Source organism: Helicobacter pylori (genome assembly GCF_003637665.1).
GTDB classification, from domain to species: Bacteria; Campylobacterota; Campylobacteria; order Campylobacterales; family Helicobacteraceae; genus Helicobacter; species Helicobacter pylori_CK.
The window spans coordinates 1-57671 of record NZ_MVWR01000002.1; the positions used below are offsets into that span (position 1 = coordinate 1).

Here is a 57671-nt window from a genome sequence, read left to right on the forward strand (position 1 = left end):
AACGCTTAAACCCTTTGGTTTCTCTTTTATCCAAAGGCCACCAATTCGCTATGGCTATATTTAAGGGGGGCTTGTGGTCTATTGCATCTAAATAAGCACTGTCTGTATAAGCGTCTAGTAGGGGTTGAAACATTCTTATCCTTATGGTTTAAAGAAGTATTTTACAAAAAAATTTTTTTAAATCAAAGGCTTGATGAGCGCTAAATCAGGCTCATTGATGCAATGCGTGGCGTGTTGTTTTAGGATTTCTTTAGCGTTGAAAGCGATTTTTGTATGGGCATGCTTGAACATGCTCAAGTCGTTCGCCCCATCGCCCACGACTAAGGTGTGATCTTTACTGATGTTTAATAAGCGTTGCAAAGCGAGCAGCATTTCGCCTTTAGAATGCGAAAACATCATGTGCCCCGTTACTGAGCCATTCAGGACGCCCTTTTCCACGATGAGCGTGTTACTGAAAGCCGCATCTAAATGCAATAAATCCCTGTAATGATTGGTCGCTAAATCAAAACCCCCGCTAAAGCAAACCACTTTGTAGTTTTTCTCTTTTAAAGCGTTAATGAGTTCGAACGCTCCATCAAATAAAGGCAGACTTTCACAAACTTCTTTGGCCAGTTTTAAGGGCATGTTTTTGAGTTTGGAGACCCTTAAAATAAGACTCTTGTGAAAATCTATCTCGCCATTCATGGCTTTTGAAGTGATTGTTTCCACTTCATCAAAAACCCCCCACGCCCTCGCTAAAGACTCAATCGTCTCAGCATCCACTAGCGTGGAGTCAAAATCAAAAACGGCTAGTTTTTGCACTCAATGACCCTAAAATTAAGATTTCCTGCTTTTAGCGATCCCTTTGACATACTGATCAGCCAAATACAAGCCATGGTTTTCATTGCCAATCAACTCAATTTTATCCAAAATATCCTTGAAAAGCACTTCTTCTTCATGCTGTTCAGCCACATACCATTGCAAGAAATTGAAAGTCGCATGATCTTTGCTTTTTATGGCGTGATCGACGATATTATTAATAGACTCGCTGATGTGTTGCTCATGTTCATAGGCTTTTTGGAAAATCTGAGTCAAACCTTCAAACTTATGCTCAGGCGCGCTGATGCTAGTCAATTGCACAGGCACATTGTTTTCATTCAAAAAGATGATAAGCTTTTTGGCATGCTCGTATTCTTCAGCCGCATGGTCAAACAAGAAAAGCCCCGAGCCATCTAAGCTATGGGTATAGCACCAAGAACTCATGCTCATATACAAGTTGGAAGAGTTCATTTCCTTATTCACTTGTTCGTTTAGCAACTTAATGATGTCTTTTGATAACATAGTATCTCCTTTGTGTTGGTTTAAGTTGTCCCATAATTATAGCATAAATGATAATGAAAAAGTAAACAAGAGTATGAAAATTTTTAAAAACTTATAAAAATGAGAAAGAACGCCAGCTAATGGCTTGATAAGGCTTAGATTTTATCATAAAAATCACTTTAATGAGAATTAGGTCAAAAAAAGGGGGCTGGTATCAATAGGGGGGATTAAAAGGGATATTTTTATATAATATATAAAAAGCATTCTTCAATCTAAAAATGCTACAATGTTTATCTTTAAAACGAAAGGGCAATTTAACCATGGACTTTTTGGAAAAAGTATTAAACCATCAAATCACTGAAAGCAAAGAGTTAGTGAAACTTTATGATTACGATTTATACACGCTAGGGGAAGCAGCGGATTCTTTGCGCCAAAGCATGCACCAAAAAATCGTGTATTTTAATGTCAATAGGCATTTAAACCCTAGCAATATTTGCGCGGACGCTTGCAAATTTTGCGCCTTTTCAGCCCACAGAAAAAACCCTAACCCCTATGAAATGAGTTTAGAAGAAATCCTAGAAAAGGTTAAAAACTCCTACAACAAGGGGATTAAAGAAGTCCATATCGTGAGCGCTCATAACCCTAATTATTCTTATGAATGGTATTTGAAGGTGTTTGAAACCATCAAACAAGAAATGCCTAACTTGCATTTAAAAGCCATGACCGCTGCAGAAGTGCATTTTTTAAGCACTAAATTCAACAAACCTTTTGAATTGGTGTTAGAAGACATGCTCAAAGCTGGGGTGGATTCCATGCCAGGTGGGGGAGCGGAGATTTTTGATGAAGAGATCAGGCGTAAAATTTGTAAGGGCAAGGTGGGATCTTCTCGGTGGCTAGAAATCCATGCTTATTGGCATAAATTGGGCAAAATGAGTAACGCTACCATGCTGTTTGGGCATATTGAAGATAAAATCCATCGCATCGATCACATGTTAAGAATCAAAAAAACTCAAAGCCCTAAAAATCAAGTGGAAAATAAAGAAGGGGGCTTTAATGCGTTTATCCCTTTGTTGTATCAAAAAGAAAACAATTATTTAAAAATAGAAAAATCCCCTAGTGCGATAGAAATCTTAAAAACCATCGCCATATCTCGCATTCTTTTAAATAATATCCCCCACATTAAAGCTTATTGGGCGACTTTGGGCTTGAATTTGGCTTTAGTGGCTCAAGAATTTGGTGCTAACGATTTAGACGGCACGATAGAAATAGAGAGCATTCAAAGTGCAGCAGGCGCGAAGAGCCGGCATGGTTTAGACAAAGAAGATTTGATTTTTAAAATCAAGGATTCTGGGTTTGTTGCGGTAGAAAGGGATAGTTTGTATAATTTTATACAGAAATTTTAATAATTTTTAGCGTTTTTAAGAATGATTAGTTATAATAACGCTACTAACAACACTCAAGCTAAAATCTATTAAGGAAATCAGTATTAAAAAATTTATTCTATCTTCTCTTGTTTTCGCATGTATGAATACCAGCGTTGAAGCTTTAGAAAACAACGGCTCTAAACCAAGCGATTTGGCTTCTCCAAAAGAAACCGAAGCTCAAAAAAATGAAGCCCAAAACGAAACCTCTCAAGCCAATCAAGTGCCTAAAGAAATGAAAGTCAAGTCCATTTCTTATGTGGGGCTTTCCTACATGTCTGACATGCTCGCTAATGAGATTGTAAAGATTCGTGTGGGCGATATTGTGGATTCTAAAAGAATAGACACCGCTGTTTTGGCCTTGTTCAATCAAGGGTATTTTAAAGATGTTTATGCCACTTTTGAAGGCGGTATATTGGAATTTCATTTTGATGAAAAAGCCAGAATTGCCGGGGTAGAAATCAAAGGTTATGGGACTGAAAAGGAAAAAGACGGCTTAAAATCCCAAATGGGGATCAAAAAGGGCGATACCTTTGATGAGCAAAAATTAGAGCATGCTAAAACGGCTTTAAAAACCGCTTTAGAGGGGCAGGGCTATTATGGGAGCGTGGTGGAAGTGCGCACAGAAAAGGTCAGCGAGGGAGCGTTACGAATTGTGTTTGATGTGAATAGGGGGGATAGTATTTACATCAAACAATCTATTTATGAAGGCAGCGACAAATTAAAACGCCGTGTGATTGAGTCTTTGAGCGCGAACAAGCAACGAGATTTCATGGGCTGGATGTGGGGCTTGAATGACGGAAAATTACGCCTAGATCAGCTAGAATACGATTCTATGCGTATCCAAGATGTGTATATGCGTAGGGGTTATTTGGACGCTCATATTTCTTCGCCTTTCTTGAAAACGGATTTTTCTACCCATGACGCTAAGCTTCATTATAAAGTCAAAGAAGGGATTCAGTATAGGATTTCAGATATTTTAATAGAGATTGACAACCCGGTAGTCCCCTTAAAAACCTTAGAAAAAGCGCTTAAAGTGAAAAGGAAAGATGTCTTTAACATTGAGCATTTAAGAGCGGATGCACAAATTTTAAAAACCGAAATCGCTGATAAGGGCTATGCGTTTGCGGTGGTGAAACCAGACTTGGATAAGGACGAAAAAAACGGGCTTGTGAAAGTCATTTATCGCATTGAAGTGGGCGATATGGTGCATATTAATGATGTCATCATTTCAGGGAATCAGCGCACAAGCGACAGGATCATTAGAAGGGAGATATTATTAGGGCCAAAAGATAAATACAGCTTGACTAAATTGAGAAATTCCGAAAATTCTTTGAGGCGTTTAGGGTTTTTCTCTAAAGTCAAAATTGAAGAAAAAAGGGTTAATAGCTCGCTTATGGATTTATTAGTGAGCGTAGAAGAGGGGCGCACCGGGCAGTTGCAATTTGGGTTAGGCTATGGCTCTTATGGAGGGCTTATGCTTAATGGGAGCGTGAGCGAAAGAAACCTTTTTGGGACCGGCCAAAGCATGAGCTTGTATGCTAACATCGCTACAGGGGGGGGTAGATCTTATCCGGGCATGCCAAAAGGAGCGGGGCGTATGTTTGCCGGGAATTTGAGCTTGACTAATCCAAGGATTTTTGACAGCTGGTATAGCTCTACGATCAATCTTTATGCGGATTACAGGATAAGCTACCAATACATCCAACAAGGCGGAGGCTTTGGGGTGAATATTGGGCGCATGTTGGGTAACAGAACCCATGTGAGCTTAGGGTATAACTTGAATGTTACCAAGCTCCTTGGTTTTAGCAGCCCTTTATACAACCGCTACTATTCCTCTGTTAATGAAGTGGTCTCTCCAAGGCAATGTTCTACCCCTGCATCAGTGATTATCAACCGCTTATCAGGCGGTAAAACCCCCTTACAACCTGAAAGCTGTTCTAGTCCTGGAGCGATCACCACTTCACCAGAAATAAAAGGTATTTGGGATAGGGATTACCACACGCCTATCACTAGCTCTTTCACTCTTGATGTGAGCTATGACAACACCGATGATTATTATTTCCCTAGAAATGGGGTTATCTTTAATTCCTATGCGACAATGTCTGGCTTGCCAAGCTCTGGCACGCTCAATTCTTGGAACGGGTTAGGCGGGAATGTCCGTAACACCAAAGTCTATGGTAAATTCGCCGCTTACCACCATTTGCAAAAATATTTATTGATAGATTTGATCGCTCGCTTTAAAACGCAAGGGGGCTATATCTTTAGGTATAACACCGATGATTACTTGCCCTTAAACTCCACCTTCTACATGGGGGGCGTAACCACGGTGAGGGGCTTTAGGAACGGATCGGTTACGCCTAAAGATGAGTTTGGCTTGTGGCTTGGAGGCGATGGGATTTTCACCGCTTCTACTGAATTGAGCTATGGGGTGTTAAAAGCGGCTAAAATGCGCTTAGCGTGGTTTTTTGACTTTGGTTTCTTAACCTTTAAAACCCCAACTAGGGGGAGTTTCTTCTATAACGCTCCCTTCACGACAGCGAATTTTAAAGATTATGGCGTGATAGGGGCTGGGTTTGAAAGAGCGACTTGGAGGGCTTCTACAGGCTTGCAGATTGAATGGATTTCGCCCATGGGGCCTTTGGTGTTGATTTTCCCTATAGCGTTTTTCAACCAATGGGGCGATGGCAATGGCAAGAAATGTAAAGGGCTGTGCTTTAACCCTAACATGGACGATTACACGCAACACTTTGAATTTTCTATGGGGACAAGGTTTTAAAATGCGCATCAACAGAGAAGAAATTTTGGATTTAATGAAAAACGCGCCCTTGAAAGAATTAGGGCAAAAGGCTTTAGAAATCAAGCAGCGCTTGCACCCTGAAAACTTGACGACTTTTATTGTGGATAGGAATATCAATTACACCAATATTTGTTTTGTGGATTGCAAGTTTTGCGCGTTCAAACGCACCTTAAAAGAAAAAGACGCCTATGTGTTGAGCTATGAAGAAATCGATCAAAAGATTGAAGAATTGCTCGCTATTGGCGGCACGCAGATCCTTTTTCAAGGGGGGGTGCACCCGCAGCTAAAGATTGATTATTATGAGAATCTAGTCAGCCATATCGCTCAAAAATTCCCCACCATCACCATTCATGGTTTTAGCGCGGTTGAAATTGATTACATTTCTAAAATCTCTAAATTGTCTTTAAAAGAGGTTTTAGAAAGGTTGAAAAACGCCGGTTTAAGCTCCATTCCAGGAGCGGGAGCAGAGATACTAAGCGATAGGGTGCGCGGTGTGATCGCTCCTAAAAAATTGAGTAGCGATCGGTGGATTGAAGTGCATAGAATGGCGCATCTTTGCGGGATTAAAAGCACGGCTACCATGATGTTTGGGAGCGTGGATAATGAAGAAGATGTGGTGGAGCATCTACAAAGAGTGCGCGATTTGCAAGATGAAACCGGCGGCTTTAGGGCTTTTATTTTATGGAGTTTTCAGCCCAACAACACCCCCTTAAAAGAAGAAATCCCAAGCATTAAAAAAGCGAGTTCCAATCGGTATTTACGCTATTTGGCATGCAGTAGGATTTTTTTGGATAACATTCAAAACATACAAAGCTCATGGGTTACTCAAGGCTCTATGATAGGGCAGTTAGCCTTATTGTTTGGAGCGAATGATTTAGGGAGTGTGATGATGGAAGAAAATGTCGTGAAAGCGGCCGGAACGAGTTTTTGCATGAATGAAGCGGAAATGATAGAGCTTATTGAAGACATTGGGAGCGTGGCGGCTAAGCGAAACACCGCTTATGAAATCTTAAAGCGTTATCCGGCTAAAGCAAAGGTATAAAGAGCATGAAAAAAATTTTAATCACTTTATTATTAGGAGTTTTTATGGGGTTACAAGCGAGCGCTTTGACACACCAAGAAATCAATCAAGCTAAAGTCCCTGTGATTTATGAAGAAAACCATTTGTTACCCATGGGGTTTATCCATTTAGCTTTTAGAGGGGGTGGGAGCTTAAGCGATAAAAACCAGTTGGGTTTGGCGAAATTGTTCGCGCAAGTTTTAAACGAAGGCACTAAAGAGCTTGGTGCGGTGGGGTTTGCGCAACTTTTAGAGCAAAAAGCGATCAGTTTGAATGTGGATACCAGCGCAGAAGATTTGCAAATCACTTTAGAATTTTTAAAAGAATACGAAGATGAAGCCATCACGCGCTTAAAAGAGCTTTTAAAATCCCCTAATTTCACGCAAAACGCTTTAGAAAAAGTCAAAACCCAAATGTTAGCCGTGCTTTTACAAAAAGAAAGCGATTTTGATTATTTGGCTAAACTGACTTTAAAACAAGAGCTTTTTGCTAACACCCCTTTAGCTAATGCGGCCTTAGGCACTAAAGAGAGTCTCCAAAAAATCAAGCTAGACGATTTGAAACAGCAATTTGCTAAGGTTTTTGAACTCAATAAACTCGTGGTGGTGCTTGGGGGCGATTTGAAAATCGATCAAACCCTTAAGCGTTTAGATAACGCTCTTAATTTCTTGCCGCAAGGTAAAGCGTATGAAGAGCCTTATTTTGAAACGAGCGATAAAAAAAGCGAAAAAGTCCTCTATAAAGACACTGAGCAGGCTTTTGTGTATTTTGGCGCACCCTTTAAAATCAAGGATCTAAAACAGGATCTAGCGAAATCTAAAGTCATGATGTTTGTGCTTGGGGGGGGGTTTGGCTCTCGTTTGATGGAAAAAATCAGGGTTCAAGAGGGCTTGGCTTATAGCGTGTATATCCGCTCCAACTTTTCTAAAGTGGCGCATTTTGCTAGTGGGTATTTACAAACCAAGCTCAGCACTCAAGCTAAAAGCGTTGCCTTAGTTAAAAAAATAATTAAAGAATTTATAGAAAAAGGCATGACGCAACAAGAATTAGACGACGCTAAAAAGTTTTTACTAGGCTCTGAACCTTTAAGGAATGAAACGATCTCAAGCCGCTTGAACACCACTTACAATTATTTTTATTTGGGTTTGCCTTTAAATTTCAACCAAACGCTCTTGGATCAAATCCAAAAAATGAGTTTGAAAGAAATCAATGATTTCATTAAAGCGCACACCGAAATCAATGACTTGACTTTTGCTATTGTGAGCAATAAAAAGAAGGACAAATGATGCCATTTGAAGCTGTAATCGGGCTAGAAGTCCATGTCCAACTCAACACCAAAACCAAAATCTTTTGCTCTTGCTCTACAAGCTTTGGAGAAACCCCTAATTCTAACACCTGCCCTGTGTGTTTGGGCTTACCGGGAGCTTTGCCGGTATTGAATAAAGAAGTGGTTAAAAAAGCCATCCAGTTAGGCACAGCCATTGAAGCTCGTATCAACCAAAACTCCATTTTTGCGAGGAAAAATTATTTTTACCCTGATTTGCCTAAGGCTTATCAAATTTCGCAGTTTGAAGTCCCCATTGTGAGCGATGGGAAGTTAGAGATTGACACCAAAGAGGGCGCAAAAATCGTGCGTATTGAAAGGGCTCACATGGAAGAAGACGCCGGTAAAAATATCCATGAGGGCGGTTATTCTTTAGTGGATTTGAACCGTGCTTGCACCCCTTTATTAGAAATTGTCAGCAAGCCGGACATGAAAAATAGTGAAGAAGCCATAGCGTATTTGAAAAAGCTCCATGCTATCGTGCGTTTTATAGGGATTTCTGATGCGAACATGCAAGAGGGGAATTTCAGGTGCGATGCGAACGTGTCCATTAGACCCAAAGGCGATGAAAAGCTTTACACGAGGGTGGAAATCAAAAACTTGAATAGTTTTAGATTTATCGCCAAAGCGATTGAATACGAGATAGAGCGCCAAAGCGTGGCGTGGGAGAATGGGCGTTATAATGAAGAGGTGGTTCAAGAAACGCGCCTTTTTGACACCGCCAAAGGGATCACCCTTTCTATGCGCAATAAAGAAGAGTCAGCGGATTACCGCTATTTTAAAGATCCGGATTTGTATCCTGTTTTTATTGATGAGAAACTTTTAAAAGAAGCTCAAAAGATCAATGAATTGCCCAGCGCGAAAAAAACCCGCTACATGAAAGATTTTAACCTTAAAGAAGACGATGCGAATTTATTGGTGAGCGATCCTTTATTGGCGGAGTATTTTGAAAGCATGCTCAATCTTGGGGTTAAGGCTAAAACGAGCGTGACATGGCTTTGCGTGGAATTATTAGGGCGCTTGAAGGCTGAAGTTACTTTAGAAAATTGTGGGATTAGCGCTCATGCGCTAGGCGCTTTAGCCAAACGCATTGATGAGGGCAAGATTTCGGGTAAGAGCGCTAAAGATGTGTTAGACAGGCTTTTAGAAGAGCATGGGGGCGATGTGGATACCCTTATTGAACAAATGGGCTTGTCTCAAGTCAATGACACGGAAGCGATTGTTAAAGTTATAGAAGAAGTGTTAAAAAACAACGCCGACAAGGTGCTTGAATACAAAAGCGGTAAGGACAAGCTTTTTGGGTTTTTTGTAGGGCAAGCGATGAAGAATCTAAAAGGGGCTAATCCTAGCGTGGTGAATGCTATTTTGAAAGAGAAATTGGATTGATGAGGAAAATTTTTTCTTATGTTTTGAAGGCTTTGTTGTTTATTGGGATCGTTTATGCAGAGCCTGAATCTAAAGTGGAAGCCTTAGAAGGGAGGAAGCAAGAGTCTTCTTTGGATAAAAAAATCCGCCAAGAGATAAAGAATAAGGATTTGAAGAATAAGGATTTGAAAAATAAAAAAGAAGAAAAGAAAAACACCGAAGAAAAGAAAGAAGTAAAAGCCAAAAAAAAGCCCAGAGCAGAAGTCCATCATGGGGATGCCAAAAATCCCACTCAAAAAATAACGCCTCCTAAAATCAAAGAGGGCGCTAAAGGGGTTCAAAATCAAGGCACGCAAAATCAAGGCGTTCAAAATAACGCACCAAAACTTGAAGAAAAAGAGACAACCTCTCAAACTCTTGAAAAAAATAAGGGAATAAGCCCTAGCTCTCAATTCAATTCTATTTTTGGTAATCCTAATAACGCTGCTAACAACACCCTTGAAGATAAGGTCGTAGGGGGCATTTCATTGCTTGTTAATGGCTCGCCTATCACGCTGTATCAAATCCAAGAAGAGCAAAAAAAATCTAAAGTGAGCAAAGCTCAAGCCAGGGATCGTTTGATCGCTGAGCGCATTAAAAACCAAGAAATTGAGCGCTTAAAAATCCATGTAGATGATGACAAGCTAGACCAAGAAATGGCGATGATGGCGCAACAGCAAGGCATGGATTTAGACCATTTCAAACAAATGCTTATGGCTGAGGGGCATTATAAACTCTATAGAGATCAGCTTAAGGAGCATTTAGAAATGCAAGAATTGTTGCGTAATATCTTACTCACCAATGTGGATACCAGCTCTGAAACTAAAATGCGCGAATATTACAACAAACACAAGGAGCAATTCAGTATCCCCACTGAAATAGAAACCGTGCGCTACACTTCCACCAATCAAGAAGATTTAGAAAGGGCTATGGCAGACCCTAATTTGGAAATTCCAGGGGTGAGTAAGGCTAATGAAAAAATAGAGATGAAAACCTTAAACCCTCAAATCGCTCAAGTCTTTATTTCGCATGAGCAAGGCTCTTTCACGCCCGTTATGAATGGGGGTGGGGGGCAGTTCATCACCTTTTATATCAAGGAAAAAAAGGGTAAAAATGAAGTGAGCTTCAGTCAGGCCAAGCAATTCATCGCCCAAAAATTAGTGGAAGAATCTAAAGATAAGATTTTAGAAGAGCATTTTGAAAAATTGCGCGTTAAGTCTAGGATTGTGATGATCAGAGAGTGATTTTTAGATTGTGCAACACTTCAATTTCCTCTATAAAGATTCTTTATTTTCTATCGCTTTATTCACTTTCATTATCGCTCTTGTGATTTTATTAGAACAGGCTAGGGCGTATTTCACCCAAAAGAAAAACAAAAAATTTTTACAAAAATTCGCCCAAAATCAAAACGCCTATGCAGGCAGTGAGAATTTAGACGAACTTTTAAAGCATGCTAAAATTTCCAGTTTGATGTTTTTAGCCAGGGCGTATTCTAAAGCGGATGTGGAAATGAGTATTGAAATCTTAAAAGGGCTTTTGAATCGCCCCCTAAAAGATGAAGAAAAAATCGCTGTTTTAGATTTATTAGCTGAAAATTATTTTAGTGTGGGGTATTTGCAAAAAACAAAAGACACCGTGAAAGAAATTTTGCGTTTTTCCCCAAGGAATGTGGGAGCGTTGTTGAAACTTTTGCATGCGTATGAATTAGAAAAAGATTATTCAAAGGCTTTAGAGACTTTGGAATGTTTGGAAGAATTAGAAGTGGTTGAAATTGAAACGATTAAAAATTACCTTTATCTCATGCATTTAATAGAGAATAAGGAAGATGCGGCTAAAATCTTGCATGTTTCAAAGGCGTCGTTAGATTTGAAAAAAATCGCTTTAAATTATTTAAAATCTTATGATGAAAATCTTTTTTGGCAAGAAATTGATGCAACCGAACGGCTAGAAAATGTGATCGATCTTTTATGGGATATGAATATCCCTGCTTTCATTTTAGAAAAACATGCCCTTTTGCAAGACATCGCGCGATCTCAAGGGTTGCTTTTGGACAACAAACCTTGCCAAATTTTTGAATTAGAGGTTTTACGCGCTCTATTGTATAGCCCTATGAAAGCGCGTCTGACTTTTGAATACCGCTGCAAGCATTGCAAACAAATCTTTCCTTTTGAAAGCCATAGGTGTCCTATGTGTTACCAGTTAGCGTTTATGGATATGGTGCTTAAAATTTCTAAAGAAAGCTATGGGGGTGGATTGAATGCAAGAAATTGAAATTTTTTGCGATGGCTCTTCTTTAGGCAATCCCGGGCCAGGCGGGTATGCGGCGATTTTACGCTATAAAGATAAAGAAAAAATCATCAGTGGGGGCGAACATTTCACCACGAATAACCGCATGGAATTAAGAGCGCTCAATGAAGCGTTAAAAATCTTGAAACGCCCATGCCATATCACGCTTTATAGCGATTCGCAATACGTGTGCCAAGCGATCAATGTGTGGCTAGCTAACTGGCAAAAAAAGAATTTTTCTAAAGTCAAAAATGTGGATTTATGGAAAGAATTTTTAAAAGTCTCTAAAGGGCATTTGATTATGGCGGTGTGGATCAGGGGGCATAACGGGCATGCCGAGAATGAACGATGCGATAGCCTCGCTAAATTAGAGGCGCAAAAACGGGTCAAAACGACCATTTAAAGGGAAACATGATGAAAAACAAACGCTCTCAAAACAGCCCTTATGTAACGCCTAACAACCCTTATACAACGCTAGAAAAAGCTTTAGGGTATTCTTTTAAAGACAAGCGTTTATTGGAGCAAGCCTTAACGCACAAATCATGCAAGCTCGCTTTAAACAATGAGCGCTTGGAATTTTTGGGCGATGCGGTGTTGGGCTTGGTGATAGGGGAGTTGCTATACCATAAATTCTACCAATACGATGAGGGGAAACTCTCTAAATTAAGGGCTTCTATTGTGAGCGCGCATGGTTTTACGAAATTAGCGAAAGCGATTGCTTTACAAGATTATTTGCGCGTCTCTTCTTCTGAAGAAATTTCTAATGGGAGGGAAAAACCCTCTATTTTATCAAGCGCTTTTGAGGCTTTAATGGCTGGGGTGTATTTAGAAGCGGGGTTAGCTAAGGTGCGTAAAATCATGCAAAATTTACTCAATCGCGCTTACAAGCGTTTGGATCTGGAGCATTTGTTTATGGACTATAAAACCGCCCTACAGGAATTGACCCAAGCGCAATTTTGCGTGATCCCCACTTACCAATTACTCCAAGAAAAAGGCCCCGATCACCATAAAGAATTTGAAATGGCTCTATACATTCAAGATAAAATGTATGCGACCGCTAAAGGCAAAAGCAAAAAAGAAGCCGAACAGCAATGCGCTTATTATGCACTTCAAAAACTTAAGGAAGCCAAATGAACACTTTGGGGCGTTTTTTAAGGCTCACGACTTTTGGGGAATCGCATGGGGATGTGATAGGGGGGGTATTAGACGGCATGCCTAGCGGGATTAAAATAGACTATGACTTATTAGAAAATGAAATGAAGCGCCGCCAAGGGGGGAGGAACATTTTCATTACGCCACGAAAAGAAGACGATAAAGTGGAAATAACAAGCGGGGTTTTTGAAGATTTTAGCACAGGGACGCCCATAGGGTTTTTAATCCACAACCAAAGGGCTAGGAGCAAGGATTACGATAACATTAAAAACCTTTTCAGGCCTAGCCATGCGGATTTCACTTATTTTCATAAATACGGCATTAGGGATTTTAGGGGTGGGGGGAGGAGTTCGGCTAGAGAGAGCGCTATAAGAGTGGCTGCTGGGGCGTTTGCTAAAATGCTTTTAAGAGAAATCGGTATTGTTTGTGAAAGCGGGATTATTAAAATTGGGGGCATTGAAGCCAAAAATTACGATTTTAATCACGCTTTAAAAAGCGAGATTTTTGCCCTAGATAAAGAACAAGAAGAAGCGCAAAAAACAGCCATTCAAAACGCTATCAAAAACCACGATAGTATTGGGGGCGTGGCTTTGATTAGAGCAAGGAGTGCAAAAACTAATCAAAAGCTCCCTATTGGCTTAGGTCAAGGGCTATACGCTAAATTAGACGCTAAAATCGCTGAAGCGATGATGGGGCTTAACGGGGTGAAAGCGGTTGAAATAGGCAAGGGGGTAGAAAGCTCTTTATTAAAAGGCTCAGAGTATAACGATTTAATGAATCAAAAAGGGTTTTTAAGCAATCATAGCGGAGGGGTTTTAGGGGGCATGAGCAATGGGGAAGAAATCATTGTTAGAGTGCATTTCAAACCCACGCCAAGCATTTTCCAACCTCAACAAACCATAGACATTAAGGGCAATGAATGCGAATGCTTGTTAAAGGGTAGGCATGATCCTTGCATTGCGATTAGAGGGAGTGTGGTGTGCGAGAGTTTGTTAGCGTTAGTGTTAGCCGATATGGTATTACTCAATTTGACTTCAAAAATAGAGTATTTAAAAACGATTTATAATGAGAATTAAACGAAATTGGATACAATCAGCTTAAAAAGGATATAAATGGAAAAATTACCTAAAAAACGAGTTTCTAAAACCAAATCGCAAAAACTTATCCATAGCCTAACCACCCAAAAAAACAGAGCCTTTCTCAAAAAAATCAGCGCTAATGAAATGCTTTTAGAGTTAGAAAAAGGGGCATTTAAAAAAAATGAAGCCTATTTTATTTCTGATGAAGAAGATAAAAATTACGTTTTAGTGCCGGACAATGTAATCTCTCTTTTGGCAGAAAACGCCAGAAAGGCTTTTGAAGCCAGGCTCAGGGCGGAATTAGAAAGGGATATTATCACCCAAGCACCGATTGATTTTGAAGACGTGCGCGAAGTTTCCTTGCAATTGTTAGAAAATTTACGCCAAAAAGACGGGAATTTGCCCAATATCAACACCTTAAATTTTGTCAAACAAATCAAAAAAGAACACCCTAATTTATTTTTTAATTTTGACAACATGTTCAAACAACCCCCTTTTAATGAGAATAATTTTGAAAATTTTGACAATAGCGATGAGGAAAATTTTTAATGCAAACCATTGATTTTGAAAAATTTTCACAATACTCCAAGCCCGGCCCGCGATACACCAGCTACCCCACAGCGGTGGAGTTTAAAGAAAATTTTAATGAAGAGAGCTTGAAAGCAGCGTTTTTTAACCATGACAACCTCAAAAACCCCATGCCTTTATCGCTTTATACGCATTTGCCCTTTTGCAGGAGCGCGTGTTATTTTTGCGCTTGTTCAGTCATTTACACCAGTTTAGAAGAGAAAAAAGTCCGCTATATCAGCTACCTTAAAAAAGAACTCGCTCTTTTAAAAAACGCCATGGATACCAACAGAGAAGTGGCGCAATTCCACTATGGAGGCGGCACGCCGACCTTTTTTTCGCCCATTCAATTAGATGAGATCACGCAAAGCATTCAAGAAGTTTTCCCCAATTTCAGCAAAGATATTGAAATGAGTTGCGAGATTGACCCCAGACATTTCACTAAAGAACACATGCAAACCTTGTTTGATAGGGGGTTTAACCGCTTGAGTTTTGGGGTGCAGGATTTTGATTTTGAAGTCCAAAAAGCCATTCATAGGATCCAGCCTTTTGAAATGGTTCAAGAATCCGTGAAGCTCGCTAGAGATTACGGCATCAAATCCATTAATTTTGATTTGATTTATGGCTTGCCCAACCAGACTAAAGAGAGTTTTTTAAAAACTTTGGAATGGGTTTTGAAACTGGATCCGGACCGATTAGCGGTGTTTAATTACGCGCATGTGCCTTGGGTGAAAAAAACGATGCGTAAAATTGATGAAACCCTATTGCCAAGCCCTAGAGACAAACTAGAGATTTTAGAAGCTCTTATCAGTTTTTTAGAAAAAGCCAACTACCAAATGATAGGCATGGATCATTTCGCTAAAAGCGATAACGAATTGTATCTGGCCCTTCAAAAAGCGGAATTGCGCCGTAATTTTCAAGGCTATACCACGAAAAAATTCACTCAAACCATTGGCATTGGCGTTACAAGCATTGGCGAAGGAATCGATTATTACACGCAAAATTACAAGGACTTGCACCACTATGAAAAAGCCCTTGATTTGGGGCATTTACCGGTAGAAAGGGGTGTAGTGCTCAGTCAAGAAGATGTTTTAAGAAAGGAAGTCATCATGCAAATGATGAGTAATTTAAAATTGGATTACTCTAAGATTGAAGAAAAATTTTCTGTTGATTTTAAAGCGCATTTTAAAAAAGAATTAGAAAAATTAAAGCCTTATGAAGAAGTGGGCCTGCTTTCTTTCAATTCTAAAGGCTTTGAGATGACAAGGACAGGGGGCATGCTCGTAAGAAACATAGCCATGGAGTTTGACGCGTATTTGCGTGGGGGCGAAAAACATTTCAGTAAAACGCTATGAGTGGGAATATTTTTGAAGAAGTAGGGGACGCTTGCGTTAAATGCGCTAAATGCGTGCCAGGTTGCACGATATATCGCATTCATAAAGACGAGACGACTTCGCCTAGAGGCTTTTTAGATTTGATGCGCCTAAACGCTCAAAACAAGCTCCAATTAGACACGAATTTAAAACACCTTTTAGAAACTTGCTTTTTATGCACCGCTTGCGTGGAGATTTGCCCCTTTCATTTGCCCATAGACACTTTAATAGAAAAAGCCAGAGAAAAAATCGCTCAAAAATACGGCATCGCTTGGTATAAAAAATCCTATTTTTCCCTTTTAAAAAACCGCAAAAGAATGGATAGGGTGTTTTCGGCGGCGCATTTTTTAGCCCCTTGTATCTTCAAGCAAGTGGGGGATAGTTTAGAGCCTAGGGCGGTGTTTAAAGGCTTGTTCAAACGCTTTAAAAAAAGCGCGCTGCCTCCCTTAAATCAAAAAAGTTTTTTACAAAAACATGCAGAGGTTAAGCCTTTAGAAAACCCCATTCAAAAAGTGGCCATTTTTATAGGGTGCTTGAGCAATTACCATTACCAGCAAGTGGGGGAAAGCTTGTTGTATATTTTAGAAAAACTCAACATTCAAGCGATCATCCCTAAGCAAGAATGCTGCTCAGCCCCTGCGTATTTTACCGGCGATAAAGACACCACGCTTTTTTTAGTGAAAAAAAACATAGAATGGTTTGAAAGCTATTTAGATGGAGTGGATGCGATCATTGTGCCTGAAGCCACATGCGCGAGCATGCTTATTAATGATTATTACAAGGTGTTTTTAGGCGAAAAAGATAAGGATTTGTATGTGAAGCGCTTGGAAAAAATCACGCCTAAAATCTATCTGGCGAGCGTGTTTTTAGAGAAACACACCCCTTTAAAAAGTCTTTTAGAAAAAATCCCTAAAGGGAAAAAAGAGGCTATCACCTATCATAACCCTTGCCATGCCAAAAAAACCCTAAACGCTCATAAGGAAGTGCGAAGCTTGCTCAATGTGCATTATGAAATTAAAGAAATGCCGGACAACTGTTGCGGTTTTGGGGGGATTACGATGCAAACCGAAAAGGCGGAGTTTTCTCTAAAAGTGGGGCTTCTTAGGGCTAAAGAAATCATGGACACCAAAGCTAGAATTTTGAGTGCAGAATGTGGGGCATGCCACATGCAGCTTAACAACGCTTTAAAGTCTTTAGATGATCCCAACACTCCGCCATTTTTGCACCCTTTAGAACTCATCGCTAAAGCTTTAAAAAGCGCTGAATAAAAAGCCTTTTAACCCCACTTTCCAACATCTTTTTATATAATGTAAAACTTTATAACACCACTATAAGGAATGAAAAATGCAAGAAATCAGCACCTATAAACTCATTAAAGAAAAACTGCACGCTATACCTAACCAACGCCATAAAGGGAGCTTGTTTGAAAAAATTTCTAAGCAATTTTTATTAGAGCATGACAGCGCTAATGAATACGAGTCTATTGATCTTTGGAACGATTGGGAATTAAGGGGGAATAAAGGCGATCGTGGGATTGATATGGTGATCACAACGACTTCAAAAGAATACATCGCCGTGCAATGCAAATACCATCAAGACAGCATCTCACTTAACGACATTTCAACTTTTTTAAGTCAATTACAAGCTGGGGTAGGCGAGGTCAGGTTTAAAAAAGGGATCATCATCTCCACTTCTCATTTAACCCGTGCCGCCCTTGAAGAAATTGAACAAATCAGAAGCACAGGAATGGGGATTGACATTGATGAAATCACTGAAGAGGATTTTATCTATTCTCGCATTGATTGGGAAAAGTTTGATCCTACGCAAACGCAAGACGAACTCCCCTTATGCGATAAGAAAAAGCCACGCTCCCACCAAACAGAAGCGATAAACGCCACTAAAGAGTATTTTTCTAACCCTAAAAACGCTAGAGGCAAGCTCATTATGGCATGCGGGACAGGCAAAACCTACACTTCTTTAAAAATCATGGAAGCTTCAGATCCCAAGATCACGCTTTTTTTAGCACCAAGCATCGCCTTGCTTTCTCAAACTTTTAGAGAATACGCGCAAGAAAAAAGCGAGCCTTTTTACGCTTCTATCGTGTGCAGCGATGATAAAGTCGGGAAAAGTAAAGACGAAGACAATGACGATATTAAATTTTCTGAGCTCCCTATAAAGGCCTCCACCCGCCTTGAAGACATTTTAAGCGTTTATGAAAAAGCGCAAAAAGAAAACAAGCACTTCATTATTTTTTCAACTTACCAAAGCGCGTTGCGTATTAAAGAAGCGCAAAGAATGGGTTTGAATGAAATCGATCTCATCATTTGCGATGAAGCCCACAGAACAGTAGGGGCTATGTATTCTAGTAATGAAAGGGACGATAAAAACGCTTTCACGCTGTGCCATAGCGATGAACATATCAAAGCTACAAAACGCCTGTATATGACCGCCACGCCTAAAGTTTATAGCGAAAGCTCCAAAGCTAAAGCCAAAGAAAGCGATAATGTTATCTATTCTATGGACGATGGAGAGGTTTTTGGCGAAGAAATCTATACGCTCAATTTTTCAAAAGCGATCGCTTTAGATCTCTTAACCGACTACAAAGTCATCATTTTAGCGGTGCGAAAAGAAAATTTAAGCGGCGTTACTAACAGCGTGAATAAAAAGATTAGCCAGCTTGAAGCCAAAGGTACTAAATTAGACAAAAAGCTTATCAATAACGAATTTGTGTGTAAGATCATCGGCACGCATAAAGGGTTAGCCAAGCAGGATCTAATCGTTTTAGACGAGAAAAACAAAGAAGATCACAACTTGCAAAACAAATACGACGCCACTCCTTCCCAAAGAGCCATAAGCTTTTGTAAAAGCATTAACACGAGCAAGAACATTAAAGACTCCTTTGAAACGATCATGGAATGCTATGATGAAGAGCTGAAGAAAAAGAGTTTTAAAAACCTACAAATCAAAATCGATCACATTGATGGCACCATGAATTGTAAGGAGAGGCTTGAGAAATTAGAAAACTTGAACACATTCAAGCCTAACATTTGTAAAGTTTTGAGTAACGCCAGGTGTTTGAGCGAAGGGGTGGATGTCCCGGCGTTGGATAGCGTTATCTTTTTTGATGGCAAAAGTGCTATGGTGGATATTATCCAAGCGGTGGGTAGGGTGATGCGAAAAGCCAAAAACAAGAAAAGAGGCTATATCATTTTGCCTATCGCTTTAGAAGAGAGTGAAATCCAAAACTTAGATGAAGCCGTCAATAACACCAATTTCAAAAACATTTGGAAAGTGATAAAAGCCTTAAGAAGCCATGATTCAAGCCTGGTTGATGAAGCCACTTTCAAAGAAAAAATCAAAATCTTTGGGAGCGATGATAACAAAAAGCAAAACGATGAAAAAACCCTTTTTGACGCTATCTTGTTGCAAGATCTAGCGGACGCTGTGTATAATGTCATGCCCACTAAATTAGGGGACAGGAACTATTGGGAAAATTTCACCAAAAAAACGGGCAACATCGCAAGGACCTTGAACAACCGCCTAAAAATGATTTTTGACAAAAACCCTGAATTTTTCCACGGCTTTTTGGATTCCTTAAGGGAAAATATCCATCAAAACATCAAAGAAGATGAAGCCTTGGATATGATCACCTCTCACATCATCACTAAGCCCATTTTTGATGCGATTTTTGGGGACAATATTAAAAACCCTATCGCAAAAGCCTTGGATAAAATGGTTTTAAAACTCTCCACTCTAGGATTAGAAGGGGAAACTAAAGATCTTAAAAACCTCTATGAAAGCGTGAAAACCGAAGTAGCGCACGCCAAAAGCCAAAAAAGCCAGCAAGAACTCATTAAAAACCTCTACAACACTTTCTTTAAAGAAGCCTTTAAAAAGCAAAGCGAAAAACTAGGGATCGTTTATACGCCTATAGAAGTGGTGGATTTCATTTTAAGAGCCACTAACGGCATTTTGAAAAAGCATTTCAACACGGATTTTAACGATCAAAGCATCACGATTTTTGACCCCTTCACCGGCACCGGGAGTTTTATCGCTCGTTTGCTTTCTAAAGAAAACGCGCTCATTAGCGATGAAGCCTTAAAAGAGAAATTTCAAAAAAATCTGTTCGCTTTTGATATCGTGGCTTTTATCTTATTATATCGCTTTAATCAATATCACCCAAGCCGCGCAAAATAGGGACAGCTCGTTAAAAAATTTCAAAAACATCGCGCTCACGGACAGCCTGGATTATTTGGAAGAAAAAAACGATAAAGGGGCACTCCCTTTATATGAGGATTTGAAAGAAAACAAAGACATCAAAGACACTCTAGCCGGCCAAAACATCCGAGTCATCATCGGCAACCCGCCTTATTCAGCCGGCGCCAAAAGCGAGAACGATAACAACCAAAACCTCTCACACCCAAAGCTTGAAAAATTAGTTTATGAAAAATACGGAAAAAATTCCACCGCCAAAGTGGGGAACGCCACACGAGACACGCTCATTCAAAGCATACGCATGGCGAGCGATGTTGTTAAAGATAGGGGGGGTGCTAGGCTTTGTGGTGAACGGGAGTTTTATTGACTCTAAAAGCGCGGACGGGTTCCGAAAATGCGTGGCGAAAGATTTTGCGCATCTTTATGTATTGAATTTAAGGGGGAACGCTAGGACTTCAGGGGAGAATCGAAAAAAAGAAGGCGATGGAATCTTTGACAGCGGATCCAGGGCGACGGTAGCGATTATCTTTTTTGTGAAAGATAAGAGTGTTCCCAATAATACGATTTTTTACTATGAAGTGGAAGATTATTTGAAAAGAGAAGCCAAACTCAACCTGCTTGCGGGTTTTGAAAATTTGGATTTGGTGCCTTTTAAGGAAATCACCCCGAATAATAAAGGCGATTGGATCAACCAAAGGAATGACGATTTTGAAAAGCTCATCCCTTTGAAAAGAGACAAACAACTCAAAATATTTGATACTATTTTTGATCTCAATTCTGGCGGCGTGGTAAGCGGTCGTGATCCTTGGGTGTATAACTTTTCGCCAAAAATTTTAACCCAATCGGTGCAAAACTGCATTGACACTTATAACGCTGATTTGAAGCGCTTCAATGAGCGTTTCAGGGAAGCCTTCAAACAACGCACGGCTAAAGATAAAGGTATCAAACCAGCTGATCGTTACAGGCACCTTAATGATAAAGAAATCACCACCGATCAAACGAAAATCGCTTGGACTCGTAGTTTGAAACAAGGATTTATTAAAAATACAAATCTGCCAACAAGCAGCGAGGAGCGCATAAGATTAAGCCTTTATCGCCCCTTTAACAAACAATGGCTTTATTTTGATAAAAATTTAAATGAAGAACAATATCAATTTTCAAAGATTTTTCCGGATAAAAGCGCTCAGAATGTGGTGATCAATACTGGTTGTGGTAATGGTAAGATATTTTCAGCCTTGATAAGCGATTTTATTTCTGATTATAGTTTGATCTCACCCAATCAAGCTTACCCCTTGTATTATTACGATGATTTAGGGAATCGCCATTACGCTATCAGCGGCTATGCGCTCAACCTCTTCAGGAGACATTACCAAGATAACGCTATTACTGAAGAAGAGATTTTTTATTACATTTATGCGATTTTACACCATAAAGGCTATTTGGAAAAATACAAAAATTCCCTCGCCAAAGAAGTGCCGCGCGTCGCTTTGAGTGATGATTTTAAAGAACTCTCTATGTTTGGCAAAGAATTAGGGAAGTTGCATTTGAACTATGAGAGTGGGGAAATGCACACAAGCGTTAAATACACCACACTGATGAACGCCGGAATGGAGGGCTATTATGATGTGGTTAAAATGACCAAAAAAGGGGATAGCATCATCTATAACCAAAATATCACCATCACTAAGATCCCTAAAAAAGCCTTTGACTATGTGGTAAATGGCAAAAGCGCGATTGACTGGGTGATCGAACGCTACCAAAAGACTACCGATAAAGACAGCTTGATTGAAAACAACCCGAATCATTACGCCGGCGGAAAATACGTTTTTGAACTCCTTTGTAGGGTCATCAAACTCTCTGAAAAAAGCGTGGATTTGATAGAAAAGATCAGCGAAAAAAGGTTTGAGTGAGCAAAAATAGTATCATAGAAATTAAAGAGCGAGAGATCTTAAAAGAAAAGATTATTGAGCTTCTAAAAAAGAGCAAGGATCAAAATAAGCCTGTCGCTATTGCCATTAATGGGGAGTGGGGGATAGGAAAAACCTATTTATGGAAAAATGAATTAGCTCCACTTATTAAAGACAAGTTTAAAAAAAATCCCATTTACACTTCTGTTTTTGGGAAAAAAGATGAGCAAGCGATCATTGAAGATCTAGTCGCTCAATTTTTAAGCGCTGAAAAACAAAAAACTAATCCAATAAGAAACATCATTAATGGGATACTTTCATTTCTTAGCATGCATTTTGGAGTAAAAATAAATGTTAATGTTGATTTTTTATTCAAAATGCTTAAAAAAGAGCATATGGAAAATACCATTGTGTGCATTGATGAGTTTGAAAGACTATCTGATAAGATCCCAGTGCAAGATATTTTGGGGTTGATTTCTGAACTCAAGGAACATAAGGGGTGTTGTGTTATTGTGATTTGCAATTACTTTAAGCTCTTTACTGATGAGACACAGAAAATATTTAATGTTTATTGTGAAAAAGTTTTTGACAGAATGTTTAACTTTTCTCCTTGTGCAAAAGAACAAATTGAAGTAATGGGTGGTCATCCAATTGAAACTGATTTTGAAGCTTATCCCTATATGAAAGATACTTTCAATATTGATGATAACACAACCAATCTTAGAACATTTCAAAAATTAAATAATATATATGATGAATTGCAACTAAAAAAGTATCCAAATGATGATGAGTTTAAAAAAATATACCAATACTTACTATATTCAATAGTTTATGCATGTTATTTTGATTTATATGATAAATATTATACTTCATTTAATTCATTTCCCATAAAACTTCCTATAGAATTAAAAGGAAATACAATAGATCTTCTCTCTCCAAACTCTACAATCTTTAAAGAAGTGATGGAGCAACAAGCACCAACAATAAAAAATGGTATAGAGAGTATAAAAACAAACGCTTCTTATAATCCAAAAGAACTCCAAAATTGCCTTGCAGTTATGGAAAATCATAGAGATGAATGTTTGGAATTAATAGAAAAATGGTATAAAAGCACATCCCAATACCGCAATGAAAATCAGCAAGATTTGGGGGAATATTTTTGGATCAACGATCACACTTTTAGTTTGCCACTCAACCACACATTTAAACAACTAAAAATTGATCTCCCAAAAGATTTTCTCTTGTATTCATACAACCCCCCACTTTAATTGATTTTCTCAAATTAAAAAACGCATTTTTCCAACTATCCTAAACGACTTATCCCAAAATCCCCCCAAAAACAGAAAAAATCACCGAGTCAAATCGCTAAAACCCCCTAGAAAATTTAAAATTTTAAGTTTTAGGGGTGTTTTTCTTAAGAATTTAGGTTTTTTATAGATTATTATGTTATTATTATACGAAATGTAGACTTTTAGAAGGAAAAATGTTGTATGAAAAAGTTTGTAGTGTTTAAAACGCTCTGTTTATCGGTAGTGTTAGGTAATAGTCTTTTGGCAGCAGAAGGTAGCACAGAAGTGCAAAAGCAATTGGAAAAACCAAAAGATTATAAAGTAGTGAAAGGCGAGAAAAACGCTTGGTATTTGGGGATTAGCTATCAAGTCGGTCAGGCTTCACAAAGCGTTAAAAACCCTCCCAAAAGCAGTGAATTTAACTATCCTAAGTTCCCTGTGGGTAAAACCGACTATCTGGCCGTTATGCAAGGATTAGGGCTTACTGTGGGTTATAAGCAGTTTTTCGGAGAGAAGAGATGGTTTGGTGCACGCTATTACGGCTTCATGGATTATGGGCATGCCGTATTTGGAGCGAACGCTTTAACATCGGATAATGGTGGGGTGTGTGAGCTTCACCAACCATGTGCGACCAAAGTAGGGACAATGGGCAATCTGTCTGACATGTTCACTTATGGTGTGGGTATTGACACTTTATACAATGTCATCAATAAAGAAGATGCGAGTTTTGGTTTCTTTTTTGGGGCTCAAATCGCTGGTAACTCTTGGGGTAATACGACAGGGGCCTTTTTGGAAACTAAAAGCCCTTATAAGCACACTTCCTATAGCCTTGATCCGGCGATTTTCCAGTTCCTTTTTAATTTAGGGATCCGCACCCATATTGGCCGGCATCAAGAATTTGACTTTGGCGTGAAGATTCCCACTATCAATGTTTATTATTTTAACCATGGGAATTTGAGCTTCACTTACCGCCGTCAATACAGCCTTTATGTGGGGTATCGTTACAATTTCTGATTTAAAACGCTTGTTTTTCTCTAATTGGATTTTCAATTAGAGTTTTCTCGCATAGACCACCGCTTTCTTTTGAAACATTTTTAAAAGTTTTTTGAAAATTAGAATTAAAATCTTTTTGATCATGTTATGATAGTCCAAAAATTTAACAAGGATTAAGCATGTTATATTCCTCTAAAATCCAATCCCTTTCAGAATCCACAACGATCGCTATCAGCACGCTCGCTAAAGAATTGAAATCGCAAGGAAAAGATATTTTAAGTTTTTCAGCGGGCGAGCCTGATTTTGACACCCCACAAGCGATTAAAGATGCGGCTATAAAAGCCCTAAATGACGGCTTCACCAAATACACGCCGGTGGTTGGGATTCCGGAATTACTCAAAGCGATCGCTTTTAAATTGAAAAAAGAAAACAACTTGGATTATGAGCTGAGTGAAATTCTAGTGAGTAATGGCGCTAAGCAAAGCTTGTTCAATGCGATTCAAGCTTTAATAGAAAAGGGCGATGAGGTGATTATCCCTGTGCCTTTTTGGGTAACTTACCCTGAGCTTGTGAAATACAGCGGTGGGGTGAGTAAATTCATTCAAACCGATGAAAAAAGCCATTTTAAAATCACCCCCAAACAACTTAAAGACGCTTTAAGCCCCAAAACAAAAATGCTCATTCTCACCACCCCATCAAACCCTACCGGCATGCTTTATAGTAAGGCGGAGTTAGAGGCTTTAAGCGAAGTTTTAAAAGACACTCCAATTTGGGTGCTTAGCGATGAAATTTATGAAAAGCTTGTTTATAAGGGGGAGTTTGTTTCTTGCGCGGCGGTGAGTGAAGAGATGAACAAACGCACCATTACCATTAATGGCTTGAGCAAGTCAGTAGCGATGACAGGCTGGCGTATGGGCTATGCGGCGAGCAAGGATAAAAAATTAGTCAAATTGATGAATAACTTGCAAAGCCAATGCACTTCCAATATCAATTCTATCACGCAAATGGCTTCTATTGTGGCGCTTGAGGGGTTGGTGGATAAAGAAATTGAAACGATGCGTCAGGCTTTTGAGAAGCGTTGTGATTTAGCCCACGCAAAAATCAATGCGATTGAAGGGTTGAATGCTTTAAAACCTGATGGGGCGTTTTATCTTTTTATCAACATTGGCGGTCTTTGTGGGGGGGATTCGATGCGATTTTGCCATGAGCTATTAGAAAAAGAAGGCGTGGCGTTAGTGCCTGGAAAGGCTTTTGGATTGGAAGGTTATGTCCGTTTGTCTTTTGCATGCTCAGAAGAGCAGATTGAAAAGGGGATTGAACGCATCGCTCGCTTTGTCAAATCAAAGGGATAAAAAAATTTGTATTTAAAAAAGGGGGGATTTTAATCAGTGTGGTATAATGGTTTGATTTAAAAGTTTGAAAAGTGCAGTTTTCATAACTGAAAGAGATTTTAAGGAATAATTATGGCAATAAGATTTGGGGTTATCTTTATCGATAATAATATCGATAATTTTTTTAATGATAGAAGAAAAACTAAACAACAATTAATAAGATCGATTTTAGAGCGTAAGAGCGGGCTTGATTTTATAAGGTTTATTGAAGCTACTGCTTCTTATACTAATTTAGAGCGTAAGAGAAAGCTTAGTTTTGAAGAGTGTGCTGTTTTTTACACTGATGCTGATTTTGTTAGAATAGAAAGAGAAATAACAAGTTTTTTAGTATTTCAAAACGATCGAAGTGTAACGCTTAACAATGATCCAAGTGCAACATTCAATTTAAAAAACTATTTGTTAGTATTGGCGAAAAAGTTTTATTGTAGTGTTTGTTATTGCGAAAACATAAACACACAAAAAATTGAATGGATTAGCACTAACCATTCGGATTTTGGAGAAATACTGCAGGAATTCTCGGACATTACATCCTTATCCCCTAATGAATTACCACAATTTCTTGCAGACTTAAAGGATAAAATAATTGAATTTAATTTTCATAAGAAAATTATAAATAATAACTTACCTTTTGGGATTATTTTTATCGTTAGCGACCCTGAAAACCTTATTGATATTAATGATAAAAACAAAAAGTTAGAATCATGTTTTCATTATTATGAAAATAGTCATCTTCTTTACTTCCCAATTATAACTGAGAGTTATTTAATTTTAGATAATCTAAAAAGCTATTTCATATTTCAAAATGAGAACGAAAAACCATTCAATTTAAAACAACACTTGTTGGAACTCAAAAAGGAATTAGGGTTTGAGCCATCGGGTATTTTCTATTGCGAAAATGCAAGTACACACAAAATTGAATTGATTAGTAATGAGCCTAAGGATTTCAAAGGGGTATTGCTTGAATTTTTACAAATTACATCTTTATCCCCTAATGAATTACCACAATTTCTTGCAAACTTTAAGTTTTCAAAAAGTACCTATGGAATAGATAAGGCTGAATTTTCTCTATCAAGTCTCTCTTTAGAAAATATGACCCTTATTGACAACTTATCTACTCTTAAACGCAATATAAAGAATACCTTTGATCGTTATTCATGGCATGGTTATTCTAAAATTCCACAAGAAAAAAGGATAACTCAAATAAAAAAACAAGTGTCTGAAGAATGTAAAGTAAACCCTTTTTTTCATAGTTGGAGAGTAAGCTCTGAACAAAACCGCAAAGTCAATAAAATTGCTGAAGATTTGAAAAATGGTAAGATAGTTGGTGAAAAGATTATTGATAATGTATTTGATATTAATGCTAGCTATTGTTTTATCACTCCTGAAGATTTAAAGAATTTAAAGGAACGATTGTTTATACAGCAAGATATTGATATCACCCATGTTATCAATCAAAAAAAGGGAGAAGCGTTCGATCATATCTTAATAAATGACATTAAGTATAATTTGCTTGATAACACATTCCATTTTATCTTTAATGTTGGCAACTCTTTATTAAAAGAGTCAAGTCAGTTAATTATTGAAGTGCCTAGAGAAGCGTTGGATCTAGAGAATGTTGATCGGCTTATTGAAAATACGCTATCGTCCCATCGTGTTTGTTTTTGTAGCGAAATTCATAGTGTTTGTAGCGAAAATTCTTTAATATGTCATCTTAATCAAGGTTCTTATATCATTGATTTGCACTTAATAGATGACTAAACCCTAAATGAAACACCCCCTAGAAGAATTAAAAGACCCTACAGAAAATCTTTTGCTATGGATTGGGCGCTTTTTGCGTTACAAATGCACGAGCCTGTCTAATTCCCAAGTGAAAGACCAAAACAAGGTTTTTGAATGCTTGAACGAATTCAATCAAGCGTTCATCAGCTCAAGCCAATTGGAAAAAGTTTGTAAAAAAGCCCGTAACGCCGGATTACTTGGGATTAACACTTACGCATTGCCCCTACTCAAATTTCATGAATACTTCAGCAAAGCTAGACTAATAACTGAAAGACTTGCTTTTAATTCGCTCAAAAGCATAGATGAAGTCATGTTGGCTGAATTTTTGAGCGTTTATACCGGGGGTTTGAGTTTAGCCACTAAGAAAAATTATAGGATCGCCCTACTCGGGCTTTTTAGCTATATAGACAAGCAAAATCAAGATGAAAATGAAAAATCTTATATTTATAATATCACGCTTAAAAATATCAGTGGAGTCAATCAAAGCGCAGGCAACAAGCTCCCTACTCATTTAAATAATGAAGAATTAGAAAAATTTTTAGAGGGCATTGATAAAATAGAAATGTCCGCTAAAGTGCGCGCCAGAAACCGCTTGCTCATTAAAATCATCGTTTTTACAGGCATGCGTTCTAACGAAGCCTTGCAGCTTAAAATAAAGGATTTTACTTTAGAAAATGGCTGTTACACAATTTTGATTAAAGGTAAGGGCGATAAATACAGAGCGGTGATGCTCAAAGCTTTCCACATTGAGAGCCTTTTAAAAGAATGGCTGATAGAAAGGGAATTGTATCCTGTTAAAAATGATTTATTGTTTTGCAACCAAAAAGGCAGTGCTTTAACGCAAGCTTATTTGTATAAGCAAGTGGAGCGCATCATCAATTTTGCAGGACTCAGGCGAGAGAAAAATGGGGCGCACATGTTAAGGCATTCTTTTGCGACCTTGCTCTATCAAAAACGCCATGATTTGATTTTAGTTCAAGAAGCTCTAGGGCATGCGAGCTTGAATACCAGTAGGATTTACACTCATTTTGACAAACAGCGTTTAAAAGAAGCGGCGAGCATTTGGGAAGAAAATTGAAAAACCCCCCTACTCCCTTAAAAATGATTTTTACCATAAAACAACTAAACCCCCATTTTTTAAGAAATTAAAGGGTTTTTAGCTTGCTGGTTTAAAATTTTGCTTTCAAATTCTAACAGCCACTTTTTGACTTCTATGCCCCCATTATACCCCCCTAAAGCGCCATTTTTACGCACCACTCTGTGACAAGGCACAATCAAAGAAATAGGGTTATTGCGGTTAGCGTTGCCAATCGCTCTGCAAGATTTAGGGTTATTGATGAGTTTTGCGATTTCATCATAACTTTTTGTCTTGCCATAAGGGATAGTCATTAACGCAGACCAAACTTGTTTTTGAAAAGAAGTCCCTATCAAATCTAAAGGCGCATCAAATTCAAAAAGTTGTCCCAAGAAATAACGCTCTAAGGCTTGAACGCTGAGTTTTAATGGGGTATTCATAGGGGTATTATGAGAAAAATTGGCCGTATCAAAATCCAATCTCAATAAATGGCTCTCATTAGCGCACAAATGCAAATACTCTAAAGGGAAACTCTTAGGGGTCTTAAAATAGTAGTGGTATAAAACCATCAATTAAAAAAAGAGTTTGTATAAAATAATCAATAATGACAAACCATACACCCCTAAAATCAAAGCTTTATGCATTTTTTCATTCAAAAGCCCCATGATCCATTTAATCCCAATGCTCACGCCCATAACAGAGCCTAATCCCACAATCGCCCCTGCTAAGAGCACCTCTTTATTGATGATGTGGTGATACATTAAAGAAAAAGCTCCTGAAATAGAAGAAAACAAGATGAAAAATAACCCTAGCGCCACGCATTTTTTAGAATCATACCCTAAAAAATAATGCATCAAAGGTACCATGAGCATCCCCCCACCAATCCCTAAAGTGATGGCAAAAAACCCTGTGAGCGTGCCAATTAAAAATAATTTTAAACCTTGCAAATGATAGCGTTTAGTATCCGCTATAAAATCTTTTTTTTTGGGTTTCAAAACAAATTGGATCATAGAATACACGACTAAAAGCGCGAAAATAACCATTAAAATTTTACTGGAAACGATTTTTAAAACAAATCCGCTAAAACTCGCCCCTATCAGCCCCCCTACCCCTATCAATAAGCCTAAAGAAAAATCAAGCGATTTTTTTTTGAAATTCAAAACAGATCCCACAAACGATGAAAGCGCCATTTGCAAAATGGAAATCCCAATGGATTCTTCAAAAGAATGCCCGGTTGCGAGCATGATAGGGACAATGATCATCCCCCCACCAATGCCAAAAATCCCTGATAGAATGCCAGTAAAAAGCCCTATCGCTATGTATAACGCATAAATATCCATAAAAACCCTTAAAAAAGTAAAACCCCCTCTAAAAGAAAATTAAAAACAACTCTATTCTAATCAAATGATAACCAAAACCCCCTAAACAACGCTTTTAAAAATGATGCTTTTATTGGTCTGTTTTGTTTTTGCAACACAAAACATGCGAATCTTCATTGGGTTCGCTGACTGGAAGGTTTCTTAATTCATAAGCCAGTTTGATAGACGCCGTAGCTTCATCTAAACCAAACCCCCCTTGAGCTAAAATCTGTTTGTAGCTTTCTATATACAGATTATCAAAGCTCTGTGTGAGATTGACTTCTTCGCCCTCTAGGATCATTTTATGATAAACTTTTTCTTTAGCCACCCCCATGTGTTCTGGATTGATGGAAAAAAACCATCTTATTTTGGCATGCTCTAAAAAGAGTATCCCGCACACGCAATCAGGCTCTTCTCTATTGATAACCTTGTCTTTAACGCCTCCAAACAAATACAATAAAGTGTCAAAGATATTCACTCCCATTTGAGTGGCTAGCCCCCCACTCCTATTCACATCCGCTCGCCATGAAGAAAAATACCATTTCCCTTGAACGCTGATATAAGTGAGCGTGATGTCAAACACCTTGCTAGGGTTTTTGTCTAATTCGCTCTTAATTTTTTCTTTTAAGGCCAGCGTGTCGCAATGCAAGCGCAAGGGCAAAAGACTGAACACCCTTTTTTGGTGTTTCACCTCTAAATCTTTTAATTCTTGTATTTCGCCAGGGTCTAAAACTAAGGGTTTTTCACAAATCACATGCATGCCGTTTCTTAACCCGAAACGAATATGATCAAAATGCGTGTGCGTGGGCGTGCAAACACTCAAATAGTTGATTTCTTTACCCATAGCCCTAGATTGCTCTAAATGCTTTTCAAAATCTTCAATATTGGTAAAAAACTCTGATTGCGGGAAATACTCATCTAAAACCCCCACGCTATCATGAACATCAAAAGAGCAATCCAAAAAATGCCCTGTATCTCTAATCGCTTGCAAGTGCTTGGGAGCGATAAACCCCCCTGAACCAATCATCGCAAAAAGCATTCATCTTCCTTAAATCATTTTGAATCTCATTTTAGCAAAGATTAGCTTATTTAAGCTTATATTATTGGCAATTAAAACACTCCACCGATCGATCCAACACGCTTTTTTCATCTATGCTAGGGCTTTCGCTGCGCAAATAATAAGTGGATTTGAGTCCTAATTTCCAAGCGAGCGTGTAGATTTCATGCAAGGTTTTACCGCTAGCGTTTTCTATGCGTAAAAACACATTAAGGCTTTGGCCTTGATCGATCCATTTTTGGCGCACGGCCGCTGCTTTAATCAAATCTTTAGCGTCAATATCATAGGCTGATGTGTAAAAATTCCAAGTTTCTACATTCAAATTAGGCACTACCACAGGAATTAGCCCGCTCAAATTTTCTTCGAACCATTTTTTCTTATAAATGGGTTCAATCGTTTGGGTTGTGCCCACTAAAATAGAAATGGAGCTTGTGGGAGCGATCGCCATTAAATAGCCATTACGCATGCCATTGGTTTTGACTTTTTCCCTCAAACCTTGCCAATCGCAAGCGTGATTGAAAAGCCCTTTTTCGGTGAGCTTTAAGGCTTCATTGTTGGCTTTATCAATAGGGAAAATCCCCTTACTCCATTCTGAATTTTCAAAATCCTTATAAACCCCTTTTTCTTCCGCTAAATTCGCGCTCGTGTCAATCGCATGGTAGCTGATTTGCTCCATTAAAGCGTCAATTTTTTCTAAATGCTCTTTAGACCCCCAAGCGATTTGGTGTTCTGCGAGCATTTGCGCTTCACCCATAACCCCTAACCCTATGGCTCTATTTTGTAAATTGGTGGCTTTGACTTTGCGGTTAGGGTAGAAATTCAAATCAATCACATTGTCTAAAAGCCTGACCATGATCGGCACGACCCTTTTAATGTCTTCTTCAGTGTTGATCTTGCTTAAATTAATGCTCGCTAGATTGCACACTGCTGTTTGCCCGTCTTTAGCGATTTTAGTAGCGATATAGATTGGCTTGCCTTTTAGAATATCGGTGCTAGTGAGCTTGTTAGCGCATTTAGTGATATTACTATCTGTCGTTACCAACTCTTTTTCTTCAAAAAACTCTATGGCACCATCGGTGTATTCTATTTGCATGTAATAGTGGTTGGGTGCGGTGTTTTGAAAGATCTCTGTGCATAGATTGCTGGATCGAATGATTCCTGCATGAGCGTTTGGGTTGCACCGATTGGCGTTATCTTTAAAGGCTAAGAAAGGCAAACCGGCTTCAAAATAATTCATTAAGATTTTTTTCCATAAATCTTTAGCGTTAATGTATTCCTTAATGATTTTGGGATCTTTTTCATACTCTAAATAGCGTTTTTCAAAATCCTGCCCATAAAGCTCAGTCAAATCCTTACACTCATAAGGGTCAAACAAAGTCCACATCGCGTCTTCTAAAACCCTTTTCAAAAACAAATCGCACACCCAAAGAGCCGGGAACAAATCATGCGCTCTTCGCCTTTCATCGCCGCTATTTTTCCTTAAATCAATGAACTCCATCACATCAATGTGCCAAATTTCCAAATACACCGCAATCGCGCCCTTTCGTGTGCCTAATTGATCCACCGCAATCGCCACATCGTTAGCGATTTTTAAAAAAGGGATCGTGCCAGCGCTCGCATTTTTATGCCCATCAATATAGCTCCCAATAGATCGCACTAAAGAAAAATCCCAGCCAATCCCTCCGCCGTATTTGGACAACAGCGCCATTTCCTTATAGCTGTCAAAAATCCCCTCAATGTTATCCGGTGTGCTGCCAATATAGCATGAGCTGAGTTGGTGTTTGGTAGTGCGGGCGTTCGCTAGAGTGGGGGTCGCGCACATCGCTTCAAACTTGCTTAAAACTTCATAAAATTCTAAAGCGATTTTGTTGGGTTCTTGTTCGTTTTGCGCTAAAAACATCGCAATGCTCATAAACATGTGTTGGGGCAATTCAATAGGGTTGTTGTTAGCGTCTTTTAATAAATAGCGATCATACAAGGTTTTAATCCCTAAATAATTGAATTGGAAATCCCTTTCAGGCTTGATCTGGCTATTTAAAAACTCTAAATCAAATTTTTCCTTAAAGCCCTTAAGGATGCGGCCCTTTTCTTCAGCGTTTTCAAAATACTCTTTCAAATGCCTATATCCTGTAAAACCACTTACTTTATGGTATAAATCATACAAAAAAAGCCTTGAGGCGACAAAACTCCAATTAGGCGTGTCAATATCTATCTTATCCACAGCGGTTTTAATCAAAGTTTGTTGGATTTCTTCAGTAGTGATCTTGTCCCTAAATTGCAATCTCGCATCCACTTCCAGCTCACTTTGGCTCACGCCCTCTAAATTATCCGTAGCGTCCTTAGTGTATTTTTGGATTTTGGTAATGTCCAAAGGCTCAATGCGCCCGTTCCGTTTAACCACCGTAATCAAAATTTTTCCTTAAATTTGAATTAAATCGTTTGTTTTTTAAATTTGGAATTGTATCAATAAAAAACTTAAGAAAAAGAAAAGTTCAAGTTGGATCTGTTTTGTTAATGAGAATGAGTTTTAAAGTTTTTTAATTTTTTTATACCCCCTCCATTTAATGCTATTTGAGTTAAATCACCACCCTAATTTAGCGCAAAGCCTAACACAAAGCCCAAAAACACACACAAAGCTAAGAATGACCAAACCCTCTACAAGTAAGTTGCTAGGATGCCCGCAATACGCTGAAATTTCATGGATAGCGGCAATAAAGGGCATCGTTAAAAGCGCCACATAAAAATCCCTTAGTCTTGATCCTAACACAGCGTTATAAAACGCGCCAAAAAACCTAGCCTTAAAAATGGCTTTGAGAAACCTAGGATATCTTACTTGGAAAGATTTATAACGATCCCTGCCTCGTGGGTCAAATAAAAGGTTAGACAACAAAGCCGCTATTAAAACTGTTAGCCATGCATAATAACTATCTTTAGGGCTAAAAAGTGGATCGACAGCGCCTAGGCTATAAGGGAATGTGGATATGCATCCCGCATAGACTATGGCCACTGCCCATTGATATTCCCAGTCGCTCAAACGCTTTTTTGAGCCATTCAAATTCTCTTTTGTGGTATCCATGTTATTTCCTTCCCCCCCATCACCTTGGCTCATTTAAGATCACCAAGCATGCCCAAAACTATAGCCGTAATCATAAAAATCACGGATAGGTTCTCTTGGGGCTTGTGGTTCTCTAGTCTGTGGTTCTCTAGTCTGAGGCTCTCTATCAACGCCACGGATAAAATCTTCTACCCTATCGCCTACTTCAGACCCAATATATCCTCCTGCTGTGCTACCAAGAAATCTCCCTAATCCAATACCCACTGGACCTCCAGGAACCCCAATTGCTCCTCCAATTTTATCACCAACAAAACCCCCAACACCACCCCCTATAAGTTTGCCTAATTCACCCCTTGCCTCTATTTTAGGACTAGCTACAGCTACATTAGCCATTGCACCGCATAAAACCACTACACAACTAAATGTTCTTAATCCACTCATAACAAATCCTTTCATAAAATTGAGATTCAAGGCATGTTGGGCACACCTTGATAAGAATATTTATACCACAACCCTATTAAAAGCATTGTTACAGATCAGCGAAATATCACAAAAAAGCTAATTGAGTGTTTTGTTTCTACACAAATTATAGGATTAAAGTAAATGATTATAATATTTTAGGATTTTTCATTATTGAAGCAAATTAAGGTTTCTTAAAAAACTTAAAATACCCGTTTTCAATAATAAGAATGGGTTTTAAAGTTTTTTAATTTTTTATACCCCCTCCATTTAATGACATTTGGGTTAAATCACCACCCCCATTTAGCGCAAAGCTTAAGAAAACCTTGAAACCCCAAAATGACCAAACCCTCTACAAGAAAGTTGCTAGGGTGCCCACAATACGCCGAAATCTCATGCATAGCGATAATAAAGGGTATCGTTAAAAGCATCACATAAAAATCCCTTAGTCTTGATCCTAACACAGCGTTATAAAACGCGCCAAAAAACCTAGCCTTAAAAATGGCTTTAAAAAACTCGGGGAATCCTTGCCAAGTTTCAATAATGAAATAACTTACCGACCTGCCTTTTGGGTTGAACAAGAGGTTGGACAACAAAGCCGCTATTAGACCCACTAACCACACATAATAGCTGTATTTAGGGTCAAAAATCGGATCGCTAGCTGAACCATTTATTTCATAAAAAATCCTAGTGGTTATGGAGATACATATCGCATAGACCAAACCTATTGCTCTTAAATATTCTGATCCATTCAAACGCTCTTTGATATTCATACTCTCTCCTTTCTCCCCTAAAACTACCTATCATACACAAAATGACGATCATAGGTGGGTTCTCTTGGAGCTTGCGGCTCTCTATCAACGCCACGGATAAAATCTTCTACCCTATCGCCTATTTCAGCCCCAGAATATGCCCCTATTCCACCACCAATGCCTGCACCAAACACAGTACCCCACGGACCTCCAAGAGCCCCAATCATTCCACCCATTGCACCACCCATTCCAGCTCCAACACCTTCTCCTATATCTCTGCCAAGCTGGCCCCTTGCCTCTATTTTAGGACCAGCTATAGCCACATTAGCCATTGCACCGCATAAAACCACTACACAACTAAATGCTTTTAATCCGCTCATAACAAATCCTTTCATAAAATTGAGATTCAAGGCATGTTGGGCACACCTTGATAAGAATATTTATACCACAACCCTATTAAAAGCATTGTTACAGATCAGCGAAATATCACAAAAAAGCTAATTGAGTGTTTTGTTTCTACACAAATTATAGGATTAAAGTAAATGATTATAATATTTTAGGATTTTTCATTATTGAAGCAAATTAAGGTTTCTTAAAAAACTTAAAATACCCGTTTTCAATGTTAGTTTGAGGGGCGCGTGAAAGGCTCAACGAACCGCTAGGAATGTCTTTAGTGATGGTGGTGCCGCTGCCGATTAAGACATTAGAGCCGATATTTATGGGGGCGACTAGCTGGCTATCGCTCCCTATAAAGACATTTTCACCGATGATCGTTTGGTGTTTCTTTTTACCATCGTAATTGCAAGTGATCACGCCAGCCCCCACATTTGTGTTTTTCCCTATCTCACAATCCCCCAAATAGCTCAAATGCCCTGCTTTAGCGCCTTGAAGTTTAGCGTTTTTAGTCTCTACAAAATTCCCCACATGGCTATTACAAATCACGCTTTTAGGGCGCGCATGGGCAAAGGGCCCCACACTGCTATTAACAATCTGGCTTTCTTCTATCACGCTATAAGCTTTAATGCGCGCGTTTTCTATCAAGCAATTCCCACTCAAACGCACCCCTTGCTCTAAAACGCACTCCCCCTTAAAACTCACGCCTTTTTCTAAATAAATGCTACCAGGTAATTGCATCACTACTCCTAAGTCCATGGCGTTTTTCCGCAGTCTTTCTAACATGATTTCTTCAGCTTTCGCTCTTTCTGTTTGGCTATTCACCCCTAAAAAACACTCTTCTTCTAAGAAAATAGCGTCAATTGTTTCGTTTTCATTGATTCCTAGAGCGATTAAATCCGTGAGATAATATTCTTTTTGGGCGTTTTGGTCATGGAGCTTGGGTAAGTATTTTTCTAAAAACTTTCTTTCAAAAAAATACACGCCAGCATTCACGCTTTTAATGGTTTTTTCTTCATCATTAGCGTCCTTTTCTTCTACAATCTTTTTAACCTGATGGTTTTCTAAAACAACGCGCCCATAACCTTTAGGGTCAGCTAAATGGAGTAAGCCTATAGCGTTATTGTGGCTTTCTAATAAGGGGGCGAGAGCGTCTTTAGTGATTAAGGGCATGTCCGCATTCAAAATCAAAACCCGCTCATGTTGAGTGAGGATAGGCGTTTTATCTTCTTGCATGATAGCCCCACCTGTCCCTGAATATTTTTCCACGATTTGAGTGTGAAAAATGACGCCCTTAAAACGCTCCAACACCGCTTCTTTAATGCGTTCTTGTTGGTGGTGTAAGACAAGATGCACATCATCGCTGATTGAAAAAGCCGTTTCTAAAATGTAAAACAACATAGGCTCCCCACAAATCGTGTGCAAAGTTTTAGGCAGGCCAGAACGCATGCGAGTGCCTTTACCAGCGGCCAATATGATTACAGAAAGCATTAAAATCCTTTTTTTAGGGAATTTTAACATGCCTTATCTTATAATTTGACTTCGTTTCATCAAAGATTTAAGGCTAGAATTTTGCGTTTTTTCATTTTTTTAATCCTCATTTGCCCTTTAATATGCCCTTTAATGAGCGCTGATAGCGCTTTGCCTAGCGTCAATCTCTCTTTAAACGCTCCTAATGATCCTAAACAGCTTGTAACCACCCTTAATGTCATCGCCCTGCTCACGCTTTTAGTTTTAGCCCCATCGTTGATTTTGGTGATGACGAGTTTCACCCGTTTGATCGTGGTGTTTTCTTTTTTAAGGACCGCTTTAGGCACGCAACAAACCCCCCCCACTCAAATTTTAGTCTCGCTCTCTTTGATATTGACTTTTTTCATCATGGAACCCAGTTTGAAAAAGGCTTATGATACAGGGATTAAGCCTTATATGGATAAAAAGATTTCTTACACCGAAGCGTTTGAAAAAAGCGCTCTGCCTTTCAAGGAATTCATGCTTAAAAACACACGAGAAAAGGATCTAGCGCTTTTTTTTAGGATTAGGAATTTGCCTAACCCTAAAACCCCTAATGAGGTGAGTTTGAGCGTTTTGATCCCAGCATTTATGATAAGCGAGTTGAAAACAGCGTTTCAAATCGGCTTTTTACTCTACTTGCCTTTTTTGGTGATTGATATGGTTATCAGCTCTATTTTAATGGCGATGGGCATGATGATGCTCCCGCCCGTAATGATTTCTCTGCCTTTTAAAATTTTAGTGTTTATTCTGGTAGATGGGTTTAATTTATTGACCGAAAATTTAGTGGCGAGTTTTAAAATGGTTTAATATCAAACATTCAAGCTATAAAAGCTTGAAACCAATTTAAAACTCATAATTCAAATACGCTGTAATGGATCTCCCTGGTGCAGGCTCTCTCCCTGTAGGGCTTGTGCCAATCCCCCTAAAATAATACTTCATGTTAAAAAGGTTATTGATTTGCAAACTCCCGGTGATTTTATGCCTACCGCTTTGCCATAAAACGGAGCTTACTTGGACGTTCAACACAAAATACAAGGGCAATAACCCCACTGAATTACAACCATACTCTAGCCCCCCTGTGTATTCTGGGTTTAAGGGCAAGCACACGGTTTGGCTTTTGGCTTGATTGAGCATGGAGCTATAAGCGTGGCTATAAAAATAACTGCTAATACCAAAAGTCGTGTGCTTGTAAGTATACATCATGTCAAATATGAATTGGTTAGGGCTTACATAAGGCAAACGCTTCCCTTTAATGTCAAAGGGTTTATTGACAATGCCTGTAAAATAATAAGCAATGTCATCAGCGTTAGAAGTGATGCGTGCATCAATATAAGTGTAAGCCACATGAAATTGCAAACCCCTAATCGGCGCATAATACAATTCTAATTCCACCCCTTGGCTCCTAGCATTCACAGGCTGTGGACTATAGCCTCCCGCATAGTAACGATTGGCAAAAATCACAAAATAATTGGTATTAAAGCTCAATAGATTTTTATAACTATAGCGTTGCCCCACTTCAATTTCATTGAAAATTTGGTTGTAATTAGTCCTAGTAATGCCTACCATTGTGTGTTGTGGGGGGATAAAACTGCGGCGGTAGTTCGCATACCATATCCAATTTTCCATAGGTTTATAGCCAATGTTAAGGGCGGGACTCCATTCGTTTTGACGCTGTTTTTTACTGGTCCATACGGAAAAATCGTTCTTTTCTGGCTCTTTGTTATCGTAGTTTAAAAAGGTGTATCTAAGCCCTGGAGTTATCACCAATTTAGAATCAAAAAGTTCTATTTTATCGCTCAACCATACCGCTGTATAGTTGTTAAACATTTCTTGATTGTTACTAGGCTTTTTAGAAAGAACATATGGGGGCATATGGCACACCCCATCAATAATATCTGATTTTTCGCATGTGCTTTGATCGGATCTAATGAACATGTCCATCGTCATAAAACGCATGCCCACATTAAAAGTTTGCTTAACTTTATTGGTATTGACAACTAAGTTCAAATTAGGCTCAAAAGCGTTCATCACATAACGCCTTAAATGATCAAAAATAAAAAATCCTGGATAATTTTGATTGGTATAAACAGGGCCTAATTTAGGATTGGTATTGACATTTAAATAGTTAGAATCAAATTTAAAATCCCTTGACATGTCATGCCCATAGTAACTGAAAGTGAAATCCCCACCTATTCTATCCGTATCCCCAAAAAAGTTTTGATACACAGCTCCCCATCGCTTCGCTCTCCCGCTTTTATCGTTATTAGGGCGGTTATTTTGAAAACGATTTTCATTATAGGCAGCTATACCTAAAGACCCAGGGTCTGTTAAAAAATAGCTGTAATATTGAAAAAAAGCAGTGATTTTATTGCTATCATTGATTTGATACAACGAATCTAGCAAGTAGTTTTGAATGTTGGTAGGGCTGTTGTATCTAAACCCTTGCCCTTTGAGCCAATTGACTTGAGCTTGGATTCCAAAATGCTTATTCATCATGCCCCCTGTTCTTAAATAAGTGTTAAAAAGCATGTTATTAACTAAGCTTTTATCAATGTTTTTAGAATTTTGATTGAAAAAGCCCCCATTTTCAGACTTGCCCCAAAAAGTGGTCCTCTCGCTCACTTGACTCTCCCACTGGGTAGGAATGCCTTTGGTGATAATGTTGATCACACCGCCAAAAGCGTTAGGGCCATAACGCACGCTCTCTCCGCCCTTGGTTACGCTGATTCTATCCACAGATTGGAAGGTTACAGGAAAAATAACCGTGCCAATTTCAACATAGGGCGCGACATAAATGGGAATCCCATTGACTAGAATCATTCCCGTATTAGAATGCCCTGGGCCTCCCGCACCAAACCCCCTAATGGAAATGCTAGGCACAGCTCCAATACCGGTAGAGTTTCTAATATGCACGCCCGGCACATTTTGCAAAGCTTCTTCAATGCTCTGATTCGCGCTTTTAGTGAGTTGCTTGTTAGAAATCACCGTGCGAGAACCCATATAGTTTCTAACTTCCTTGCTCCTCCAGCTTAAAGGCGCTTCTTTATCGTTAGCCACCCCTGAAGCTTCCACCCTTTCCAAATTATGGGTTTTGACAGCATGCGTGCTATGACTCAAAACAGCCAAAGAGACTAAAATTCTTTTCATTTACCACCTTTTATGAAAAATGTTCATTTTTACAACAAGGTGAATTTTATAATAACCATTATTAGTTTTAGCTTAAATTTTTAAAAAATTATTATTTAGATAATATTAATGACTTTTTTATCAAAAATACCGATTAATGCGAATGTTTATAGAAAAGATTGGGATATAAAGAAAAATAAAAATTTTTTAATATTTCTAATGGGGGGAATTTTAAACAAATAAAGGGTTTTTAACCCTTTATGGCTAGCCTTTAAACCAAAATTTGAGTTGCATAAAAAGCTATCAAGGAAAACGCATACGCTACAACGGTTGTAAAGATGAATAGATACGCTACAAACTTTATCCCTCCAGCTTCCCTACCAAAAGTGATGGTCGCTGCAAAACAAGGGATATAAAACATCACAAACACGATAAAAGCGATCCCGCTTGGCACGCTGACTTCTTTTCTTAAAATTTCTCTAAAAGCGTCAGATTTTTCATTTTGATCCCCTAAAGAAAACAACACGCCCAAAGTAGAAACCACCACCTCTTTAGCCATAAATCCGGTTACAAGCGACACACTCAAACGCCAATCAAAATCCATAGGGCTAAAGACTTTTTCTAAATACGCCCCACCTCTTCCTACAATGCTGTTTTTTAAATTCTTTTTATCCAATTCTGCTTTTAATTCTTTTAATTTTTCTTCTTTGGCTTCGCTTGAAAGAGTGGTGTTTTTACCCACTAACAAGCTTTCTTGTTTATAAGTTTTCATAGCCGCATCGCTTTTAGGGTATTGAGACATAAACCAGATTAAAATCGCTCCCACTAAAATGTAAGTCCCGGCTTTTTTTAGGTAGGAAAGCGATTTGGTGTAAATACTGAAATAGACCATTCTCCAACTAGGAAAGCGGTATTTGGGCATTTCCATGATAAAAGATTCAGTCTGTCCTTTAAACACGCTTAATTTGAGTAATTTGGCCATCACTAACGCCACAACCGCCCCCAAAATATAAATGCAAAACAGCACAAATCCCGCGCTAGAAGAAGGGAAAAACGAGCCTACAAACAGCACATAAATAGGCAGCCTTGCCGAGCAGCTCATAAACCCGATCACAAAAAGCGTGATCAGTCGTTCGTTATAATTTTGTAAGGTTCTTGTCGCCATGTAAGCGGGCACAGAGCAGCCAAAACCGGTGATTAAAGGGATAAAACTCTTCCCATGCAAGCCAAATTTATGCAAGATTCCGTCTAGTAAAAACGCCACCCTACTCATATAGCCTGTCGTCTCTAGTAAAGAAATCCCAAAATACAACACCACAATTAAAGGCAAGAATGAAACCGTCGCTCCCACTCCCCCAATAATGCCATCGCCCACCAAAGACGCTAAATCTTCATTAGCCACATTTTCTTTAATACTATCGCTCAAAAATTTAAACCCTGCTTCAAGCGCTTTTTGCACTCCCCCTCCTATTAAAAAACTCAAGGAAAAAATGATAAACATGAACCCTAAAAAAATGAAAATCCCATAACGCTTGTGCATTAAAATCTTATCAATCTTATAAGTGTGTTCAAAGCTCGCGTTTTGTTGGTTTTCGCTGATCACTAATTGAGCGATTCTTTGAGCGCTCTGGCTGTATTTTAAAGACTCCTTAAAACTTTGAGATGGGACTTTTATGCTTTCATTGTTTGTAGTGTTTTGAGAATAAAGCCTGACAATTTCATCTAATAAAAGCTCTGTATTCAAGCGATCTTCTTTGGATCTTGCGCTTGTAGGCACGCACACAACCCCTAATTCTTTAGAAAGCTTTTCTGTATTGATTTTAATGCCTTCTTTTTGCGCCTCATCCCACATGTTGAGCGCAAGAAGCATTTTTTTATTCGTGTCTAACAGCTGTGCGCTTAAGGCTAAATTATGCTCTAAATTGGTGGAATCCACCACATTAAGAATGAGATCGTATTGCCCTTTTTCTAAAAAATCTTTAGTAACCTTTTCTTCAGTGGTGAAGTCATTGAGCGCGTAAGTGCCAGGTAAATCAATGATAGTGATTTGATGATCTTTATGGATCAAACCCACTTCCATCTTATCCACGGTAACCCCGGCAAAATTCCCCACTTTCAAATGGGCGTTACTCAAAGCGTTGATGAGGGATGATTTCCCCACATTAGGCTGGCCCACAAGGGCGATAGTGATTTCTTTCATTGGGTTTGAATGCTCCACATTAAAGCCTTTTAATTTTTAGTTATATCGTTTTGATATTAAAATTTGGCACTATAGCGCTATAAGACTAATTGTTATATAATAAAAGCGAGACAAGAATGTTAAAATGCGAAGGGAGCGTGTGATGTTGTGCGTGTTTGATATAGAAACCATTCCTAGCGTGAGCTTGTGTAAAGAGCATTTTCAATTAGAAGAAAATGATGCGCTAAAAATCTGTGAATGGAGTTTTGAAAAGCAAAAAGAAAAAAGCGGGAGCGAGTTTTTGCCCCTTTATTTGCATGAAATTATCTCTATTGCAGCAGTCATTGGCGATGATTACGGGCAATTTATCAAAGTGGGGAATTTTGGTCAAAAACACGAGAATAAAGAGGGTTTTACAAGCGAAAAAGAGCTTTTAGAAGACTTTTTCAAATACTTTAACGAAAAACAACCGCGCCTAATAAGCTTCAATGGCAGAGGTTTTGATATACCCCTACTCACGCTCAAAGCCCTTAAATACAATTTAACTTTAGACGCTTTTTACAACCAAGAAAATAAATGGGAGAATTACCGTGCGCGTTATAGCGAGCAGTTCCACTTGGATTTAATGGATAGCTTGAGCCATTATGGATCCGTTAGGGGGTTGAATTTGAATGGCATTTGTTCTATGACGAATATTCCTGGTAAATTTGATGTGAGCGGGGATTTAGTGCATGCGATTTATTACAACCCTAAGATAAGCCAAAAGGAGAAAAAAGAGATTATTGATAGCTATTGCCAGAGCGATGTGCTTAACACTTATTGGCTTTTTTTAAAATACGAAGTGCTGAAAGGGGCTTTAAATAAGGAGCAATACCTTGGGCTATTGAGCGATTTTTTAGCCAAATTCCCTAAGGAAAAATCCTATTCAAGCGTTTTTACTAACGCTTTAGAAAAAGAGATTAGGGAGTTTGCTTAAAATTCTATTAAAACCCTGAAACTAGGCAAAGACTGCTTAGAAAGAAATTTTTTAAAGCGTTAGAGAAACATGAGCCTAAAGTGCATATCTGCTTGATTTTAGATCCCTACTCAAAGCTATATTGTGCAATAATCATTGAACGCTAAAATAATATTTTTGAGAAAAAAATAAACGGATCGCCCTCAATCCAAAACAAAACCTAAAACAAAATCCAACCTGTTAGGGTGTCAATCACCTAAAAGTGATACTATGATAAGTAAATCAACTTAAAGGCAAAGACATGAATGAAGTGGTTGTAGTGGCGGCAAAGCGTGGTGCGGTGGGGAGTTTTCTAGGCTCTTTAAAGAATGTGGGCGCTAGAGAAATGGGTGTTTGCGTGCTTAAAGACGCTTTGAATGCGAGCGGCCTTAAGCCTAGCGATGTGGATTCTGTCGTTTTAGGCAATGTTTTAGGCGCTGGTTTGGGTCAAAATATCGCCAGGCAGATCCAACTGGACGCCGGCATCCCTAATGACAGAAACGCTTTTAGCGTCAATATGGTTTGTGGATCGTCTATGAAAGCCATTCAATTAGCGCATGATGCCATCATGCTTGGGCGCGATGAGGTGGTGGTGTGCGGTGGCGTGGAAAACATGAGCAAAGCGCCCTATCTGTCGTTTGACATGCGAGATGGGAAAAGAATGGGGAATGCGAACATGATAGATTCCATGATACATGACGGGCTATGGGATGCGTTCAATGATTACCACATGGGGATCACCGCTGATAATGTCGCTCAAGCATACCACATAAGCCGAGAAGAGCAAGATAATTTCGCACTCCAATCGCAACTCAAAGCAAGAGCCGCCATTAATGCAGGGAAATTCCAAGAAGAAATCACGCCTATTGAAATAGCGAGTAAAAAAGGCGTGGTGGTTTTTAAAGAAGACGAATACCCTAGAGACACGACGCTAGAATCCCTTGCAAAGCTCAAACCCGCTTTCAAAAAAGACGGATCGGTAACGGCGGGAAATTCATCAGGGATCAATGATGGCGCGAGTATTATCATTTTATGCAGCGCTAAAAAAGCACAAAAATTGGGGTTAAAAGCCATGGCAACTATCAGGGGGTTTGGCTTGGGTGGTTGCAGTCCGGATATTATGGGTATATGCCCTAGTATTGCGATTAAAAATAACCTTAAAAATGTCAAAATGAATCTCAACGACATCCATCTTTTTGAACTCAATGAAGCCTTCGCCGCGCAAAGCCTAGCCGTGTTAAAAGAGCTTGAATTAAACCCCAATATCGTGAATGTGAATGGAGGCGCGATAGCCATTGGCCACCCTATTGGCGCGAGCGGCGCTAGGATATTAGTCACTTTATTGCATGAAATGAAAAGAAGCGGGCATGGCGTGGGTTGCGCGTCGTTGTGCGTGGGTGGCGGTCAAGGGCTATCAGTGGTAGTTGAACAAAAATAAGGAGAATGAGATGAATAAGGTTATAACCGATTTAGACAAAGCATTGAGCGCATTAAAAGACGGAGACACTATTTTAGTGGGCGGTTTTGGGCTGTGCGGGATACCCGAATACGCCATTGATTACATTTATAAGAAAGGCATCAAGGATTTGATTGTCGTGAGCAATAATTGCGGCGTTGATGACTTTGGGCTTGGCATTCTTTTAGAAAAAAAGCAGATTAAAAAGATTATCGCTTCCTATGTGGGGGAGAATAAGATTTTTGAATCGCAAATGCTGAACGGAGAAATTGAAGTCGTTTTGACACCGCAAGGCACGCTGGCTGAAAACTTGCGCGCTGGAGGAGCTGGGATACCCGCTTACTACACCCCAACCGGTGTTGGGACTTTGATCGCTCAAGGCAAGGAATCAAGGGAGTTTAACGGCAAAGAGTATATTTTAGAAAGAGCGATCACAGGCGATTACGGGCTTATCAAAGCCTACAAAAGCGATACTTTAGGGAATTTGGTGTTCAGAAAGACAGCCAGGAATTTTAATCCCTTGTGCGCGATGGCGGCAAAAATATGCGTCGCTGAAGTGGAAGAAATTGTCCCGGCCGGGGAATTAGACCCAGATGAAATACACTTGCCAGGAATCTATGTGCAACACATCTATAAGGGCGAGAAATTTGAAAAACGGATAGAAAAAACCACCACAAGGAGTGCGAAATGAGAGAGGCTATCATTAAACGAGCGGCAAAGGAATTAAAAGAGGGCATGTATGTGAATTTAGGGATAGGCTTGCCCACGCTTGTGGCTAATGAAGTGAGCGGGATGAATATCGTTTTCCAAAGCGAGAACGGGCTATTAGGGATTGGCGCTTACCCTTTAGAGGGGAGCGTTGATGCGGATCTCATTAATGCAGGAAAGGAAACCGTAACCGTGGTGCCGGGCGCTTCGTTTTTTAATAGTGCGGATTCGTTTGCGATGATTCGTGGGGGGCATATTGATCTAGCGATTTTAGGGGGGATGGAAGTCTCACAGAATGGGGATTTGGCTAATTGGATGATCCCTAAAAAGCTCATAAAAGGCATGGGAGGGGCTATGGATTTGGTGCATGGCGCTAAAAAAGTGATTGTCATCATGGAGCATTGCAACAAATACGGGGAGTCTAAAGTGAAAAAAGAATGCTCCTTACCCCTAACAGGAAAGAGCGTGGTGCATCAATTGATAACGGATTTAGCGGTGTTTGAATTTTCCAATAACGCCATGAAATTAGTGGAATTGCAAGAGGGGGTCAGCCTTGATCAAGTGAGAGAAAAAACAGAAGCTGAATTTGAAGTGCACCTATAGCTTATAGAAAGGGTGTTTATGTTTTTATTAAGGCATTTGACTTCAGCGTGCGTGTTTTTAGCGTCTAAATGTTTGCCGGACTCCTTTGTTTTGGTCGCTCTTTTATCGTTTGTCGTGTTTGTTCTTGTTTATTGCTTGACAGGGCAAGACGCTTCGTCTGTCATTTCTAGTTGGGGGAATGGCGCTTGGACGCTTTTAGGTTTTTCTATGCAAATGGCTCTTATTTTGGTGTTGGGTCAAGCTCTGGCTAGCGCTAAATTAGTCCAAAAACTTTTAAAATATCTAGCGTCTTTACCTAAAAGGTATTACACGGCTTTATGGTTGGTTACTTTTTTATCGTTAATCGCTAATTGGATCAACTGGGGGTTTGGCTTAGTGATCAGCGCGATTTTTGCAAAAGAGATCGCCAAAAACGTTAAGGGGGTGGATTACAGACTGCTTATTGCTAGCGCTTATTCGGGTTTTGTCATCTGGCATGGGGGTTTATCCGGCTCTATCCCTTTAAGCGTTGCCACCCAAAATGAAAATTTGTCCAAAATGAGCGCCGGGGTGATTGAAAAAGCCATTCCTATCAGTCAGACGATTTTTTCTTCTTATAATTTAATCATTATAGGGATCATTCTTGTAGGGTTACCCTTTTTAATGGCAATGATCCACCCTAAAAAAGAAGAAATCGTTGAGATTGATTCAAAGCTTTTAAAAGACGAATACAAGGAAACAGAACTCATTAGCCACCAACAAGACAAAACGATCGCGCATTTTTTGGAAAACAGCGCTTTGCTTTCTTATCTTTTGGTTTTTTTGGGTTTTGGGTATTTGGGTATTTATTTTTTTAAAGGAGGAGGGCTTGGTTTAAACATTGTCAATACGATTTTCCTTTTTTTAGGGATTTTACTGCATAAAACCCCTTTGGCTTATGTGAAAGCGATCGATCGTTCCGCTAGGAGCGTGGCCGGGATTTTATTGCAATTCCCTTTTTATGCCGGGATTATGGGGATGATGGCAAGCCATAGCGTGGGGGGGCATTCTTTAGCGCAAATGCTTTCTTTAGCCTTCACGCACATCGCTAATGAAAAAACTTTCGCGCTCATGACTTTTTTGAGCGCGGGGATTGTCAATATTTTTATCCCGTCTGGCGGAGGGCAATGGGCGATTCAAGCTCCTATCATGCTCCCAGCTGGGCAAAGCTTAGGCGTGGATCCGGGCGTGGTTTCTATGGCTATCGCTTGGGGAGACGCTTGGACGAATATGATACAGCCTTTTTGGGCTTTGCCCGCTTTAGCCATTGCAGGTTTGGGCGCTAAAGATATTATGGGCTATTGCGTTTTGACTTTAATTTTTGTAGGCTTAGTCGTGTGTGGGGTGTTTTATTTTTTAGTGTGAGTTTTTTATGCCTAAAACCACGCTCTTTGGGGTAAAGTTTTCTCTTTTTACCCCTTAAACGCTCTTGTAATTAAGCCTTATTTCGTTACAATAACCAACCCCATAATAACCTAAGGAAGTGTTTTGTTTTTCAAATTTATTTTATGTTTATTATTAGGAATGTTTGCATGGGCAAAAGAGGATATTCCTACCCCATTAACGCCCTCTAAACGCTATTCTATCAATTTGATGACTGAAAATGATGGTTATATCAATCCTTACATTGATGAGTATTATACCGCAGGTAATCAAATAGGCTTTTCTACTAAAGAGTTTGATTTTTCTAAAAATAAAGCGATGAAATGGACTTCGTATTTAGGTTTTTTCAATAAAAGCCCTAGGGTTACTCGTTTTGGCATTTCTCTCGCCCAAGACATGTATACCCCCTCACTTAAAAACAGAAAACTGGTGCATTTGCATGACAACCACCCTTATGGGGGGTATTTACGGGTGAATTTGAATGTGTATAACCGCCATCAAACTTTCATGGAGCTATTCACGCTTTCTTTAGGTACGACAGGGCAAGATTCTTTGGCCGCTCAAACGCAGCGTCTCATTCATAAATGGGGCCATGACCCCCAATTTTATGGCTGGAACACGCAGCTCAAAAACGAATTTATCTTTGAATTGCACTACCAGTTGCTCAAAAAAGTCCCCCTTTTAAAGACTCGTTTTTTTTCTATGGAGTTAATGCCTGGGTTTAATGTGGAATTGGGTAATGCGAGGGATTATTTCCAACTAGGATCGCTCTTTAGGGCTGGGTATAACCTGGACGCTGATTATGGTGTCAATAAGGTCAATACCGCTTTTGATGGAGGCATGCCTTATAGCGATAAGTTTTCCATCTATTTTTTTGTAGGGGCTTTTGGGCGCTTCCAACCCCTTAACATCTTCATTCAAGGCAATAGCCCTGAAACTAGGGGCATTGCTAATTTGGAATACTTTGTTTATGCCAGTGAAATAGGAGCGGCTATGATGTGGCGTAGCCTCAGGGTGGCTTTTACGATCACTGATATTAGTAAAACCTTTCAATCCCAGCCTAAGCACCATCAAATCGGCACATTAGAATTGAATTTCGCCTTTTGATTTAATATCAGTTTAATGTTTTTCTTCCTATGTGATATTTATATGATATTTTTGGGTAATTTAAGATGAATATCAGTAGCGTTTTAAATGAATTTGTTACTACTTTTCACTTTATTACACCAAATTTTCCCTTATTACAAACAACTTTGAAATAAATGATTTCCATTTAAAAATCAGCCTTATACTTCTAATAGGTTGCCTTGAGCAACACTTTAATTCAAAGGAGTCTAAATGAAAGACGCAAGAGTTCAGGTGATGGGTATTGATGCCGGTGGCACCATGACGGACACATTTTTTGTGAAAGAAAATGGCAGTTTCGTAGTCGGTAAAGCCCAAAGCAACCCAGAAGATGAGAGCTTAGCTATTTATAATAGCTCGCAAGACGCTTTATCGCACTGGCAATCGGATGTGAGTAAGGTTTATCCAGAGTTGGTCACTTGCGTGTATTCAGGCACGGCGATGCTCAATCGGGTCGTCCAAAGGCGTGGGATGGAAGTGGGCCTGATTTGCAATAAGGGTTTTGAGCAAATGCATTCTATGGGCAGGGCGTTGCAATCCTACTTGGGGTATGCGCTAGAAGAAAGGTTGCATATCAACACGCACAAGTATGATGATCCGCTGATTCCTTTAAAAAGGATTAGAGGCGTTACAGAAAGAACCGATGTCAAGGGGCAAGTGGTTATCCCAGTGCGCCAAGAAGAGGTTAAAATCGCTGTTAAGGAGCTTTTAGAAGCAGGTGCAAAGGCCATTGTGATTTGCTTGTTGCAATCTCATAAGAACGCTGAAAGCGAGCGGATCGTTAGAGATATAGCGTTAAAAGAGATTGAAAAATTGGGTAAAAATATTCCTGTATTCGCTTCTGTGGATTGCTACCCTCAAAGAAAAGAAAGCCACAGAATGAACACCACCATCTTAGAAGCTTATGCGGCTGAGCCAAGCAGGCAAACTCTCTCTAAAGTCAGTAACCGCTTCAAAGAGCATGGCGCTAAATTCGATCTTCGTGTGATGGCAACGCATGGAGGCACCATTAGCTGGAAGGCTAAAGAGCTCGCTAGGACTATTGTGAGCGGCCCTATTGGAGGCGTGATCGGATCTAAATTGCTAGGCGAAACGCTTGGTTATGACAATATTGCATGCAGCGATATTGGCGGCACGAGCTTTGATATGGCGCTTATCGTTAAGAGCAATTTCAACATCGCTTCTGACCCTGATATGGCACGCCTTGTTTTATCTCTACCGCTTGTGGCTATGGATTCCGTTGGTGCGGGTGCGGGGAGTTTTGTGCGCATTGATCCGCACAGCCAATCGGTTAAACTAGGGCCTGACAGCGCAGGGTATAGAGTTGGCACTTGTTGGAAAGACAGCGGTTTAGACACGGTTTCAGTAACCGATTGCCACATTGTTTTAGGCTATTTGAACCCGGATAATTTCTTAGGCGGTTTGATCAAATTAGATGTGGATAGGGCTAAAAAACACATTAAAGAGCAAATCGCTGATCCGCTAGGCATTAGCGTAGAAGATGCGGCTGCGGGTGTGATTGAGCTGCTTGATTTGGATCTTAAAGAATACTTGCGATCCAACATTAGCGCTAAAGGGTATAGCCCGTCTGATTTTGTGTGCTTTTCGTATGGTGGCGCGGGGCCTGTGCATACCTATGGTTATACAGAAGGTTTAGGGTTTAAGGATGTGGTAGTGCCTGCGTGGGCGGCTGGATTTAGCGCTTTTGGTTGTGCTTGTGCTGATTTTGAATACAGATACGACAAGAGCGTGGATATTGCTATTCCGCAGTATTCTTCAGACAAGTCCAAAACAGAAGCATGCAAGATCATTCAAGACGCATGGGATGAATTGACCCTTAAAGTGATTGAAGAGTTCAAGATCAATGGATTCTCTGAAAAAGATGTGATCTTAAGACCTGGATATAGGATGCAGTATATGGGGCAATTGAATGACTTAGAGATCACTTCTCCTGTATCAAAAGCTGTAAGCGTGGCTGATTGGGAAGAAATTGTCAAAGAATATGAAAAAACCTACGCTCGCGTTTATTCTGAATCAGCGTGTTCTCCAGAGCTTGGTTTTAGCGTGACCGGCGTGATCATGCGTGGTGTTGTGGCTACGCAAAAACCTGTGATTCCGGTTGAAAAAGAGCATGGCGCTACGCCCCCAAAAGAAGCCAAAATAGGCGTTAGAAAATTCTATCGGCATAAAAAGTGGGTGGATGCAGATGTGTGGCAAATGGAAAAATTACTGCTTGGAAATGAAGTCATAGGGCCTGCGATCGTGGAATCAGATGCGACCACTTTCGTGATACCCAAAGGCTTTGCGACAAGACTAGACAAACACCGATTGTTCCACTTGAAAGAAATTAAATAAAGGAGTTCAAAATGGCAAATTTATTGAAAAACGGCAAAACTTTAAAACAAGCTAGAGATGAAATCCTAGCCAGGACAGAAAAAACAGGGCATTACAATGGTCTCAAAAAACTAGAGTTTAAAGAAAGAGATCCGATCGGTTATGAGAAGATGTTCTCTAAATTAAGAGGCGGTATCGTGCATGCCAGAGAAACGGCTAAAAGGATTGCGGCAAGCCCTATTGTTGAGCAAGAGGGAGAATTGTGCTTCACGCTTTATAACGCTGTGGGCGATAGCGTGCTGACTTCTACGGGTATCATTATCCATGTAGGCACTATGGGATCGGCTATCAAATACATGGTAGAGAATAATTGGGAAGACAACCCAGGCATCAATGACAAGGATATTTTCACCAATAACGACTGCGCGATTGGGAATGTGCACCCATGCGATATTATGACTCTTGTGCCTATTTTCCACGATGAAAAATTGATTGGGTGGGTAGGCGGTGTTACGCATGTGATTGATACCGGTTCGGTTACTCCAGGATCGATGAGCACTGGACAGGTTCAAAGATTTGGGGATGGATACATGATCACTTGCCGTAAAACAGGGGCGAATGATGAGAGCTTTAAAGATTGGTTGCATGAATCTCAAAGATCGGTAAGAACGCCTAAATATTGGATTTTGGATGAAAGGACTAGGATTGCAGGATGCCATATGATTAGGGATTTAGTGATGGAAGTCATTAAAGAAGACGGCATTGATTCTTACATGCGATTTATTGATGAGGTGATTGAAGAGGGGAGGAGAGGCCTTATCTCTAGGATCAAATCCATGACCATACCGGGCAAGTATAGAAAGGTAGCGTTTGTGGATGTGCCTTATGCGCATAAGGATATTGGCGTGTGCTCTGAATTTGCTAAGCTAGACACAATCATGCACTCTCCTGTGGAAATCACTATCAATAAAGACGCTACATGGAAATTGGATTTTGATGGCGCGTCTAGGTGGGGATGGCACTCTTTCAATTGCAACCAAGTGTCTTTCACTAGCGGTATTTGGGTGATGATGACTCAAACGCTGATCCCCACTTCTCGCATCAATGATGGCGCTTATTTTGCGACTCAATTCAGACTCAAAAAAGGGACTTGGATGAATCCAGATGACAGGCGCACCGGGCATGCTTATGCATGGCATTTCTTGGTATCAGGCTGGAGTGCTTTGTGGAGAGGTTTGTCTCAAGCGTATTACAGCCGAGGGTATTTAGAAGAGGTTAATTCTGGAAACGCTAACACTTCCAATTGGTTGCAAGGCGGTGGTATCAACCAGGATGGAGAAATCCATGCGGTGAATAGCTTTGAGACGAGTTCTTGTGGGACTGGAGCTTGCGCGATAAAAGACGGCTTGAATCACGCAGCGGCTATTTGGAATCCAGAAGGCGATATGGGCGATGTTGAAATTTGGGAAATGGCAGAGCCTCTTCTTTATTTAGGCAGGAATGTCAAAGCCAATACCGGTGGGTATGGGAAATATCGAGGCGGTAACGGGTTTGAAACCTTAAGAATGGTGTGGGGTGCGCATGATTGGACCATGTTTTTTATGGGTAATGGCTATATGAATAGCGATTGGGGTATGATGGGGGGCTATCCAGCGGCTAGTGGTTATAGGTTTGAAGCGCACAACACCGATTTAAAAAACAGGATTAAAAATAACGCCAGCTTGCCTTTGGGGGGCGATTTTAACCCAACGGATAGAGATTATGAAAAGCACATTTCTCATGCGTCTCAAGTCAAAAGGGATAAGCAATGCATCACCACAGAGAATTGCTTTGACAATTACGACTTGTATTTGAATTACATCAAAGGCGGTCCTGGATTTGGCGATCCGATTGAAAGGGATTTGAATGCGATTTTAGAAGATCTAAATAGCAAACAGCTATTGCCAGAATACGCTTACAAGGTTTATGGTGCAGTGGTGAGTCAAAATAAAGACGGCGTGTGGGTCGGCGATGAAGCCAAAACGAAGGCCAGAAGAAAAGAAATTCTTGAAAACAGAAAGGCTAGATCCATACCGGTAAAACAATGGATGGAGCAAGAAAGAAACGCTATCCTTGAAAAAGAGGCTTCCAAACAGGTTAAGCACATGTATGCGACTAGCTTTGATCTCTCGCCTAAGTTTTTGAATGATTTTAAAACATTTTGGAACTTGCCAAAGAGCTGGAGCGTGAAAGAAGATGAGCTTGGCGTATTCACCTATGGATCTAAATACAGGATGGATTTGAGCAAATTGCCTGATGTGCGCACAGTTTTGTTGGTTGATGAGAAATAAAGAAAGGAGAATGGTTATGTCAAAATACACACAAGAACAAATCAAAAATTTGGTAGAGGGGAAATTGGATTGGAACACTGTCTTAAAAATGCTTAGCATGCCTAAAGATCATGAAAGATTCCAAATGTATTTGAAGGTGTTGCAAGATAAGGTAGATTTTGATGACAAAATCGTCCTACCTTTGGGGCCGCATTTGTTTGTGGTGCAAGATTCTCAAAAGAAGTGGGTCATTAAGTGTTCATGCGGTCATGCGTTTTGTGCTCCAGAGGAAAATTGGAAACTGCATGCAAACATCTATGTGCGCGATACAGCAGAAAAAATGGAAGAGGTGTATCCTAAACTCTTAGCCAGTGACACTCACTGGCAAGTGTATCGGGAGTATATTTGCCCGGATTGCGGCATCCTTTTAGATGTTGAAGCCCCAACTCCTTGGTATCCTGTGATCCATGATTTTGAGCCTGATATAGAGGTGTTTTATAAAGATTGGCTAGGTATCCAACCCCCAGAAAGACGCTAAAATCGCTCAATCCTTTTTATGAAGAGGCTTTATGCCTCTTTGACACACTTATAAAAAGCTTGGGTTAATTCAACTCAAGCAAATTCTTTCAATCCCAACAAATTCAGCCACAAATTAGGACTTTTTCAAAATTTTAAGCTCTTTTTCTTTTTTTTTGATTTAATACTCGGTATAATCTTAATCCACCTAAAAGGAAAGCTATGAAAGTAACACAAGGCATTGCTAACGACTTTTTTGCCCTAACAAACACGATATTTTCTGTCCTTGTACACCAGCGAAACCACACTTGGGAAGAAGAAAATTGTGAAAAATTACTGCAAGATATTGTCAGTATTTCTCAAAATAAGAAAACGCATTTTATGAGTTCTATCACTATACTTTCAATCAAATAAAGGGTTTTTTTGACTAAAAAATTCATGTCTTGGATGGTGGTTATTGGGGCTTTAATTTGCGTGCTTTTAGGGGTGTTTATCTTCTTTACCAGCATGTCGGTTAAAAAATCTTTAACCGCTTATCTTAACGCTTATTTGGATCAACGCCCCCATATTAAGGGCATGGGGATTGTAGGCGCTCCTTTTGAATGCGAAGGATTTTTTAAAATCGCATGCGTTTCTAAAGAGCTCAGTTTTTTAGATTCTCAAAACTCCCCTATTGTTGATTTTAAAAATTTGAGTATTAAGCTCAACTCTTTAGATAAAAGCTCTCTTATCCTTTCTGTCCATTCTCAAATCAAATCCCCTATTTTAGAACAAGATATTCAGCAAAAAATCCATCAAATCCCCCTAAAAGACTTGAATATCTTATTAGAAAAAATGAAACCCACGCGTTTGAATTGCTCTTTAACATTCAACGCTTTAGATGAAAAAACCTTAAACGATAATTTAAAATGCGATTTGACTAATACAGAGAATATCCTTGCTTACACTTTTTTTCAAGAGGGTTTAATGGAGGCGCAAGAAAATCTCTCCCTTAAAAATATTTTTAAAACCTTGAGTTCTAAAGACGCTAAAGCCATAGAAGAGTTGCAAGACAAACTGCGTTTTTTAGCGCCAAAGTTGGGCGTTTCTATCCAAGCGCGCCATCTTAAAAACCTTTTAGAAGCCTTTTATTACCAAAATAAAGAGAGTTTGGGCTTTTTTTCCCCTTATTTTAGCTTGCGTTCTCAAACCCCTAGCGTTTCTTATGAAAGCGCGTTAGCTTCTTTAGAAAACTATTTTATGGCCTTGTTTCAATCCCATTTTAAAGACGATGCAACGCTCCAACAAAATTTTAAAGGATTGTTGCAAGCCTTTGTTTCTATGGCTAAAGACAAACGATCCCAAATCGTTCTTAACGCCCAAGCTAAAGACAACGCCAAGCTGACTTTTAACGCTTTGTTAGAAAGCCTTAGCGTGAATTTCTTTCAATCTTACCAAATAAGCCATGAGTGATTTCAAAGTCCCCCCCAAAGCTAAAGGGTTTAAACGCCTTTTTAAAGCCCTTTTTTATTCTAAAGACGGGCTTAAATGCGCATGGGCTGAAGAGAGCGCGTTCAGGCAAATTGTCATTTTGGCTCTTTTTTGCATCGTTCTAGCGAGCTATTTAGCCAAAGATTTTTTAGAATGGGGGCTATTGATTGTACCTTGCTTTTTATCGGTGGTCATTGAACTAATCAATAGCTCTATTGAAAAGGCTGTGGATTTTACTGGCACAGAGTTCCACCCATTAGCCAAAAAAGCTAAAGACATGGCCAGTGCAGCCCAACTGATAGGGCTTATTTTTTGGGCTTTGATTTGGGGGCGTTATCTTTTAACGCTTTATTTGAAGTAATTAAATTTTAGGGAGACGCATGCAAGATAATTCAGTCAATGAAACAAAAAATATTGTAGAAGTGGGGATTGATTCTTCTATTGAAGAGAGCTATTTAGCTTATTCCATGAGCGTGATCATAGGGCGCGCTTTACCGGACGCTAGAGATGGCTTAAAGCCTGTGCATAGGCGTATTTTGTATGCGATGCATGAATTAGGCCTTACTTCCAAAGTCGCTTATAAAAAAAGCGCTAGGATCGTGGGTGATGTGATTGGTAAATACCACCCCCATGGCGATAACGCGGTTTATGATGCACTAGTGAGAATGGCGCAAGATTTTTCCATGCGTTTGGAATTAGTGGATGGGCAGGGCAACTTTGGCTCTATTGATGGCGATAACGCTGCAGCAATGCGTTACACTGAAGCCAGAATGACTAAGGCGAGTGAAGAAATTTTAAGGGATATTGATAAAGACACCATTGATTTTGTGCCTAATTACGATGACACCTTAAAAGAGCCAGATATTTTACCAAGCCGTCTGCCTAACCTTTTAGTCAATGGGGCTAATGGGATCGCTGTGGGGATGGCGACTTCTATCCCCCCTCACAGGATGGATGAAATCATAGACGCTTTAGCGCATGTCTTAGAAAACCCTAACGCTGAATTAGATGAAATTTTAGAATTTGTCAAAGGGCCTGATTTTCCCACTGGTGGGATCATTTATGGCAAGGCGGGTATTATTGAAGCCTATAAAACGGGGCGAGGGCGCGTGAAAGTGCGGGCCAAAGTGCATGTGGAAAAGACGAAAAATAAAGAAATCATCGTTTTAGATGAAATGCCTTTTCAAACCAATAAAGCCAAATTAGTGGAACAAATCAGCGATTTAGCGCGAGAAAAACAAATTGAAGGCATTAGCGAAGTGCGCGATGAGAGCGATAGAGAGGGCATTAGAGTGGTGATTGAATTAAAAAGAGACGCGATGAGTGAAATTGTCTTAAACCACCTCTACAAACTCACCACCATGGAAACCACTTTTAGCATCATTCTACTCGCCATTTATAATAAAGAGCCTAAGATTTTCACGCTTTTAGAGTTGTTGCGCCTTTTCTTAAACCACAGAAAGACCATTATTATAAGACGCACTATTTTTGAATTGGAAAAGGCTAAGGCTAGAGCGCATATTTTAGAGGGCTATTTGATCGCACTAGACAATATTGATGAAATCGTGCAACTCATTAAAACAAGCCAAAGCCCAGAAACGGCTAAAAACGCCTTAATGGAGCGTTTCACTTTGAGTGAAATCCAAAGCAAAGCCATTTTAGAAATGCGTTTGCAACGCTTAACAGGCCTTGAAAGGGATAAGATCAAAGAAGAATACCAAAACTTATTAGAGCTTATTGATGATCTCAATGGCATTTTAAAGAGCGAAGAACGCTTGAATGGAGTCGTCAAAACAGAGCTTTTAGAAGTCAAGGAGCAATTTTCTTCTCCAAGGCGCACTGAAATTCAAGAATCTTATGAAAATATTGACACAGAAGATTTGATCGCTAATGAGCCTATGGTGGTGAGCATGAGCTATAAAGGCTATGTGAAAAGAGTGGATTTAAAAGCTTATGAAAAGCAAAATCGTGGCGGTAAGGGAAAGCTTTCAGGCAGCACTTATGAAGACGATTTCATTGAAAACTTTTTTGTGGCTAACACGCATGATATTTTGCTCTTTATCACCAATAAGGGGCAATTGTATCATTTGAAAGTCTATAAAATCCCAGAAGCGAGCCGGATCGCTATGGGTAAAGCCATTGTGAATTTAATCTCGCTCGCTCCGGATGAAAAGATCATGGCGACTCTAAGCACTAAAGACTTTAGCGATGAACGCTCTTTAGCTTTCTTCACGAAAAATGGCGTGGTGAAGCGCACCAATTTGAGCGAATTTGGCGGTAATAGGAGTTATAGCGGTATCAGAGCGATTGTTTTAGATGAAGGCGATGAATTAGTGGGTGCAAAAGTTGTGGATAACAACGCTAAGCATTTGCTCATCGCATCGCATTTGGGTATTTTCATTAAATTCCCTTTAGAAGATGTGCGCGAAATGGGAAGACATGCTCGTGGG

Annotated in this window: 45 protein-coding genes and 3 pseudogenes (1 of these 48 running past the window's edge); 34 read left to right on the top strand and 14 right to left on the bottom strand. The window is 39.5% G+C overall.

Annotated elements, in window-relative coordinates; genetic code table 11:
• From EAL49_RS08405 to EAL49_RS01625, 3 genes and pseudogenes are all read right to left on the bottom strand, one after another.
• Positions 1-133, bottom strand: a pseudogene (locus EAL49_RS08405) (glycosyltransferase family 10 domain-containing protein); the annotation flags it as partial.
• A 44-nt stretch (positions 134-177) separates the two neighbouring features.
• Positions 178-801 carry a phosphoserine phosphatase SerB gene (serB, locus tag EAL49_RS01620; protein WP_120828458.1) on the bottom strand — a complete coding sequence of 208 codons (624 nt, stop codon included), beginning with the start codon at positions 799-801 and terminating at the stop codon, positions 178-180.
• A gap of 15 nt (positions 802-816) precedes the next feature.
• Complete coding sequence (locus EAL49_RS01625; protein ID WP_033756344.1) at positions 817-1320, bottom strand: ferritin; 504 nt, start codon at positions 1318-1320, stop codon at positions 817-819.
• 299 nt (positions 1321-1619) lie between these two features.
• Here EAL49_RS01625 and mqnE point away from each other — a divergent pair, with 299 nt between their 5' ends.
• From mqnE to xerH, 19 genes and pseudogenes are all read left to right on the top strand, one after another.
• Positions 1620-2702, top strand: coding sequence for an aminofutalosine synthase MqnE (mqnE, locus tag EAL49_RS01630; protein ID WP_120828460.1), 1083 nt, complete (start codon positions 1620-1622; stop codon positions 2700-2702).
• Between the two features lie 121 nt (positions 2703-2823).
• Complete coding sequence (bamA, locus tag EAL49_RS01635) at positions 2824-5499, top strand: outer membrane protein assembly factor BamA (RefSeq protein WP_240461634.1); 2676 nt, start codon at positions 2824-2826, stop codon at positions 5497-5499.
• A gap of 1 nt (position 5500) precedes the next feature.
• Positions 5501-6562 (top strand): dehypoxanthine futalosine cyclase, encoded by a 1062-nt coding sequence (locus EAL49_RS01640; RefSeq protein ID WP_033735685.1) that lies wholly within the window; start codon positions 5501-5503, stop codon positions 6560-6562.
• A 5-nt stretch (positions 6563-6567) separates the two neighbouring features.
• A complete protein-coding gene (locus EAL49_RS01645) occupies positions 6568-7866 on the top strand; it encodes a M16 family metallopeptidase (RefSeq protein WP_120828464.1) in 1299 nt (432 codons plus the stop codon).
• Complete coding sequence (gatB, locus tag EAL49_RS01650; protein WP_205586087.1) at positions 7866-9290, top strand: Asp-tRNA(Asn)/Glu-tRNA(Gln) amidotransferase subunit GatB; 1425 nt, start codon at positions 7866-7868, stop codon at positions 9288-9290. Before EAL49_RS01645 ends, gatB begins: the two co-directional genes overlap by 1 nt.
• Positions 9290-10552, top strand: a complete 1263-nt coding sequence (locus EAL49_RS01655) for a SurA N-terminal domain-containing protein (RefSeq protein WP_120828468.1) — start codon at positions 9290-9292, stop codon at positions 10550-10552. The genes gatB and EAL49_RS01655 overlap by 1 nt, the downstream gene beginning before the upstream one ends.
• A gap of 10 nt (positions 10553-10562) precedes the next feature.
• Positions 10563-11579: a tetratricopeptide repeat protein gene (locus tag EAL49_RS01660; RefSeq protein WP_120828470.1), complete on the top strand. Its 1017-nt coding sequence runs from the start codon at positions 10563-10565 to the stop codon at positions 11577-11579.
• The gene (rnhA, locus tag EAL49_RS01665) at positions 11566-11997 is read left to right on the top strand and encodes a ribonuclease HI (RefSeq protein ID WP_120828472.1); all 432 of its coding nucleotides are present in this window, start codon (positions 11566-11568) and stop codon (positions 11995-11997) included. The genes EAL49_RS01660 and rnhA overlap by 14 nt, the downstream gene beginning before the upstream one ends.
• Positions 11998-12008: 11 nt before the next feature.
• A complete protein-coding gene (rnc, locus tag EAL49_RS01670) occupies positions 12009-12728 on the top strand; it encodes a ribonuclease III (RefSeq protein WP_025275942.1) in 720 nt (239 codons plus the stop codon).
• Positions 12725-13822 (top strand): chorismate synthase, encoded by a 1098-nt coding sequence (aroC, locus tag EAL49_RS01675; RefSeq protein WP_120828474.1) that lies wholly within the window; start codon positions 12725-12727, stop codon positions 13820-13822. The genes rnc and aroC overlap by 4 nt, the downstream gene beginning before the upstream one ends.
• Before the next feature lie 36 nt (positions 13823-13858).
• Positions 13859-14374 (top strand): DUF2603 domain-containing protein, encoded by a 516-nt coding sequence (locus EAL49_RS01680; RefSeq protein ID WP_000413462.1) that lies wholly within the window; start codon positions 13859-13861, stop codon positions 14372-14374.
• Positions 14374-15747 carry an oxygen-independent coproporphyrinogen III oxidase gene (gene hemN, locus EAL49_RS01685; RefSeq protein WP_120828476.1) on the top strand — a complete coding sequence of 458 codons (1374 nt, stop codon included), beginning with the start codon at positions 14374-14376 and terminating at the stop codon, positions 15745-15747. Before EAL49_RS01680 ends, hemN begins: the two co-directional genes overlap by 1 nt.
• The gene (locus EAL49_RS01690) at positions 15744-17033 is read left to right on the top strand and encodes a (Fe-S)-binding protein (RefSeq protein WP_120828478.1); all 1290 of its coding nucleotides are present in this window, start codon (positions 15744-15746) and stop codon (positions 17031-17033) included. Before hemN ends, EAL49_RS01690 begins: the two co-directional genes overlap by 4 nt.
• Positions 17034-17109: 76 nt before the next feature.
• A pseudogene (locus tag EAL49_RS01695) lies at positions 17110-21890 on the top strand (type ISP restriction/modification enzyme).
• Entirely contained in the window at positions 21887-23155 is a 1269-nt protein-coding gene (locus tag EAL49_RS01700) for a P-loop NTPase fold protein (protein ID WP_120828480.1), read from the top strand. The pseudogene EAL49_RS01695 and the gene EAL49_RS01700 overlap by 4 nt, the downstream one beginning before the upstream one ends.
• A 222-nt stretch (positions 23156-23377) precedes the next feature.
• Positions 23378-24190, top strand: a complete 813-nt coding sequence (locus EAL49_RS01705) for an outer membrane protein (protein WP_000714985.1) — start codon at positions 23378-23380, stop codon at positions 24188-24190.
• Between the two features lie 158 nt (positions 24191-24348).
• A complete protein-coding gene (locus EAL49_RS01710; protein ID WP_120828482.1) occupies positions 24349-25521 on the top strand; it encodes a pyridoxal phosphate-dependent aminotransferase in 1173 nt (390 codons plus the stop codon).
• A 111-nt stretch (positions 25522-25632) separates the two neighbouring features.
• On the top strand, positions 25633-27318 hold the full coding sequence (locus EAL49_RS01715) for a hypothetical protein (RefSeq protein ID WP_120828484.1): 1686 nt from the start codon (positions 25633-25635) through the stop codon (positions 27316-27318).
• A 7-nt stretch (positions 27319-27325) separates the two neighbouring features.
• A complete protein-coding gene (gene xerH / locus EAL49_RS01720) occupies positions 27326-28417 on the top strand; it encodes a tyrosine recombinase XerH (RefSeq protein ID WP_120828486.1) in 1092 nt (363 codons plus the stop codon).
• A 59-nt stretch (positions 28418-28476) separates the two neighbouring features.
• On the opposite strand, the gene EAL49_RS01725 is transcribed toward xerH, so the two are convergent.
• From EAL49_RS01725 to glmU, 9 genes are all read right to left on the bottom strand, one after another.
• A complete protein-coding gene (locus EAL49_RS01725) occupies positions 28477-28983 on the bottom strand; it encodes a methylated-DNA--[protein]-cysteine S-methyltransferase (RefSeq protein WP_120828783.1) in 507 nt (168 codons plus the stop codon).
• Positions 28984-28986: 3 nt separating this feature from the next.
• Complete coding sequence (locus tag EAL49_RS01730) at positions 28987-29754, bottom strand: sulfite exporter TauE/SafE family protein (protein WP_120828488.1); 768 nt, start codon at positions 29752-29754, stop codon at positions 28987-28989.
• A gap of 109 nt (positions 29755-29863) precedes the next feature.
• Positions 29864-30811: a Gfo/Idh/MocA family protein gene (locus EAL49_RS01735; protein ID WP_120828490.1), complete on the bottom strand. Its 948-nt coding sequence runs from the start codon at positions 30809-30811 to the stop codon at positions 29864-29866.
• A 61-nt stretch (positions 30812-30872) separates the two neighbouring features.
• On the bottom strand, positions 30873-33239 hold the full coding sequence (locus tag EAL49_RS01740; protein ID WP_120828492.1) for a ribonucleoside-diphosphate reductase subunit alpha: 2367 nt from the start codon (positions 33237-33239) through the stop codon (positions 30873-30875).
• Between the two features lie 171 nt (positions 33240-33410).
• Positions 33411-33905, bottom strand: a complete 495-nt coding sequence (locus EAL49_RS01745) for a hypothetical protein (RefSeq protein ID WP_108368316.1) — start codon at positions 33903-33905, stop codon at positions 33411-33413.
• Between the two features lie 39 nt (positions 33906-33944).
• A complete protein-coding gene (locus EAL49_RS01750) occupies positions 33945-34325 on the bottom strand; it encodes a pantothenate kinase (protein ID WP_162973076.1) in 381 nt (126 codons plus the stop codon).
• Positions 34326-34633: 308 nt separating this feature from the next.
• Positions 34634-35116: a hypothetical protein gene (locus tag EAL49_RS01755; protein ID WP_120828496.1), complete on the bottom strand. Its 483-nt coding sequence runs from the start codon at positions 35114-35116 to the stop codon at positions 34634-34636.
• A gap of 23 nt (positions 35117-35139) precedes the next feature.
• Positions 35140-35490: a pantothenate kinase gene (locus EAL49_RS01760; RefSeq protein WP_120828499.1), complete on the bottom strand. Its 351-nt coding sequence runs from the start codon at positions 35488-35490 to the stop codon at positions 35140-35142.
• A 187-nt stretch (positions 35491-35677) separates the two neighbouring features.
• The gene (gene glmU, locus EAL49_RS01765) at positions 35678-36979 is read right to left on the bottom strand and encodes a bifunctional UDP-N-acetylglucosamine diphosphorylase/glucosamine-1-phosphate N-acetyltransferase GlmU (RefSeq protein WP_120828501.1); all 1302 of its coding nucleotides are present in this window, start codon (positions 36977-36979) and stop codon (positions 35678-35680) included.
• Here glmU and EAL49_RS08545 point away from each other — a divergent pair.
• Positions 36936-37025, top strand: a pseudogene (locus tag EAL49_RS08545) (flagellar biosynthesis protein flip); the annotation flags it as partial. The gene glmU and the pseudogene EAL49_RS08545 sit on opposite strands and share 44 nt — an antisense overlap.
• Before the next feature lie 35 nt (positions 37026-37060).
• Positions 37061-37807, top strand: coding sequence for a flagellar type III secretion system pore protein FliP (gene fliP / locus EAL49_RS01775; RefSeq protein WP_015427821.1), 747 nt, complete (start codon positions 37061-37063; stop codon positions 37805-37807).
• A gap of 36 nt (positions 37808-37843) precedes the next feature.
• Here fliP and EAL49_RS01780 read toward each other — a convergent pair whose 3' ends face one another.
• Positions 37844-40147: a TonB-dependent receptor family protein gene (locus EAL49_RS01780; protein ID WP_120828503.1), complete on the bottom strand. Its 2304-nt coding sequence runs from the start codon at positions 40145-40147 to the stop codon at positions 37844-37846.
• Between the two features lie 250 nt (positions 40148-40397).
• Positions 40398-42326, bottom strand: a complete 1929-nt coding sequence (gene feoB, locus EAL49_RS01785) for a ferrous iron transport protein B (protein WP_120828785.1) — start codon at positions 42324-42326, stop codon at positions 40398-40400.
• A 142-nt stretch (positions 42327-42468) separates the two neighbouring features.
• Here feoB and EAL49_RS01790 point away from each other — a divergent pair, with 142 nt between their 5' ends.
• The 13 genes from EAL49_RS01790 to gyrA all read left to right on the top strand — a co-directional run.
• Positions 42469-43281, top strand: coding sequence for a 3'-5' exonuclease (locus EAL49_RS01790; RefSeq protein WP_120828505.1), 813 nt, complete (start codon positions 42469-42471; stop codon positions 43279-43281).
• A 280-nt stretch (positions 43282-43561) separates the two neighbouring features.
• The gene (locus EAL49_RS01795) at positions 43562-44737 is read left to right on the top strand and encodes an acetyl-CoA C-acetyltransferase (protein WP_120828507.1); all 1176 of its coding nucleotides are present in this window, start codon (positions 43562-43564) and stop codon (positions 44735-44737) included.
• Between the two features lie 10 nt (positions 44738-44747).
• The gene (locus EAL49_RS01800; RefSeq protein ID WP_001045158.1) at positions 44748-45446 is read left to right on the top strand and encodes a CoA transferase subunit A; all 699 of its coding nucleotides are present in this window, start codon (positions 44748-44750) and stop codon (positions 45444-45446) included.
• On the top strand, positions 45443-46066 hold the full coding sequence (locus tag EAL49_RS01805; RefSeq protein WP_120828509.1) for a 3-oxoacid CoA-transferase subunit B: 624 nt from the start codon (positions 45443-45445) through the stop codon (positions 46064-46066). Before EAL49_RS01800 ends, EAL49_RS01805 begins: the two co-directional genes overlap by 4 nt.
• An 18-nt stretch (positions 46067-46084) precedes the next feature.
• Positions 46085-47449, top strand: a complete 1365-nt coding sequence (locus tag EAL49_RS01810) for a TIGR00366 family protein (protein ID WP_120828511.1) — start codon at positions 46085-46087, stop codon at positions 47447-47449.
• Between the two features lie 123 nt (positions 47450-47572).
• Positions 47573-48574, top strand: a complete 1002-nt coding sequence (locus tag EAL49_RS01815; RefSeq protein ID WP_000465192.1) for a lipid A deacylase LpxR family protein — start codon at positions 47573-47575, stop codon at positions 48572-48574.
• A gap of 231 nt (positions 48575-48805) precedes the next feature.
• Entirely contained in the window at positions 48806-50947 is a 2142-nt protein-coding gene (locus tag EAL49_RS01820; protein ID WP_120828513.1) for a hydantoinase/oxoprolinase family protein, read from the top strand.
• Between the two features lie 11 nt (positions 50948-50958).
• The gene (locus EAL49_RS01825) at positions 50959-53256 is read left to right on the top strand and encodes a hydantoinase B/oxoprolinase family protein (protein WP_001285085.1); all 2298 of its coding nucleotides are present in this window, start codon (positions 50959-50961) and stop codon (positions 53254-53256) included.
• Positions 53257-53272: 16 nt separating this feature from the next.
• Entirely contained in the window at positions 53273-53773 is a 501-nt protein-coding gene (locus EAL49_RS01830; protein ID WP_162973077.1) for an acetone carboxylase subunit gamma, read from the top strand.
• Positions 53774-53973: 200 nt separating this feature from the next.
• Positions 53974-54165, top strand: a complete 192-nt coding sequence (locus EAL49_RS01835) for a hypothetical protein (protein ID WP_108382084.1) — start codon at positions 53974-53976, stop codon at positions 54163-54165.
• Positions 54166-54189: 24 nt separating this feature from the next.
• Positions 54190-55203: a hypothetical protein gene (locus EAL49_RS01840; RefSeq protein ID WP_162973086.1), complete on the top strand. Its 1014-nt coding sequence runs from the start codon at positions 54190-54192 to the stop codon at positions 55201-55203.
• Positions 55196-55582, top strand: coding sequence for a diacylglycerol kinase (locus EAL49_RS01845; protein ID WP_120828519.1), 387 nt, complete (start codon positions 55196-55198; stop codon positions 55580-55582). The genes EAL49_RS01840 and EAL49_RS01845 overlap by 8 nt, the downstream gene beginning before the upstream one ends.
• Before the next feature lie 19 nt (positions 55583-55601).
• Positions 55602-57671, top strand: partial view of a DNA topoisomerase (ATP-hydrolyzing) subunit A gene (gene gyrA, locus EAL49_RS01850; protein WP_120828521.1) — the 5' portion only. 414 nt of this gene lie beyond the right edge of the window; only the first 2070 of its 2484 coding nucleotides appear in the window; the start codon lies at positions 55602-55604; its stop codon lies off the right edge, out of view.

Excerpts from the sequence above, each read along its gene's own strand:
- EAL49_RS01680 (WP_000413462.1), top strand. The coding sequence starts at position 13,859 with ATGGAAAAATTACCTAAAAAACGAGTTTCTAAAACCAAATCGCAAAAA.
- feoB (WP_120828785.1), bottom strand. The coding sequence starts at position 42,326 with ATGAAAGAAATCACTATCGCCCTTGTGGGCCAGCCTAATGTGGGGAAA.
- EAL49_RS01840 (WP_162973086.1), top strand. The coding sequence starts at position 54,190 with ATGTCTTGGATGGTGGTTATTGGGGCTTTAATTTGCGTGCTTTTAGGG.
- EAL49_RS01725 (WP_120828783.1), bottom strand. The coding sequence starts at position 28,983 with ATGGTTTTATACCACTACTATTTTAAGACCCCTAAGAGTTTCCCTTTA.
- EAL49_RS01845 (WP_120828519.1), top strand. The coding sequence starts at position 55,196 with ATGAGTGATTTCAAAGTCCCCCCCAAAGCTAAAGGGTTTAAACGCCTT.
- EAL49_RS01790 (WP_120828505.1), top strand. The coding sequence starts at position 42,469 with ATGTTGTGCGTGTTTGATATAGAAACCATTCCTAGCGTGAGCTTGTGT.
- EAL49_RS01710 (WP_120828482.1), top strand. The coding sequence starts at position 24,349 with ATGTTATATTCCTCTAAAATCCAATCCCTTTCAGAATCCACAACGATC.
- EAL49_RS01760 (WP_120828499.1), bottom strand. The coding sequence starts at position 35,490 with ATGAAAGGATTTGTTATGAGCGGATTAAAAGCATTTAGTTGTGTAGTG.
- EAL49_RS01825 (WP_001285085.1), top strand. The coding sequence starts at position 50,959 with ATGGCAAATTTATTGAAAAACGGCAAAACTTTAAAACAAGCTAGAGAT.
- EAL49_RS01750 (WP_162973076.1), bottom strand. The coding sequence starts at position 34,325 with ATGAGTGGATTAAGAACATTTAGTTGTGTAGTGGTTTTATGCGGTGCA.
- EAL49_RS01820 (WP_120828513.1), top strand. The coding sequence starts at position 48,806 with ATGAAAGACGCAAGAGTTCAGGTGATGGGTATTGATGCCGGTGGCACC.
- glmU (WP_120828501.1), bottom strand. The coding sequence starts at position 36,979 with ATGCTTTCTGTAATCATATTGGCCGCTGGTAAAGGCACTCGCATGCGT.
- EAL49_RS01625 (WP_033756344.1), bottom strand. The coding sequence starts at position 1,320 with ATGTTATCAAAAGACATCATTAAGTTGCTAAACGAACAAGTGAATAAG.
- EAL49_RS01645 (WP_120828464.1), top strand. The coding sequence starts at position 6,568 with ATGAAAAAAATTTTAATCACTTTATTATTAGGAGTTTTTATGGGGTTA.
- EAL49_RS01730 (WP_120828488.1), bottom strand. The coding sequence starts at position 29,754 with ATGGATATTTATGCGTTATACATAGCGATAGGGCTTTTTACTGGCATT.
- EAL49_RS01690 (WP_120828478.1), top strand. The coding sequence starts at position 15,744 with ATGAGTGGGAATATTTTTGAAGAAGTAGGGGACGCTTGCGTTAAATGC.
- EAL49_RS01715 (WP_120828484.1), top strand. The coding sequence starts at position 25,633 with ATGGCAATAAGATTTGGGGTTATCTTTATCGATAATAATATCGATAAT.
- EAL49_RS01780 (WP_120828503.1), bottom strand. The coding sequence starts at position 40,147 with ATGAAAAGAATTTTAGTCTCTTTGGCTGTTTTGAGTCATAGCACGCAT.
- EAL49_RS01745 (WP_108368316.1), bottom strand. The coding sequence starts at position 33,905 with ATGGATACCACAAAAGAGAATTTGAATGGCTCAAAAAAGCGTTTGAGC.
- EAL49_RS01640 (WP_033735685.1), top strand. The coding sequence starts at position 5,501 with ATGCGCATCAACAGAGAAGAAATTTTGGATTTAATGAAAAACGCGCCC.
- aroC (WP_120828474.1), top strand. The coding sequence starts at position 12,725 with ATGAACACTTTGGGGCGTTTTTTAAGGCTCACGACTTTTGGGGAATCG.
- EAL49_RS01830 (WP_162973077.1), top strand. The coding sequence starts at position 53,273 with ATGTCAAAATACACACAAGAACAAATCAAAAATTTGGTAGAGGGGAAA.
- EAL49_RS01800 (WP_001045158.1), top strand. The coding sequence starts at position 44,748 with ATGAATAAGGTTATAACCGATTTAGACAAAGCATTGAGCGCATTAAAA.
- EAL49_RS01835 (WP_108382084.1), top strand. The coding sequence starts at position 53,974 with ATGAAAGTAACACAAGGCATTGCTAACGACTTTTTTGCCCTAACAAAC.
- EAL49_RS01755 (WP_120828496.1), bottom strand. The coding sequence starts at position 35,116 with ATGAATATCAAAGAGCGTTTGAATGGATCAGAATATTTAAGAGCAATA.
- rnhA (WP_120828472.1), top strand. The coding sequence starts at position 11,566 with ATGCAAGAAATTGAAATTTTTTGCGATGGCTCTTCTTTAGGCAATCCC.
- EAL49_RS01705 (WP_000714985.1), top strand. The coding sequence starts at position 23,378 with ATGAAAAAGTTTGTAGTGTTTAAAACGCTCTGTTTATCGGTAGTGTTA.
- EAL49_RS01805 (WP_120828509.1), top strand. The coding sequence starts at position 45,443 with ATGAGAGAGGCTATCATTAAACGAGCGGCAAAGGAATTAAAAGAGGGC.
- bamA (WP_240461634.1), top strand. The coding sequence starts at position 2,824 with ATGAATACCAGCGTTGAAGCTTTAGAAAACAACGGCTCTAAACCAAGC.
- xerH (WP_120828486.1), top strand. The coding sequence starts at position 27,326 with ATGAAACACCCCCTAGAAGAATTAAAAGACCCTACAGAAAATCTTTTG.
- EAL49_RS01810 (WP_120828511.1), top strand. The coding sequence starts at position 46,085 with ATGTTTTTATTAAGGCATTTGACTTCAGCGTGCGTGTTTTTAGCGTCT.
- gatB (WP_205586087.1), top strand. The coding sequence starts at position 7,866 with ATGCCATTTGAAGCTGTAATCGGGCTAGAAGTCCATGTCCAACTCAAC.
- EAL49_RS01735 (WP_120828490.1), bottom strand. The coding sequence starts at position 30,811 with ATGCTTTTTGCGATGATTGGTTCAGGGGGGTTTATCGCTCCCAAGCAC.
- EAL49_RS01795 (WP_120828507.1), top strand. The coding sequence starts at position 43,562 with ATGAATGAAGTGGTTGTAGTGGCGGCAAAGCGTGGTGCGGTGGGGAGT.
- rnc (WP_025275942.1), top strand. The coding sequence starts at position 12,009 with ATGAAAAACAAACGCTCTCAAAACAGCCCTTATGTAACGCCTAACAAC.
- EAL49_RS01655 (WP_120828468.1), top strand. The coding sequence starts at position 9,290 with ATGAGGAAAATTTTTTCTTATGTTTTGAAGGCTTTGTTGTTTATTGGG.
- mqnE (WP_120828460.1), top strand. The coding sequence starts at position 1,620 with ATGGACTTTTTGGAAAAAGTATTAAACCATCAAATCACTGAAAGCAAA.
- hemN (WP_120828476.1), top strand. The coding sequence starts at position 14,374 with ATGCAAACCATTGATTTTGAAAAATTTTCACAATACTCCAAGCCCGGC.